This window comes from uncultured Rossellomorea sp. (genome assembly GCF_947488365.1).
GTDB lineage: Bacteria > Bacillota > Bacilli > Bacillales > Bacillaceae_B > Rossellomorea.
In genome coordinates this window covers 115,088-172,758 of the sequence record NZ_CANKZT010000002.1, presented here as the reverse complement: position 1 = coordinate 172,758, position 57,671 = coordinate 115,088, and the positions used below count along the sequence as shown (strand labels likewise).

The 57,671-nt window shown below is 42.0% G+C and carries 59 protein-coding genes (1 of these 59 cut by a window edge); 20 read left to right on the top strand and 39 right to left on the bottom strand.

Features of this window, described 5'->3' with window-relative positions:
• Positions 1–63: the start of a DcuS/MalK family sensor histidine kinase gene (dcuS, locus tag Q1B03_RS07810; protein WP_299740062.1), read on the bottom strand. Its footprint begins 1,539 nt before the window's first position; only the first 63 of its 1,602 coding nucleotides appear in the window; the start codon lies at positions 61–63; its stop codon lies beyond the left edge, outside the window.
• A gap of 238 nt (positions 64–301) precedes the next feature.
• The gene (locus Q1B03_RS07805) at positions 302–1,078 is read right to left on the bottom strand and encodes an enoyl-CoA hydratase-related protein (RefSeq protein ID WP_299740060.1); all 777 of its coding nucleotides are present in this window, start codon (positions 1,076–1,078) and stop codon (positions 302–304) included.
• Between the two features lie 151 nt (positions 1,079–1,229).
• Here Q1B03_RS07805 and Q1B03_RS07800 point away from each other — a divergent pair, with 151 nt between their 5' ends.
• Complete coding sequence (locus Q1B03_RS07800; protein ID WP_299740058.1) at positions 1,230–1,562, top strand: hypothetical protein; 333 nt, start codon at positions 1,230–1,232, stop codon at positions 1,560–1,562.
• A 42-nt stretch (positions 1,563–1,604) separates the two neighbouring features.
• On the opposite strand, the gene Q1B03_RS07795 is transcribed toward Q1B03_RS07800, so the two are convergent.
• From Q1B03_RS07795 to Q1B03_RS07780, 4 genes are all read right to left on the bottom strand, one after another.
• Complete coding sequence (locus Q1B03_RS07795) at positions 1,605–3,161, bottom strand: fatty acid--CoA ligase family protein (RefSeq protein WP_299740056.1); 1,557 nt, start codon at positions 3,159–3,161, stop codon at positions 1,605–1,607.
• A gap of 150 nt (positions 3,162–3,311) precedes the next feature.
• On the bottom strand, positions 3,312–5,714 hold the full coding sequence (locus tag Q1B03_RS07790) for a M14 family zinc carboxypeptidase (protein ID WP_299740054.1): 2,403 nt from the start codon (positions 5,712–5,714) through the stop codon (positions 3,312–3,314).
• Between the two features lie 147 nt (positions 5,715–5,861).
• A complete protein-coding gene (locus tag Q1B03_RS07785) occupies positions 5,862–6,848 on the bottom strand; it encodes a lipoate--protein ligase (RefSeq protein WP_299740052.1) in 987 nt (328 codons plus the stop codon).
• A gap of 11 nt (positions 6,849–6,859) precedes the next feature.
• Positions 6,860–7,594, bottom strand: a complete 735-nt coding sequence (locus Q1B03_RS07780) for an MBL fold metallo-hydrolase (RefSeq protein ID WP_299740050.1) — start codon at positions 7,592–7,594, stop codon at positions 6,860–6,862.
• Between the two features lie 194 nt (positions 7,595–7,788).
• Between Q1B03_RS07780 and yhfH the strand changes: the two genes are divergently transcribed.
• A complete protein-coding gene (yhfH, locus tag Q1B03_RS07775; protein WP_079533738.1) occupies positions 7,789–7,923 on the top strand; it encodes a protein YhfH in 135 nt (44 codons plus the stop codon).
• A 62-nt stretch (positions 7,924–7,985) separates the two neighbouring features.
• Here the strand turns inward: yhfH and Q1B03_RS07770 are convergent, their stop codons facing one another.
• The 3 genes from Q1B03_RS07770 to Q1B03_RS07760 form a co-directional block, all read right to left on the bottom strand.
• Positions 7,986–8,738 carry a FixH family protein gene (locus Q1B03_RS07770; protein WP_299740040.1) on the bottom strand — a complete coding sequence of 251 codons (753 nt, stop codon included), beginning with the start codon at positions 8,736–8,738 and terminating at the stop codon, positions 7,986–7,988.
• 150 nt (positions 8,739–8,888) lie between these two features.
• On the bottom strand, positions 8,889–11,087 hold the full coding sequence (locus Q1B03_RS07765; protein WP_299740038.1) for a YhgE/Pip domain-containing protein: 2,199 nt from the start codon (positions 11,085–11,087) through the stop codon (positions 8,889–8,891).
• A gap of 121 nt (positions 11,088–11,208) precedes the next feature.
• The gene (locus tag Q1B03_RS07760; protein WP_299740036.1) at positions 11,209–11,784 is read right to left on the bottom strand and encodes a TetR/AcrR family transcriptional regulator; all 576 of its coding nucleotides are present in this window, start codon (positions 11,782–11,784) and stop codon (positions 11,209–11,211) included.
• 187 nt (positions 11,785–11,971) lie between these two features.
• Here Q1B03_RS07760 and Q1B03_RS07755 point away from each other — a divergent pair, with 187 nt between their 5' ends.
• The gene (locus Q1B03_RS07755) at positions 11,972–13,378 is read left to right on the top strand and encodes a LysM peptidoglycan-binding domain-containing protein (RefSeq protein WP_299740034.1); all 1,407 of its coding nucleotides are present in this window, start codon (positions 11,972–11,974) and stop codon (positions 13,376–13,378) included.
• A gap of 95 nt (positions 13,379–13,473) precedes the next feature.
• On the opposite strand, the gene hemY is transcribed toward Q1B03_RS07755, so the two are convergent.
• The 3 genes from hemY to hemE all read right to left on the bottom strand — a co-directional run bounded on the left by hemY (position 13,474) and on the right by hemE (position 17,038).
• Positions 13,474–14,871, bottom strand: coding sequence for a protoporphyrinogen oxidase (gene hemY, locus Q1B03_RS07750; protein ID WP_299741274.1), 1,398 nt, complete (start codon positions 14,869–14,871; stop codon positions 13,474–13,476).
• A 115-nt stretch (positions 14,872–14,986) separates the two neighbouring features.
• Complete coding sequence (gene hemH / locus Q1B03_RS07745) at positions 14,987–15,916, bottom strand: ferrochelatase (protein WP_299740032.1); 930 nt, start codon at positions 15,914–15,916, stop codon at positions 14,987–14,989.
• 90 nt (positions 15,917–16,006) lie between these two features.
• Positions 16,007–17,038: a uroporphyrinogen decarboxylase gene (gene hemE / locus Q1B03_RS07740; protein WP_299740030.1), complete on the bottom strand. Its 1,032-nt coding sequence runs from the start codon at positions 17,036–17,038 to the stop codon at positions 16,007–16,009.
• Positions 17,039–17,313: 275 nt separating this feature from the next.
• Between hemE and Q1B03_RS07735 the strand changes: the two genes are divergently transcribed.
• Entirely contained in the window at positions 17,314–17,820 is a 507-nt protein-coding gene (locus Q1B03_RS07735) for an antibiotic biosynthesis monooxygenase (protein ID WP_299740028.1), read from the top strand.
• Between the two features lie 175 nt (positions 17,821–17,995).
• On the top strand, positions 17,996–18,571 hold the full coding sequence (locus Q1B03_RS07730) for a cysteine hydrolase family protein (protein WP_299740026.1): 576 nt from the start codon (positions 17,996–17,998) through the stop codon (positions 18,569–18,571).
• Positions 18,572–18,678: 107 nt separating this feature from the next.
• Here Q1B03_RS07730 and Q1B03_RS07725 read toward each other — a convergent pair whose 3' ends face one another.
• The 3 genes from Q1B03_RS07725 to liaF are packed head-to-tail and all read right to left on the bottom strand — an operon-like array spanning position 18,679 to position 21,232.
• On the bottom strand, positions 18,679–19,332 hold the full coding sequence (locus tag Q1B03_RS07725; protein ID WP_299740024.1) for a response regulator transcription factor: 654 nt from the start codon (positions 19,330–19,332) through the stop codon (positions 18,679–18,681).
• Between the two features lie 18 nt (positions 19,333–19,350).
• Positions 19,351–20,379: a sensor histidine kinase gene (locus tag Q1B03_RS07720; protein ID WP_299740022.1), complete on the bottom strand. Its 1,029-nt coding sequence runs from the start codon at positions 20,377–20,379 to the stop codon at positions 19,351–19,353.
• A gap of 37 nt (positions 20,380–20,416) precedes the next feature.
• On the bottom strand, positions 20,417–21,232 hold the full coding sequence (liaF, locus tag Q1B03_RS07715; protein ID WP_299740020.1) for a cell wall-active antibiotics response protein LiaF: 816 nt from the start codon (positions 21,230–21,232) through the stop codon (positions 20,417–20,419).
• A 242-nt stretch (positions 21,233–21,474) separates the two neighbouring features.
• Here liaF and Q1B03_RS07710 point away from each other — a divergent pair, with 242 nt between their 5' ends.
• The gene (locus tag Q1B03_RS07710; RefSeq protein ID WP_299740018.1) at positions 21,475–22,872 is read left to right on the top strand and encodes a hypothetical protein; all 1,398 of its coding nucleotides are present in this window, start codon (positions 21,475–21,477) and stop codon (positions 22,870–22,872) included.
• A gap of 49 nt (positions 22,873–22,921) precedes the next feature.
• On the opposite strand, the gene Q1B03_RS07705 is transcribed toward Q1B03_RS07710, so the two are convergent.
• The gene (locus Q1B03_RS07705) at positions 22,922–23,521 is read right to left on the bottom strand and encodes a phosphatase PAP2 family protein (RefSeq protein ID WP_299740016.1); all 600 of its coding nucleotides are present in this window, start codon (positions 23,519–23,521) and stop codon (positions 22,922–22,924) included.
• 95 nt (positions 23,522–23,616) lie between these two features.
• On the opposite strand from Q1B03_RS07705, the gene Q1B03_RS07700 reads away from it, so the two are divergent.
• Positions 23,617–24,822 (top strand): M20 family metallopeptidase, encoded by a 1,206-nt coding sequence (locus tag Q1B03_RS07700; protein WP_299740014.1) that lies wholly within the window; start codon positions 23,617–23,619, stop codon positions 24,820–24,822.
• Between the two features lie 50 nt (positions 24,823–24,872).
• Here the strand turns inward: Q1B03_RS07700 and Q1B03_RS07695 are convergent, their stop codons facing one another.
• The 4 genes from Q1B03_RS07695 to Q1B03_RS07680 form a co-directional block, all read right to left on the bottom strand.
• Positions 24,873–25,280 (bottom strand): DoxX family protein, encoded by a 408-nt coding sequence (locus Q1B03_RS07695; RefSeq protein WP_299740012.1) that lies wholly within the window; start codon positions 25,278–25,280, stop codon positions 24,873–24,875.
• A 139-nt stretch (positions 25,281–25,419) separates the two neighbouring features.
• Positions 25,420–26,124, bottom strand: coding sequence for an EcsC family protein (locus tag Q1B03_RS07690; protein WP_299740010.1), 705 nt, complete (start codon positions 26,122–26,124; stop codon positions 25,420–25,422).
• A 66-nt stretch (positions 26,125–26,190) separates the two neighbouring features.
• Positions 26,191–27,420: an ABC transporter permease gene (locus Q1B03_RS07685; RefSeq protein WP_299740008.1), complete on the bottom strand. Its 1,230-nt coding sequence runs from the start codon at positions 27,418–27,420 to the stop codon at positions 26,191–26,193.
• Positions 27,410–28,153 (bottom strand): ABC transporter ATP-binding protein, encoded by a 744-nt coding sequence (locus Q1B03_RS07680; RefSeq protein ID WP_299740006.1) that lies wholly within the window; start codon positions 28,151–28,153, stop codon positions 27,410–27,412. The genes Q1B03_RS07685 and Q1B03_RS07680 overlap by 11 nt, the downstream gene beginning before the upstream one ends.
• 708 nt (positions 28,154–28,861) lie before the next feature.
• Between Q1B03_RS07680 and Q1B03_RS07675 the strand changes: the two genes are divergently transcribed.
• Together Q1B03_RS07675 and Q1B03_RS07670 are read left to right on the top strand one after the other, a co-directional pair.
• On the top strand, positions 28,862–29,284 hold the full coding sequence (locus tag Q1B03_RS07675; RefSeq protein WP_299740005.1) for an HIT family protein: 423 nt from the start codon (positions 28,862–28,864) through the stop codon (positions 29,282–29,284).
• A gap of 158 nt (positions 29,285–29,442) precedes the next feature.
• Complete coding sequence (locus Q1B03_RS07670; protein ID WP_299740003.1) at positions 29,443–29,979, top strand: tryptophan transporter; 537 nt, start codon at positions 29,443–29,445, stop codon at positions 29,977–29,979.
• A 67-nt stretch (positions 29,980–30,046) separates the two neighbouring features.
• On the opposite strand, the gene Q1B03_RS07665 is transcribed toward Q1B03_RS07670, so the two are convergent.
• On the bottom strand, positions 30,047–30,241 hold the full coding sequence (locus tag Q1B03_RS07665; RefSeq protein ID WP_044337786.1) for a hypothetical protein: 195 nt from the start codon (positions 30,239–30,241) through the stop codon (positions 30,047–30,049).
• 164 nt (positions 30,242–30,405) lie between these two features.
• Between Q1B03_RS07665 and Q1B03_RS07660 the strand changes: the two genes are divergently transcribed.
• Positions 30,406–30,777, top strand: a complete 372-nt coding sequence (locus Q1B03_RS07660; protein WP_299739997.1) for a YtxH domain-containing protein — start codon at positions 30,406–30,408, stop codon at positions 30,775–30,777.
• 382 nt (positions 30,778–31,159) lie between these two features.
• Positions 31,160–31,735 carry an HTH-type transcriptional regulator Hpr gene (locus tag Q1B03_RS07655; protein ID WP_044337788.1) on the top strand — a complete coding sequence of 192 codons (576 nt, stop codon included), beginning with the start codon at positions 31,160–31,162 and terminating at the stop codon, positions 31,733–31,735.
• Between the two features lies 1 nt (position 31,736).
• On the opposite strand, the gene Q1B03_RS07650 is transcribed toward Q1B03_RS07655, so the two are convergent.
• Positions 31,737–32,066 carry a DUF1878 family protein gene (locus tag Q1B03_RS07650; RefSeq protein ID WP_299739993.1) on the bottom strand — a complete coding sequence of 110 codons (330 nt, stop codon included), beginning with the start codon at positions 32,064–32,066 and terminating at the stop codon, positions 31,737–31,739.
• Between the two features lie 193 nt (positions 32,067–32,259).
• Here Q1B03_RS07650 and Q1B03_RS07645 point away from each other — a divergent pair, with 193 nt between their 5' ends.
• Positions 32,260–32,796, top strand: coding sequence for a DUF3267 domain-containing protein (locus Q1B03_RS07645; RefSeq protein ID WP_299739991.1), 537 nt, complete (start codon positions 32,260–32,262; stop codon positions 32,794–32,796).
• 230 nt (positions 32,797–33,026) lie between these two features.
• A complete protein-coding gene (locus tag Q1B03_RS07640) occupies positions 33,027–33,206 on the top strand; it encodes a hypothetical protein (protein ID WP_299739989.1) in 180 nt (59 codons plus the stop codon).
• A 66-nt stretch (positions 33,207–33,272) separates the two neighbouring features.
• Here Q1B03_RS07640 and Q1B03_RS07635 read toward each other — a convergent pair whose 3' ends face one another.
• From Q1B03_RS07635 to Q1B03_RS07625, 3 genes are all read right to left on the bottom strand, one after another.
• Complete coding sequence (locus Q1B03_RS07635; RefSeq protein WP_082051156.1) at positions 33,273–33,359, bottom strand: YjcZ family sporulation protein; 87 nt, start codon at positions 33,357–33,359, stop codon at positions 33,273–33,275.
• 125 nt (positions 33,360–33,484) lie between these two features.
• Positions 33,485–33,568 (bottom strand): YjcZ family sporulation protein, encoded by an 84-nt coding sequence (locus Q1B03_RS07630; protein ID WP_060670486.1) that lies wholly within the window; start codon positions 33,566–33,568, stop codon positions 33,485–33,487.
• Between the two features lie 84 nt (positions 33,569–33,652).
• The gene (locus tag Q1B03_RS07625) at positions 33,653–33,739 is read right to left on the bottom strand and encodes a YjcZ family sporulation protein (RefSeq protein ID WP_299741273.1); all 87 of its coding nucleotides are present in this window, start codon (positions 33,737–33,739) and stop codon (positions 33,653–33,655) included.
• A 187-nt stretch (positions 33,740–33,926) separates the two neighbouring features.
• On the opposite strand from Q1B03_RS07625, the gene Q1B03_RS07620 reads away from it, so the two are divergent.
• Entirely contained in the window at positions 33,927–34,883 is a 957-nt protein-coding gene (locus Q1B03_RS07620; protein WP_299739987.1) for a peptidylprolyl isomerase, read from the top strand.
• Positions 34,884–34,940: 57 nt separating this feature from the next.
• Here the strand turns inward: Q1B03_RS07620 and Q1B03_RS07615 are convergent, their stop codons facing one another.
• The 7 genes from Q1B03_RS07615 to Q1B03_RS07585 all read right to left on the bottom strand — a co-directional run bounded on the left by Q1B03_RS07615 (position 34,941) and on the right by Q1B03_RS07585 (position 44,228).
• Positions 34,941–35,120, bottom strand: coding sequence for a sporulation YhaL family protein (locus Q1B03_RS07615; protein ID WP_299739985.1), 180 nt, complete (start codon positions 35,118–35,120; stop codon positions 34,941–34,943).
• A 131-nt stretch (positions 35,121–35,251) separates the two neighbouring features.
• Positions 35,252–36,193, bottom strand: a complete 942-nt coding sequence (gene yhaM, locus Q1B03_RS07610) for a 3'-5' exoribonuclease YhaM (protein ID WP_299739983.1) — start codon at positions 36,191–36,193, stop codon at positions 35,252–35,254.
• Between the two features lie 197 nt (positions 36,194–36,390).
• Positions 36,391–37,596, bottom strand: a complete 1,206-nt coding sequence (locus Q1B03_RS07605) for an MFS transporter (protein WP_299739981.1) — start codon at positions 37,594–37,596, stop codon at positions 36,391–36,393.
• A 140-nt stretch (positions 37,597–37,736) separates the two neighbouring features.
• Entirely contained in the window at positions 37,737–40,712 is a 2,976-nt protein-coding gene (locus Q1B03_RS07600; RefSeq protein ID WP_299739979.1) for an AAA family ATPase, read from the bottom strand.
• 17 nt (positions 40,713–40,729) lie between these two features.
• Positions 40,730–41,938, bottom strand: a complete 1,209-nt coding sequence (locus Q1B03_RS07595; RefSeq protein ID WP_299739977.1) for a DNA repair exonuclease — start codon at positions 41,936–41,938, stop codon at positions 40,730–40,732.
• 147 nt (positions 41,939–42,085) lie between these two features.
• Positions 42,086–43,336: an ABC transporter permease gene (locus tag Q1B03_RS07590; RefSeq protein WP_299739975.1), complete on the bottom strand. Its 1,251-nt coding sequence runs from the start codon at positions 43,334–43,336 to the stop codon at positions 42,086–42,088.
• The gene (locus Q1B03_RS07585) at positions 43,329–44,228 is read right to left on the bottom strand and encodes an ABC transporter ATP-binding protein (RefSeq protein ID WP_299739973.1); all 900 of its coding nucleotides are present in this window, start codon (positions 44,226–44,228) and stop codon (positions 43,329–43,331) included. The genes Q1B03_RS07590 and Q1B03_RS07585 overlap by 8 nt, the downstream gene beginning before the upstream one ends.
• A gap of 184 nt (positions 44,229–44,412) precedes the next feature.
• On the opposite strand from Q1B03_RS07585, the gene Q1B03_RS07580 reads away from it, so the two are divergent.
• Positions 44,413–44,598, top strand: coding sequence for a YhzD family protein (locus Q1B03_RS07580; RefSeq protein WP_113971251.1), 186 nt, complete (start codon positions 44,413–44,415; stop codon positions 44,596–44,598).
• Between the two features lie 121 nt (positions 44,599–44,719).
• Here the strand turns inward: Q1B03_RS07580 and Q1B03_RS07575 are convergent, their stop codons facing one another.
• The 6 genes from Q1B03_RS07575 to Q1B03_RS07550 all read right to left on the bottom strand — a co-directional run bounded on the left by Q1B03_RS07575 (position 44,720) and on the right by Q1B03_RS07550 (position 51,769).
• The gene (locus tag Q1B03_RS07575) at positions 44,720–45,514 is read right to left on the bottom strand and encodes an enoyl-CoA hydratase (protein ID WP_299739967.1); all 795 of its coding nucleotides are present in this window, start codon (positions 45,512–45,514) and stop codon (positions 44,720–44,722) included.
• A 116-nt stretch (positions 45,515–45,630) separates the two neighbouring features.
• Entirely contained in the window at positions 45,631–47,244 is a 1,614-nt protein-coding gene (locus Q1B03_RS07570; protein WP_299739965.1) for a long-chain fatty acid--CoA ligase, read from the bottom strand.
• Positions 47,245–47,499: 255 nt separating this feature from the next.
• Positions 47,500–48,996, bottom strand: coding sequence for a coproporphyrinogen III oxidase (locus tag Q1B03_RS07565; RefSeq protein WP_299739963.1), 1,497 nt, complete (start codon positions 48,994–48,996; stop codon positions 47,500–47,502).
• A gap of 136 nt (positions 48,997–49,132) precedes the next feature.
• Positions 49,133–50,005 carry an HAD-IIB family hydrolase gene (locus Q1B03_RS07560; RefSeq protein ID WP_366141282.1) on the bottom strand — a complete coding sequence of 291 codons (873 nt, stop codon included), beginning with the start codon at positions 50,003–50,005 and terminating at the stop codon, positions 49,133–49,135.
• A gap of 175 nt (positions 50,006–50,180) precedes the next feature.
• On the bottom strand, positions 50,181–50,534 hold the full coding sequence (locus Q1B03_RS07555; protein ID WP_299739960.1) for a YlbF family regulator: 354 nt from the start codon (positions 50,532–50,534) through the stop codon (positions 50,181–50,183).
• Between the two features lie 95 nt (positions 50,535–50,629).
• Entirely contained in the window at positions 50,630–51,769 is a 1,140-nt protein-coding gene (locus Q1B03_RS07550; protein ID WP_299739958.1) for a DUF445 domain-containing protein, read from the bottom strand.
• Positions 51,770–51,900: 131 nt separating this feature from the next.
• Between Q1B03_RS07550 and Q1B03_RS07545 the strand changes: the two genes are divergently transcribed.
• The 4 genes from Q1B03_RS07545 to Q1B03_RS07530 are packed head-to-tail and all read left to right on the top strand — an operon-like array spanning position 51,901 to position 56,888.
• Positions 51,901–53,238: a YheC/YheD family protein gene (locus Q1B03_RS07545; protein WP_299739956.1), complete on the top strand. Its 1,338-nt coding sequence runs from the start codon at positions 51,901–51,903 to the stop codon at positions 53,236–53,238.
• A 4-nt stretch (positions 53,239–53,242) separates the two neighbouring features.
• Positions 53,243–54,331: a YheC/YheD family protein gene (locus Q1B03_RS07540; RefSeq protein WP_299739954.1), complete on the top strand. Its 1,089-nt coding sequence runs from the start codon at positions 53,243–53,245 to the stop codon at positions 54,329–54,331.
• Entirely contained in the window at positions 54,331–55,704 is a 1,374-nt protein-coding gene (locus tag Q1B03_RS07535; protein ID WP_299739952.1) for a YheC/YheD family protein, read from the top strand. Before Q1B03_RS07540 ends, Q1B03_RS07535 begins: the two co-directional genes overlap by 1 nt.
• Entirely contained in the window at positions 55,701–56,888 is a 1,188-nt protein-coding gene (locus Q1B03_RS07530; RefSeq protein WP_299739950.1) for a YheC/YheD family protein, read from the top strand. The genes Q1B03_RS07535 and Q1B03_RS07530 overlap by 4 nt, the downstream gene beginning before the upstream one ends.
• 38 nt (positions 56,889–56,926) lie before the next feature.
• On the opposite strand, the gene Q1B03_RS07525 is transcribed toward Q1B03_RS07530, so the two are convergent.
• Complete coding sequence (locus Q1B03_RS07525; protein WP_299739948.1) at positions 56,927–57,325, bottom strand: ferritin-like domain-containing protein; 399 nt, start codon at positions 57,323–57,325, stop codon at positions 56,927–56,929.
• 126 nt (positions 57,326–57,451) lie between these two features.
• Between Q1B03_RS07525 and Q1B03_RS07520 the strand changes: the two genes are divergently transcribed.
• The gene (locus tag Q1B03_RS07520) at positions 57,452–57,661 is read left to right on the top strand and encodes a YheE family protein (RefSeq protein WP_299739946.1); all 210 of its coding nucleotides are present in this window, start codon (positions 57,452–57,454) and stop codon (positions 57,659–57,661) included.
• Positions 57,662–57,671 lie beyond the last annotated feature (10 nt).

Below are 57,671 nucleotides of genomic sequence, written 5' to 3'. Positions count from 1 at the left end.
CAGGACAACGATGCATACGAAGAGAATGATGATGGTACTTAGTTTAAGCTGTTTCTTTTTCACAGGAGTCACTCCAGTGTTTTTTAGTATGATTCTTTATTTTACATGATTTTTGGTGTTTAAAAAGGGCCATGTGAAAAAGAGGCTCCAAAGTTGGAACCTCTTGATTAAATGAAGATTTTCATTTGTTTGTAATACCGTTTTTTCAAGTTGCGTACTATGTTTTGCTTTCTGGTTTTACCCTTCAAGCACCGAAAACAAAAAGAACCCCCAAAAAAGAGTTCTTTTCAGCCACCCTGTATCACTTCCCCTTAAACTCCGGCTTCCGCTTCTGACTAAACGCCAACAAAGCCTCCACCCGGTCTTCCGTAGGAATGGTAATCTCATATGCTTTTCTCTCAATCTGTAATCCGGTCTGCAGGTCTACATTCATACCATTCTTTACGGCAAACTTAGCTTGCTGCAGGGCAATCGGGCCATTAGCCAGCATGGGTTCCACGAATGCATGGACTTCACCCAAGAAGTTCTCTTTTTCTACTACTCTTGTGACCAGTCCGATGTCCAATGCTTCTTCTGACGTTAATCGTTTAGCCGTCAGAATTAGTTCCAGCGCTTTTGATTCCCCTACTAATCGTGGCAGACGCTGGGTTCCCCCTGCTCCCGGGATGATGGCCAGGCTCGTTTCGGTCAGTCCCATTGTCGTGCCTGCTACTGCGATTCTGAAGTCACAGGCGAGGGCAAGTTCCATTCCTCCGCCGAATGCGTAGCCATTCATAGCGGCGATGGTCGGTTGTGGGAGGGTAGCGACGGATTGAAAGACTTCGCCTATTTTGTAGACGTTGCGGATGACTTGCTGTTCAGTCAGAGTCTTGCGCTCTTTTAAATCGGCTCCAACCGAGAAGGCTTTTTCTCCACTTCCTGTGAAGATGACGACTCTGACGTCCGGGTTGATGCGGAGTGCTTCGACTACCTGCTGGAGTTCGTTCAGCGTATCGTAATTAAAGGCGTTCATTGCCTCAGATCGGTTGATGGTTACAGTGGCGACATTGCCCTTTTGTTCTAGTAAGATTGATTCCATGTTTGTTCTCCCCTTTTTTTAACTGATTCCTCCCTATGTATGATTCGACACAAACCGAGAAAACCCTTTCATTTTTTAACGAGGTTGAACATATCTTGGTTGGGTGCATAGACTAAATGTGACATATACCCATAAAGGAGCTGTATTTCTTTTGTATAATCCTTCAAATCAAAACCCTTACCTTCAGCATCAACAGGTGAATCCCTATTCAAACCAATATGCAAACGATATTGCCTGGCTGCACCACTACTACCGTGAAACCCAAAGCCTTCCCGATCAATGGGTTGAGTATATTCAACCACTTGTAACCCGAGCCCTGTCTGAAGTGGAAGAAGGCATCAACCTTACCCACCTCTTCCAGGAGTTCATCCTGTCAGGTGTACTGGTCGGGCAGGGATTCACACCCGAGCAGGCGATCGAACAGGTTGAAACGTGGGAAAAAGGTGAATCGAAGCTCTTACAGGCTAGTAAGGCGATGAAATAACGTAAAAAAGATGCTCAGTGATCCACTGAACATCTTCTTTTTTTATGATTGAAGCACTTGTTCTTTCAGCGCTCTTCTTAAAATTTTCCCTGTTGTATTCTTCGGCAGCTCATCAATGAACTCGATCGATGCTGGCAGCTTGTACTTGGCAAGATGCTCTTTACAATACTTAAGTACGTCCTGTTCCGTTAAGGATGGTTCACTTTTCACAACATAGCTGCTGACGACTTCACCCAGTTCCGGATGTGGGACACCGATGACCGCTGCTTCCACGATTCCAGGATGATTGTATAGCACTTCTTCGACCTCGCGTGGGTAGACATTGTACCCCCCGACGATGATCAGTTCTTTCTTTCGGTCCACAATATAGAAGTAGCCTTCTTCATCCATCCGGGCAAGGTCACCTGTGTATAACCAGCCATCTCGGATCGTTGCCGCTGTTTCTTCTTCCATTTTGTAATAGCCCTTCATGACATTCGGGCCTTTGACGATCAGTTCGCCCACTTGTCCGACTGGTACTTCTTCACCCAGTTCATCGACGACTTTATTCTCCAGGTTCATGATTGAAGTTCCGATGGATCCTGGTTTTCTCGGTCGATCCAGCGGGTTGAAACATGTCACAGGAGACGCTTCGGATAGGCCATAGCCTTCAGAAATCATGACGTTGAATTTCTTTTCAAAGTTTTTTAGTAAGGCCACCGGCAGGGAAGCTCCGCCTGAAATGCAGAGACGGAGAGATGATAGATCTTCCGGATTTCCTTCAGGATACTGGAACAGGAAGTTGTACATGGTTGGTACGCCGGCAAATACGGTTGGCTGATAGGCCTTCGACAGTTCAAAAATGGCTTTTGGACTGAAGCGTGGAACGATTAAAAGGGTCGCCCCTGTCATCAATGGCGCATTCAGGACCACTGTCAGACAGAAGACGTGAAACATAGGCAGAGCTGTAATGACGGTGTCGTCTTCATTCATTCGTAAATAGCTGCCGACATCGGTTGCATTGGAATAAATATTTTTGTGTGTCAGCATTGCGCCTTTCGGTTTCCCCGTCGTTCCCGAGGTGTAAAGGATGATGGCTACTTCATTTTCATCCACTTCCTCCCCCTTAAACGCAGGATCGCCCTTCCCAAGAACACTTGTAAACGATTTCATTTTAGGGTATGCAAGCGAGATTTTCTCTAAATCAATGTCCTTTGCCCGTTCATCCCCTGATTCACACAGGATAAATTGCTCGACATCGGATAATAGATGCTGCATCTTTTCGATTAATGGGAATAGCAAATCAAGAGTGACAATGGCTTTCACGTCACCATTTTTCAGAATGTAGCCAATTTCATCCGGTGTGTAGATCGGATTGATTGGTATAACCTTTAACCCCATTCGTAATGCCCCATATAATCCAATGACGAAATGTGGTGAATTCCCTAATACAAGCGCGATGTGATCCCCTTTTTTCAGACCCGATTGCTCTAAGCCACTTGCAAATTTCGATACAGCTGCATTTAATTCCCCGTATGTACTAGAGGTATTTAAGAAATAATAGGCTGTTTTATCTGCTTTCTCTTGAGCGATTTGGTCTAACCGTGTTGCGATATTCAATTGTATCCCTCCCCTTTTCAGTTAAACTGAATGAATGGTCATTCATCAAACTATTAAAAGTATTCAAAATATATTCTATATAAAGAATAGTATTAATACAAGTATGATGATGAAAAAAAGCCGCCCAATTTGGACGACTCTTCCATTTTCTTATTGTGCAAAAATCGCATTTGAAACGAGTCTGAACAGATAATCCGTATGATCACGGAAAGTTGGTTCGAGTCCGATCAATAATACATTTTCATCCTTCACGATAACAGGCTTTCCTTGAGCTGCTTCACTGTCTTTCCAGTGTCCGGCCAGGAAGAAGTCACTGCTGTTTTGATAGCTTGATAGAATTTCTGCATTACCTGTGTTCGTGTACCATGTTGGTTGATAAACAAATCCAATGTCTGCTGTTTCGTAACCAGCTGTGTAAGTAGAATCCGTGTGTGATAATTGGACGATTCCGTTGCTGTTGGAGCCGCCTGTTTCCACTTTCACATCACTTATTCCAAGCTTTGTCGTGGCTTGAGATGCACCTGCACCGACGGCAAGATATTGTCCACCATCCGCTACAAAACCTTCCACATTCGCTTTGAATGCTTCGTATTGTGCTGCATCCTTCAATCCGAATTCCGAATTGGCCACACTATTTTGATAGGAAATGAGGTTCGATCTCCCGTTATAAATAAACACATCTGTTGAACCCAGACCCTCTTCTGCTACCTGTCCGGGAGTCTTTTCTTCCACCGCGAAGCCAAGACGCTCCAGGGCAAGCTTCGTTCCAGAGTGGGATTGAGCTTTGTTCATTCCTCCATCTTTCAAGAGGGTTACATGCCGGGACGTCATTTCTTTCGCTCCTACAGGAACAGATTGGGAAGAAATCGTGACAGCAGAATTTTTCACAAGGTCGGAAAGTTTTGCTTTTGCATCGGCACCTGCATACATTGTTCCATCTTCACCTCTGTGAAGAGTGTGTCCGCTATTTAATAATTGATTGGCAATCGCTATCGATTCCACGGAGGTATTCGGGATCGCATATGGTCCGTCCCCAATGACGTCTCCACTTTCATTAAGTGCTCTTACTTGTTTCGATTTAACATTCAGTTCAGTGTCACTGCTTACTTCCACTGCATCGAAGCCCCATAATTCCGGCAGATTCCAGGCAGAGATATCATACATACTCGGTGTATCTTCAGTGATGTCTTCCCCGTCCCAAAGCATGGTGTTCGCGAGGCCGGCTTTTGCTTGCTCCATCGGTACGATATACGTTCCTTTCGGATATGTCACGCCATCAAACGTGAAATCCTTCTGAGCTTCTTCTACGACAATATCATTATCTTGAAGATGAAGGACGGCTTTCAAAGTAGCCGTTTGATCCTGTTCATCATTCGGCAGAATATAAGCAGATGGGAAATGGCCTTCCGTATGGAACGGATGGTCGAACTGGACACCACGTTTAAAGACTTCGATCTGATCTTTTACCATATCCACTTTGTTCTCGCTCGCATAGCCCAGTGCACCCATCACGGCATCATAGGTCCATTGAACCCCGTCCCAATCATTGGTCGGCGCTTCAAGTGTATACCCATATGCCCCGTGGTACATGGCATACATTGGAGTGAAGATCGGCGGATAATCATCCCATCCGGCAGAATCATCACGTTGCGGGATATAAGTCCCTTCCATATTCTGATAATCTACTTTTGACGATTCCGTATGAGTATTTTCATAGTTTTCTTTATTCGAAACGATATTGGATTCCATCGCCTCTGCTTGATTCATTGCCCACTTCGAATACAGATCATATTCATAGTTTGGATTATGAGGAGGCGTACAAGGCTCAATCAAACCTGGCTTTGTCGGGCCGCCATATCCTCTCACATATCCATGGAGATCAAGGAATACCATTGGATTCCATTCTGTGATCAGGTCTACCATATGCTCTGTTTCAGGCTGGGATTGAGTGATAAAATCACGGTTGAGGTCAATTCCATTTCCGTTGAAACGCGTAGCATCAATACGCCCATCCGGGTTCGCTACCACATTGAAAATCAGGATATGATCTTCGAGAATCCCTTTCGTTTGTTCGTCATTATCCGAGGCAAAGCGCTCGATTAATTGCAAAGCTGCGTCTGTTCCAACAAATTCTGTTCCGTGAATCGATGCATTGATCATCACCGGAACCTTTAGATCAGGGTGCTTATCGATAAAGTCCTGTGCTTTATCAGGCGACTGGATCATTTTCTTACGCAGACCTTTATAGTAACCATACTTCCCTTTCGCTTTCGCATCCGAAACGGTCACTACATACATATCATGACCTGCTGCTGATTTTGTTTCGCTCTTCTCGACAGTTACACGATTGCTTTCCTGTGCGATCGCATCAAGCTTCCCTTCAATCTCAGAGTACTTCACAAAGTCATAGTGCTCGCTATTAAACAAGCTTTTATCTTTCTCATCGAGTTGAGTACTTTGAATCGTCGTTTGTGGAGATTCTGCTAAAACGTTGAATGGTGCGGTGGATAGTAGAGTAAAACTGGCAATTCCTGCAATAATCTTTTGCTTCATTTATGTACCTCCAAATTCTGTAATAGTATAATGATAGAATAAATATTCATAACGGTACATAAATATTTATTCCTATATTTTGATTGGTAGGATTTTCCTAGTTGAGAAAAAAAGAGATTCCCTAAATTAGGAAATCTCTTTTTTATATTAGTACACCAAATCCACAAATTCATCCTTCGTCACATTCCAGAAATAGTGTTGAATATCAACACCTTCCAAAGCCCTGGCAATGTCTTTTCGTTCGTAGCGGGTGCCTGTTAGTTTTTCTTCGATGTCATCAACATTCCCGACTCCGAAGAAATCACCGAAAATTTTACAGTTATCAATTTTCCCTTTGTTCACTTCCAGACGGACGTCAATGGATCCGACCGGGAAGCGGTGGGAATGCTGGAGATTGAATTTCGGTGATTTACCGTAGTTCCAATCCCAGTTCTGATAGCGCTCTTTTGAAAGCTCATGGATCTTCTTCCAGTCTTCTTCCGTCAGGACATATTCTTCTACGTCGCTTCCGTCGAAAATATAATCCAGAAGGGTTGAACGAAATTGTTCGATGGTCATTTTTTCTGACAGGAATTCAGAAATGTTGGCCACACGGCTTCGAATCGATTTGATCCCTTTTGATTCAATCTTGTCCTTTTTCACCCGTAGAGCCGACACGACGTTTTCCATTTCGGAATCGAACAGCAGCGTTCCGTGGCTGAACATCCGGCCCTTAGTGGAGAACTGTGCGTTACCGGAGATCTTTCTGCCTTCTGCGATTATATCGTTACGTCCACTAAGCTCCGCCTTTACCCCCAGCTTATGAAGGGCTGTTACAACAGGCTCGGTGAATTTTTTGAAGTTGTGGAAGCTCTCTCCGTCATCTTTCGTGATAAAGCTGAAGTTCAGATTCCCTAAGTCATGATAAACCGCTCCCCCGCCGGAAAGGCGGCGAACGACATGGAGACCCTGCTTCTCCACATAGTCTGTATTGATCTCTTCAATCGTATTTTGGTTCTTCCCGATGATGATGGAAGGTTCATTGATATAAAACAATAAGTAACTCTCATTAATATCTAAGTTCTTCAGTGCATATTCTTCTATTGCAAGATTGATCCTGGGATCTGTAATTCCTTTATTATCGATAAATAACATCTTTCTTCCTCCTAAATATCTATTTCCATATCTTTTTTCGCCAATAGTACCTCGCCGTCATACATGGTTTTCGCTTCCGTTACCAATTGGTCCAGTTCGCCGAAATGAGGTAAATGTGTCAGTATGAGCTTTCCGGCATTCGTTTTCTTAGCAAGATTCCCGGCGTCAAGACTCGTCATATGACCAGCGTTAGAGGCATCCATTTCTCCATAAAAATTACATTCACACAGAAGCACGTCAGCACCCTGCCCGAATGAAACGAATTCTTCTTTAAAGGCGGAATCTGCTGTATAGAACAAGGATTTCCCATCGGCTTCGATTCTCATTCCGTAGCACGGCACGGGATGCTTGGTTTTCACAAACCTCACCGTGAAAGGACCAATCGATAATGATGTATCCTCCTTATATTCATGGGCTTTCATTAAATCTTTATATGTAATCGTATCGTAACCCCGTTGGTCCTCCCTATGGGCAAATACAGGTAATGTTCCTTTATTTTTCCCCAGGAAGAATTGAATCAACAAAGCGTGTTGTAGTACACCTATATCTGCTACATGATCTGGATGATAGTGGGACAGAAGGACCGCATCTAAATCGGTAGCCTCTACGTGATGTTGTAGATGGGATAGTACACCACTGCCACAGTCAATAAGCAGTTTAAAGTCTTTATGCTGGAGTAAATACCCGGTGCTCGCTTCTCCTGCCTTCGGATAGCCGCCCCATTGTCCAATAACGGTTAGCTTCAAATTTGAACATCGCCTTTCACTTTAGTATGTACCCCTACTATACTTCATTGTGCCTATTTTTTCATTTTTTTCGCCTATTTTTGAATTAATCGTTGACGAAATACATACTGTTATAATACAATAAAATAAATTAACACATCAGTTATATAACACAAACAATTGATGGGTGAAAAAATTTACGGAGGGTGATTAACATGGTAAAAAATATTGTGGAGTTCTTTCGAAATTTGCCGCCTAAGTCTTGTGCACAATGTGGAGATACAATTGAGGAGCAGCATGAATGCTACGGCATTTATTGCGAAAAATGTACGACTGACTACGAGTATTAATATTGAAGAATAAGGGGTAATAAAAAGGATGCTCTTCAAAGTGAAGAGCATCCTTTTTATGTTTATTGTACTTCCACAGTTTGCATTGTGTGTTCGTGAATTTCCTCACCTTTGGTCACGTGAACCTGTACATTATACGTCCCCGTTTCCGGGAAAGCATACGAACCATTATACTTACCAGCTTCACCCTCTGTTAAATCCACCCATTCGTGTTTTTCCTGACCCTCTTTGTAAATTTCCAGACGCACTTCTGCTTTTTCAAGTGCTGCTTCTTCATTTTCTACATGTACGTTCATTTCCGCTTCTTGATTCATTGTAATCGTATCAGGTTTGTTTAAGTGGATGGATACATTACTTTCGTGATGGCCATGGTGACCGTCTTCGCTTTCCACTCCATGTTCCCCTGCCTCCACTTCACCAATCGCAATTTCAGCTTTCGGCATGGTGTGCATATCACGGGCTGTTACATGGACCTGCACAGTATACATGCCGTCTTCTTCGAATGTCTTTTCTGCTTTGTATACACCATCTTTATCATGTTTTGCTTCGATCATTTCACTTTCTTCTTTATGGTCATTTTTCCAAATCTCATATTTGACTTCACCGGCGTCCTCTACATTGTCCTCACCTTGAGTGACTTTAGTGGAAAGAGAAATGGTTTCTCCCTTTTCTCCCTTTTCAGGCACGTCTAACTTTGCATCAATCGCTTCCAATTTCTTATCTTCTTTTTCTCCGTTATCCTCATTTGAATTACCGCAGGCAGCAATAAACAACGCCAGAAAGGCTACCAGAACAAACAAGCTTACCTTCTTCATCCCAAACTCTCCTTTAAACAATCTTCTTTTTTAAGTGTCTCACCATTATGTACTTCTCACCAATAAGTATACACTCTTATGCTTACGGATGGTTTGTCCATTTTATGAAGAAAAAACGGGAGATTTGTGTGGCATCTCCCGTTTTTTCCCTTATGCTTCTACTGTTTTCGTATATTGTTTCTTGAATAGTCCTACAAAGAATACTGATGTCATTGCGACAAACACAATGAAGTAACCCAGCAGGATAAAGAGGTTCTGCCACATGAAGGCAAAGTCTCCGCTTGAGATGACCGCTTTGAATGCTGACACTGAATATGTCATCGGTAACAATGCACTGATTGGCTGCAGAGCAGTCGGAATTAATTCCAGTGGGAATGTACCTGCACTCGTCGTTAGTTGTAGAATCAAGATGATGATCGCTACAAATCGTCCCGGATCACCAAGGATCGTCACCAGCATCTGAATCAATGCCAAGAATGTAAGGCTTGTAATAATAGTAGAAAGTAAGAATAATGGTACACTTTCCACTTCAAGACCCAATCCCAGGAGTAAAATGGCTGCTGCAATCAGTGATTGGATGATCCCGACTGAAGTAAGGACAGCGAATTTACCAAAGAACCAACTCATTCCGCTTGATGGGCGATCAGACGGTTCTCTCAGTGGATAAACTATGGAGATTAATAAAGCCCCTACGAATAGTCCAAGAGATAAGAAATATGGTGCAAACCCTGTTCCGTAGTTTGGAACATGATTGATTTTCTCATTTTTCACATCGACTGGACCAGCCATCATATCATACGTATCGCCATCCGCTTTGACACTGTTTGCTTCATTTGCTGCATCTTTTAATTTTGTTTCATATTCTGTTGTTCCATCAGATAGTTTCGTTGAACCCTCTGCTAATTCCGTTGAACCATCGGCAAGTTTCTTAGAACCATCTGTTAATTGAGTGGAACCATTGTATACTTTATTTAGACCTGAACTTAGTTCGCTTGCTCCTGAAGCAACGCTTACTGTTCCTTGATATACTTCACCGAGCTTATCATTTAATAAGGCAAAGTTTTTCACAACTTCCCCCTGACCTGCTTGAAGCTGGTTGGATCCTTCATCCAGTTGGGCAGATCCGTCTACTAATTGGCCGACTCCGGCATGAAGCTCCATTTGGCCCAGATTCAGTTTCTCAATAGCGCCAGTAAGGTCATCGGCCCCGTTTTTAAGGTCCCCTGCTCCCTTACTTAATGCACCTGTACCTGTTTGAAGACCGGTCGCCCCCTGCTTGATCTGATCGATGGCAGCCTGTAATTCTGCCTGTTTATCTTCCGGAAGGCTGCCCATAAATGGTGCCAGTTGTTCTTCAAGCTTTGTAGCCCCTGCTCCAATTGCTTGAGCGCCTGCTTTCGCATTATCCGCTCCACCCTGGAGAGCACCGATTTTTTCTGCAAGGTTTTGAGATCCGGCGTGCAGTTTTGCTGTATTGTCCACTGCGCTATTTAGACCTGCATCCACCTGCTCCAATCCAGCCTTGCTTTTATCGATTCCGGCTGCAAGGGCATCAATACCTGACTGGACATCCTGTGTTCCTTTATATAGTTGTTGGGATTTATCCGTCATGACTCCGACTCCGTCAGATAGTTCCTGAGAACCTTTTGCCAGTTTCTCAGCACCTGCCCTCGTTTTCGCCACACCGTCATTCATCTCAACATTCTTTTCTGCTAAGACGGCTAAATTATCCTTTAACTTATTGGCACCCTGAGATAAATCGATGGCACCATTATTGATTTCGCCAGCTTTGTCACTGGCCGTCTGGTAGCCGTCTCCCATTTCTTTGATTTTATCAAACATCGTCTCAGCATATGTTTCAGAGACAGACTTCGAAAGACTTGCCTTGATCTCTTTCATCGCTGTGTCACCAATTTGGGCTGACAGGAAGTTAAAGCTCTCGTTCGGAACATATTTCAGAGAAAGCTTTTTAGGGTTATCTTCTAGTAACGTTGTTCCGTTTTCAGAGAAATCCTCCGGAATCTCAACAAGCATGTAATAATCCTGCTTCTCTAAATTTTTGTATCCTTCATCCTTATCGACAAAGTGAAAGTCGAATTGCTCACTATCCTTCAGTTTATCAACCAGTTCATCCCCGATATGCAATTCCTTTCCGTCAAACTCTGCTCCCTGGTCGCTATTTACAACCGCAACCGGTAAGTCAGTAAGCTGTTCATATGGATCCCAAAACGCCCATAGAAACATGCCACTGTATAGAACAGGAATAAAGAGCACTGCTAGTATTGGAATGAGCAACTTTTTATTACGAAAAATCGCTTTGAATTCTGAACCAATAAATGAATTTTTCATATTTATCCTCCTATTATTTTTCTGGAATTGAATTAATGACCAATTATCCCAACTGGTCATTTTGGTGTAAAAATAAATGACTATTTCATTCATTTAGTCATTTACTGCCAAAAATGAAGGACTATCGATTCGATAACCCTTTAATTAAATATAGTTCAAAGAGATTGGCAATTTCATCTTTATCAAGTGGACCATGTGCACGTTCCCAATCAAAAATAAGTGAAACGTACATCTTTAACATTACAAAGGCGGTCATTTCAGGATTACATGGCTTAATCGCTTCTGAGGCAATCGCTTTTTCAATTCGTTGACTCAAGAATTCAATGACCGCTTTCTCCATGCGATCAATGACTTCTGATACAGCAGGAGTTCCCATTTCCCGGGCTTCTTGATAAAGCTTGATGGTCAGCTTATGCTCTTTCCTGAATTCAAGCATGCGGAACAATGCACGATGAACATTTTCTGAAAAGGTGTCCTGCGGATCAATCACTTCTTCCGCTTCCCGTTTCATTTCAATGATTAGCGATGATACAATTTCATCAAACAGTTCTTCCTTATTTTTGAAAAACGTATAAATCGTTCCTTTTCCCACATTCGCTAATTTTGCCACTTGATCCATTGTGGTGGCTTTATACCCAAACAATGAAAACGAATTTGTCGCAGCCTCCAAAACCTGTTTCTTTCGGTCGATCGCCATGAATACACCCCTCAATATGACCTTTTGACCAATTTTGTAATTTAGTCACTTTATTAACATTAATTAATTTATCATATCCCTTGCCAATACACAAGTGATTTTTTTCTTTTCGTATACCATTCATCCTTCATATAGAATAAGCCCTTCTGAATAGGCTATAAAGATAAGGTTTGTTTGGAGGTGTCTTATGAATATTTATGTTGTTAAGAGCGGGGATTCTCTTTGGTCGATTGCACAGAGATATGGTGTCGAAGTCAATCAAATTTCTTACGGAAATCAATTGAAAAACCCCAATATTCTCGTGATTGGACAAAGTCTTCTCATTCCGGAACCTTTAAAAGAATATATCGTGCAACCAGGAGACACTTTGTATAGCATTAGCCAAAAGTACAATATAAGTTTAAAAGAATTGATCGATTTCAATCAAATTTCAGATCCTTCAATGCTATTCGTTGGTCAATTGATTGTTATGCCTTCCTTTATCCATACAGTAAAATCGGGTGAGACACTTTATGTCATTTCTTATAACTATAAGGTTCCTCTTCAGGACATTTTGAAGGCAAATTCTATCTCGAATCCTTCTCTCATTTATCCAAACCAGCAAATCAGGATTCCAAACACGAAACTCACGACGGAAGTAAATGCCTATATTACCCGGACAGACAGTGAAGGGGTAGCGGAAGTGAACGGTTTGGGCAGCTATTTCACCTACCTGACTCCCTTTACGTATTCTATTACAAAAGACGGTTCGGTCACTGAGTTAAATGATAGTGCTCTTATTTCAGCCTCATATAACCAAAACGTCGACCCTTTACTGGTTCTCACAAATTTCACAGGTGGAAAATTCGACTCTGATCTTGTTGCCACCATTCTAAGAAGTGAAACTCTGCAAAACACCTTAATCTCTTCCATCTTAAAGAAGATGGAGTCGAAGGGCTATAAAGGTGTAAATTTTGATTTCGAATATGTATATCCCGAGGACCGGGAAAATTATAATACTTTCTTAAGAAGAACCGTTGCAGCACTAAAACCTAAAGGATACTCTGTGTCGACGGCCCTTGCACCTAAAATTAAAGCTGATCAAAAAGGACTTTTATATGAAGCCCATGACTATAAAGCACACGGAGAAATTGTCGACTTTGTAGTACTCATGACATACGAATGGGGATGGGCAGGCGGCAAACCCTGGGCGATTGCCCCGATCAATGAAGTGAAGAAAGTGCTTGATTACGCCGTCACCGTCATCCCAAGAAACAAAATCATGATGGGGGCCCCCCTCTACGGACGCGACTGGAAAGTTCCATGGGTCGACGGAACCTTCGCGAAAACCGTCTCCCCTCAAGGAGCACTTGATCTCGCGAGCAAATACGGCGTGAGGATTCAATACAATGACGTATATCAATCCCCCTATTTTACCTATTGGGACGAAACCGGTCAAAAGCATGAAGTTTGGTTTGAAGACGCCAGAAGCATGCTGGCCAAACAGAAAACGGTGGATGAATATAGACTGCGAGGCTTAAGCTACTGGGTACTCGGTTCTGCCTTTCCCCAGAATTGGATGTTGCAGCATTCCAGGTATCGGGTCGTGAAATGAGTGATGCACCTCCTGTTGTAAGCAGGAGGTTTTTTGTAGTTTCCGCTTAAAGGAAATTCGACAAAAAGACCGCCATCCAGGCGGCCTCCATGAACCTATTCCAAAAATTCCAATACCTTCAATACAGTCTTTTCCCCCTGCTCGATACAGTCCGGGATACTTACTCCTTCATATGAGCTTCCTGCTATAAAAAGTCCAGGCAGGCTTGCTTCAGCCTGTTTATACATGCCCCGGATACGTTCCCTGTGGCCTACTGTATATTGAGGCATGGAGTTCTTATAACGGGACACGATTGTAAACTCAGGTTCACCCTCTATATCCATGACCTTGCTCAGATCTTCAAGGACAATCTGCTCAATTTCATCATCGGATAAATCGACGATGGTTTCGTCACCGGATTTACCCAGGTAACATCGCAATAGTGCCTTTCCTTCCGGTGCAGTGTGTGGCCATTTTTTATGGGTCCAGGTTCCCGCCGTCAAGGAATAGTCACTGTTTCTTGATACAAGGAATTCCGTGCCGGCGATGTCTTTTTTTATGGCATCTCGTGCGAACCCCATTGCTACGGTTGCCACGGATGTAGCCGGCATTTCTTTTAAAAAGGTTAAGAAAGGATACGTGGGAAACATGGATTGTACTACATGATGAGGTGTGGTGACGATTACGCTGTCGGCTTCCAACTGCTCACCGTTTGTGAAGGTAATCGTGTAAACATTGGTGTCTTCTTTTTCTATGCTGGTTACTTTCATGCTTTTGTATACCGTGTTCGGATCCAGTCCCGCCTCCATGGCGTCGATCAAGGATTGAAGCCCTCCTGTGAATGTAAGGAAGTTTCCTTTTTCATCCGTGTTGGCAGAGTGGCCACTCTTTTTGATACCTGCAATTAAACTACGATGTTTTTGTTCCAATTCATAAAGTTGCGGGAAAGTTGACATTAAGCTTAATTGATCGATATCTCCGGCAAAAATTCCCGTTAAGAGTGGTTCAATCAAATGGTCAACGACTTCATCCCCCATTCTTCTTCTAAAGAATTTCCCCAGTGACTGATCTTCTGTTTTCTGTGAGCGGGGAAGCACGAAATCGGCGGCAGCCCTCATCTTCCCTGTCAATGAAAACAAACTGGTCGTAATAAATGGGGCGATCTGGGTTGGAATACCTACGATGGACCCACCTGGTATAGGGTACAGCTCACCTCCCGCTATCACAAAGGACGTGCCTTTACGGTTATGGATGAGTGTATCCTCGATTCCCAGTCGTTCCGCTAAGCGGGAGACTTCTGGTTTGCTGGCTAAACATGAATCCGGTCCCTTTTCAATCACATAACCGTCCCTTTTCAAGGTATGTACTTTTCCACCGAGTCGATGGGTTGCTTCCAAAAGCTTCACTTCGATGGGAAGGTTTTTATCTTTTATTTCCTGTTGCAGGTAGTACGCAGTCGTTAATCCGGTGATCCCTCCACCTATGATAACGACTCTTTTATTTTGTTGTTCCAACACGTTCATCGCCTTCTTTAACAATAGATCTTATTGAACAATAGAGAAGGACTAAAGCGGTGAGAGTGAACTCATATGCTTCAGTCCTTCCTTTGGTTCAGCCAAAAACGAGAAATTATTTAAGGTGTTTTAACACGACATCTGCCATTGCATCGATGAATTCAGGTTTGGCATTCGGCATTTCCGGACGATAGTACGAAGCTCCAATATCATCTGTTACCACTTTACATTCATAATCGTTGTCAAATAGAACTTCAAGATGATCGGATACGAAGCCTACAGGCGTATAGACGAATGTCTTGTATCCATTTTCTTTATAAAGATCACGGGTTAAATCCTGAACGTCAGGACCTAACCATGGATCAGGAGTGTTTCCTTCACTTTGCCAGCCTACTGCATATTCCTTCACGCCTGCTCCCTCAGCAATCATCTTCGCTGTTTCCTCTAATTGCATTGGATACGGATCGCCTGATTGCAGGATGCGTTCGGGAAGGCTGTGAGCAGATACGATCAGGACAGCATTGCTACGCTCTTCTTCAGACATGCTTGCATAGGTTTCTTTCACTCTATCCACCCAATACTGAATGAATTTAGGTTCATCATACCAGCTTTCAACCGATGTAATGTGAGGCCCGCCAAGCTTTTCTGCCGTTTCCTTCGCGCGTCCATTGTAGGATTTAACACTGAACGTTGAAAAATGAGGGGCAAGTACAATCGAAACGGCTTCTTGAATGCCGTCTTTATGCATCTGTTCAACAGCGTCTTCCACGAAAGGTTCGATATGTTTCAGACCAAGATACATTTTAAACTCAATGTCATCCTGAATGCTGTTTAAATGTTCTTCAAGACTCTTCGCTTGATCCAGGGTGATTTTTGCCAGTGGAGAAATCCCACCAATGGCTTCATAGCGTCCACGGAGGTCTTCCAGCAGTTCAGCAGAGGGAGCTCTTCCATGTCGGATGTGAGTATAGTAACGTTCCAAATCTTCTTCTTTATATGGAGTTCCATAGGCCATCACCAATAGACCCATTTTCTTCTTTGTCATACCATTTCACCTCGTTATCAGTATCATACATTCCATTATTGTGCCATGTTTCTTCATATGAATCCATGATTCCACACGTATGAATGTGCTCTACCTGGCACTGTATTCATGTACGAAAGCTGCCAGACGCTTTAATGTGTCCGGATTAACTTGCGGGAATACCCCGTGTCCTAAGTTAAAGATGTGGGAAGGAAGCTCCATTCCCTGATCAAGGATCTCTCTGGCTCTTTCTTCGATCACTTCCCAGGGGGCTAACAGAATCGCAGGATCCAGATTTCCCATTACCGTTTTGGAAATGCCTCTTTCCCTTGCTTCTTTAATCGGCAGGCGCCAGTCTAAACCAACTACATCAAGAGGAAGGTCATGCCATTCATTCGCCAAGTGACTTGCACCAACACCGAACATAATCAATGGTACGTTCTCTTCCTTCAATTCTGTAAAGATCTTCTCCATGACCGGCTTAATGAATGTACGATAATCTTGTATATTCAATGCCCCGACCCATGAGTCGAAAATTTGGAAAGCAGACGCCCCTGCTTTGATTTGAGCTTTTGCATACGTCACTGTCATAGCTGCCAGTTTATCCATTAAAGCAAACCAGGCTTGTGGCTCTGCATACATGAACGCTTTTGTTTTATTATAGTTTTTCGACGGACCGCCTTCAATCATGTAGCTTGCCATTGTAAAAGGTGCACCGGCAAAACCGATCAACGGCACGGACAGTTGCTCAACAGTCAATAATTTAATGGTATCTAATACGTAAGGAACATCATTTTCAGGGTCGATTTCTCCCAGCTTCTCAACATCCGCTGTCGTACGAATCGGATTATCGATCACGGGCCCGATTCCTGATTTGATTTCTACATCCACTCCTATAGACGGAAGTGGTGACATAATGTCTTTATAAAGGATCGCTGCATCTACATCATATTGTTCCACCGGCAGCCTTGTCACATATGCGCAAAGCTCAGGTTGGTGTGTAATTTCAAACAGAGAATACTTCTCTTTGATTTTGCGGTATTCAGGTTGTGAACGCCCAGCTTGTCTCATATACCAAACCGGAGTATAGTCCGTCTTCTCTCCCCTTGCTGCTCGTAAAAATGTATCATTCATTTGTTTCATACCTTTGTTCGTCCACCTTTCTATGTAACTCCATTATTCCCATTGTATACTAACTTGAGTAGATTCTGAAATTGTCTTATTTATAATATGACCGTACGAATTGTAACCCTTTTAAACTATAGACGTTTTAAAGAGAATTGTATAGTTATCAAGGGAAAATGTCATAAATTTGCCGATTTTCAAGGGGGATGAAAAAATATCCATAAATCATGTTACATGAGCTAAGGATTAGGGAAGAGTATACTAGAGATAACTAACTAATTGAGGTGATTTGGATGAAGGTTTATATAACAACGGGAACCCATGAATTTCTAAAAAAATTAATGGATCGGCATTCAGATGAAAAGATGATCTTAATGCAGGGAAAAGATGCCATGCTGCTCCATGAGACAAAAGGAGAGAGTGTCTTTGAATCCCCCCGCAAATATGAAGTTGTCGATCAATCCGGTGAGCTTGAAAATAAAGGATATGTGGTTTTCAATAACATTCCTGTTACAGATGAAGGTCGCCCACTATTTGAGTACCGCTTTAAAAATCGTGCAGGATTGATCGAAGAAGTTCCAGGCTTTACGGCTATCCGGGTTCTTCGCCCATTAGACACGGATACATATGTGATTATGACACTATGGGAAGACGAGAGAAACTTCATTGCCTGGCAGGAGTCAGATCAATACAAAAAAGCTCATGAAAAGCGGGGCACGGAAGAAGGAATTGATAATAAGAAAGACATCTTTCCCCGCGCTTCCTATGTTAGTGACTATCATGTAACAGAAGAAGAGTAAGAACCAAGCTGCCATATTTCTGGCAGCTTATTTATTATCCTGATATTCAAACCTTTCAATCTTAACAATTACACTTAAGGTGTACATACATAATTACAAATTATTAACAGTATACTTTATCGTATTGGATAGATATTTACTTTACATTACCCTATATGAAAGGAGTTGAGTACCGATGAGTCAAACGTGTTTGCTTCTGATCGACTTTCAAAAGGCATTTGGTCATCCTTCATGGGGAAAGCGGAATAATCCGGGTATGGAAGAAAACGCCTATCAGCTTCTTCGCGCATGGAGAGAAAAGGCATGGCCCGTCGTTCACGTACAGCATTCTTCCAATGATATGGAATCACAATTGCATTCAAGCTGCTCAGGTTTCGATTTTATAGACGAATTCCGTCCTTTACGAAATGAAAAGCAAATCATTAAGCACGTTAACAGCGCCTTTATCGATACGGACCTGGATTTATATTTAAAAAGGGAAAAATTCACATCCCTTGTAGTGATGGGCTTCACGACGAATCACTGTGTATCCACAACGGTTCGCATGGCTCAGAACTTAGGGTATGATGTGACGGTTCCTTTTGATGCCACAGCATGCTTTGAAACATATTCCTATGACGGTTCCTTATTTTCCGCAGAAATTGTTCACGGTCTGTCACTGGCTAATCTTCATCATGAATTCGCCACCATCGCTTCAACAGAATCCATTCTATCTTCTCGATTAAAATTAAGTAAACCTGTTACATTCTAAGAAATGTTTTGTTTTCGCAAAGGGGCTTAGTCAAGGGGAATCATTCCATTCCCCTTGACTAAGCCCCCTTGCTTTTTTCAATATAGATTCTTCTCGCAAAAGCTTCTCTACTCTTTACTACCAGCTTTATACAAGATTCCGTTTCGATTTGCATAAATGGCTGCCTGCGTACGATCGGCCACTCCAAGCTTGCTCAGGATATTACTTACATGTGTTTTGACAGTCTTGACCCCTATGAAAAGCTCTTCAGATATTTCCTGATTCGTCATCCCTTCTCCCAGGCATTTCAATACATCCATTTCTCTCGACGTCAGCTCTTCATGAGGCAATACTTCCTGAGGGCGGAATCGGTTCATCATTTTATCTGCCACTTTGGAGGCAATGACAGACTCCCCCTTCACCGCTTTATAAACAGCCGATGTCACTTCTTCGGCACTTGCCGTTTTCAATAAATAACTATGTGCTCCTGCTTCAATGGCGGGAAACACTTTTTCATCATCATAATAGCTTGTAAGTATGATAATTTTACAGTCAGGATGAAAGGTTAGGATTTTCTTGGTTGCCTCGATACCATTCCCGTTCTCCATCAATAAATCCATCAGAATCACATCAGGCATATACAGCTTCGCAAGCTGAGCCGCTTCATTTCCGCTTTTTGCTTCCCCAAGGAATTCGATCCGATCTTCTGTCAGCAAATAGGTTTTCATTCCTAATCGAACCATTTCGTGATCATCTACAATCATCACCTTTACCTTATCCACCTGTTTTCCCCCTTTGATTTAGACTGGAATTCTCAGGTCAATATACGTTCCTTCTTTCTCTTTAGAACGTATTTGAAACAATCCCCCGATTTCCTCGGCCCGCTCTCTCATTGTCTGAAGTCCGTAAGATGTCATCTTGTTTTCTCTCAGGTTAAAACCTCTTCCATTGTCACTAATGTACAACGTGACATACCCTTCCTTTTTCTCCGTCACAATCTTTACTTTCGTTGCCTCAGAGTGACGAAGGATATTGGAGAGGCTTTCCTGAATAATTCTGAACATATGGGTTTCCGTTCCCTTTGAAAGATTCTCAATCCCATCTAGACTTGCTTCGATTTCGATTTGTGTTTTTTCCTTTAATTCTCTAATTAAAATGGTTAAGGCTTCACAAAGACTTTCACCTTTTAAATCGATCGGTCGTAAATGAAGAAGAAGAGCCCTCATCTCCCCTTGCGCTTTTCCCGCAATGTCTGCTACTTGTTTAACGATCATTTCAACCTTCTTAGAGTCTGTCCCGATACTTTTTTGCGCGGCAGAAGATAGCATATTTAATGCGAATAATTGCTGACTGACTGAATCATGCAAATCCCTCGCCAGTCTTTGCCGTTCTTCCATGACAGCTGCTTGATGAGCCTGGTCGGCAAGCTCGGATTTTTCATCGGCTAACCTCTGGAGTGATTTCACCTGTTCTTGAATGAACACAGCAAGTTGATTTAATTCATCCGATAAGACCCCAAGCTCATCGTGTTCGAATCGGTCCACCCTGGCAGAAAACTTCCCGCTTCTTAACAGCGTTACAAAGGTGGAAATATCATCAATTCTTCCTTTAAATATATATCCTGTGCGAAATCCGAAATATATGCTTAATAATAGAAGAATGCTTGCCAGCCAAATGGTTAAATATAGTGAAACCTGAAGGGAAAAGCTTGGGTTTTCAGCTAAGTACAGATAGACCTGCAAGGAAATAAAGAAAAGCAAGACAGCCATGGTGGACATCATGAAAAAGCTTTTAAAAATCCAGTTGCGAATATTTGATGACTTTGCCACGTTCTCCCCTCCTTTCACTGGATAAATCGGTCTCTGATCACACTCGGCTGATTCGAATCGATCCTATTTTAACATTAACGTTCAGTTTGATCTTTTTGCTTGCGTGCTCGTATTCAGGCGAACGGTAATAAAGCTCGGAACGAATATCAGCAGACTTTTGGTCGAATAATTTAATATCCCCTACCTGAACTTTCAAGGTGATCTCCACTGGAACGTTTTCTGGAATGATCATCTTTACATCACCAATCCAGCCCTTAATATCAATGGGAGTTTCCCCTTCTGGTATAAAAGCCTTACTAAAGTCAAAATAGTAATCTCCAATGGCATTGTAAAGATTCATTGATTCCAGCGGCCAGTTAGGCTCAGAAAAACGTATATCCCCGACAATAAACCCTTTGTTCATTTTATTCTTCTTTTGAAGGAATTTCTCCCCCAACGGCTGATTTTCAAAACCTATGTGAGATGTCTCCTCTTTATTTGGCGATTCATTGCTTATGCTAATCTTGATGGGTTTATTTCTTCCCACTCTATTAATGGCAATGGCAATAATAAAGAGAGGCCATAGTTTCCACCAGCTTCCATAGTCGAAATCCACTACATCGTACCCATCGAGTATAATGAGCCCCCCTAACACCATACTGAATAGTCCAAACAGTAATTTCCAAAAGCTTTCCTTCAAAAAACTGTCTACCGTCCACTTCAAGCCAAGGAGTAACAACAAAATCGGAATAATATTGACAAATATCTGCGTTATTTCCAAGGAAATGACACCAATATTCAATAGTAATAACAACAATCCTATCGCCATCAACATGAACGAGAAAAACCATTGTTTTCTTCCCTTATACCTCATCCCAACACCACCTTTACATCTACTATTAGTTTCGCTATTAATGGATAAATTCCTGTTACTTCTTTCATTATAGATTGGTTTCTCAACGTATTTGAGGAGCATCGGCATGATTTTGCCTCAGTCTCGAGACGGAAAAAAATGTTTCTACTTTGCATCACACCTTTTCACTATTTTCATAATCTATAGTACAGATCAGGGCATATGCCTAAGTTTGAGGAACGATTTAGAGGAGGTTTTTTCTAATGGGGATTGATTTAACAGCTCTTCATTGGATTTATTTAGCTTTCATAGGATTCATCATCCTATTCATGATTTTTCGGAAAGACACCACGATCGTATGTATCCTGGGGATCTTCAGTATTGCCCTGGTGGCAACAGGGTCTCTAAGCGGATCGATTAGTAGTATATTTAATAGCTTTATATTCGCCATCACCGAACTGCTGTCTACCATTCTCGTGATATCCATTATCGTAGCGATGAGTAAAGGACTGACGACCACCGGTATTAACGATGTCATGATTCGCCCGTTTACAAAGTTCATCCGGACACCGGCCCTGGCTTACTGGACAATCGGTCTTGTGATGATGTTTATTTCTTGGTTTTTTTGGCCGTCGCCTGCAGTAGCCCTCTTGGGTGCAGTATTAGTACCAGTTGCCCTTAGAGTCGGATTACCTGCTCTTGGAATCGCCATGGCCATGAACTTATTCGGTCACGGTATAGCCCTTTCAGGTGACTTTGTCATTCAGGCTGCTCCGAAGTTAACGGCCGACGCAGCAGGCATACCTGTATCAGATGTTATTTCTGCAAGTATCCCCCTTATTATCGTGATGGGTGTCGTCACAACTGTTACTGCGTTCCTTTTCCTTAAAAGAGATATGAAGCGGGGAATCCTTTCGGTGGATTCGAGCTCCCTGGCGTCCATCGGCCAGGTTCAGGAGGAGTCACCTAACCTGTTATCTACAGGATGGAAAAGAACGATTGCCATTCTTATCCCTATTATATTTGCCCTGGATATTACCGCTATGGTTTTATTTGACCTTCAAGGAGGAGCTGCAACCGCACTGATCGGTGGAACATCCATCATCATACTTCTCTTGATTTCATTGGCTGCCTTTAAAGGAAAGGGATTGGAGAAAACGACGAGCTTCATGATTGACGGTTTTCAGTTTGGATTTAAAGTCTTTGGTCCCGTGATTCCAATCGCTGCTTTCTTCTACTTGGGAGACTCTGGGTTTCAAACGATTATCGGCGATTTCCTACCTTCATCATCACAAGGAATCGTCAATGACCTCGGGGCATCCCTTGCTGCCATCGTTCCCCTTTCTACAGCAGTCGGAGCGATCACCCTTACGACCGTTGGAGCGATCACGGGTCTCGACGGATCCGGTTTTTCCGGCATCTCCCTTGCTGGTTCCGTAGCCAATCTATTCGCAGATAGCATTGGGTCCGGTGTCGCTACCCTAACCGCCCTCGGGCAAGTGGCAGCCATCTGGGTCGGCGGCGGAACACTTGTCCCATGGGCCCTCATCCCAGCTGCCGCCATCTGTGGAGTCGATCCATTCGAACTCGCACGGCGTAACATGCTTCCTGTTACCATCGGATTAATAGCAACTACAATTGTGGCGATGTTCTTGATTTGAACATGATTTGAACATAGTGAGGGACGGACCTTGTATAAGGTCCGTCCCTCTATTTATCTTGTTTCGGCCGCTTCTCATAGAGAAAGATGCACAGTACGAAAAAGGAGTATCCGAGCAGGTATCCGGCTGCGACATCTGATGGATAATGAGCCTGTTCCACTATTCTGCTGAGCCCTGTCAACATGGAAAGGATGATGGACAGGATAAAGAGGCTCACTTTCATTCCAGTTGAAGAGATCTCTCTACTAATGAAGTATGCAATGACGAGTAAGAAGACCAGTCCTACCATGGCATGGCCGCTGGGAAAACTGAACCCTTCCTCGCCATGTGAAAATGGAGGTCTTTCTCTTTCCATCAAGCCTTTGATGGTTTTATTTAGCACGTTACTTCCAGCTACCAGCACAACAACGGTGATGATTCCAACATAGTCCTTCTTGACCCACCAAAGATATAAAATAAGGGCGATGGATGCGATCCCGATCACTATTTCAGTACCGATTACGGAAAACGATTCTATTAAGTGAAGGTTGCTCATGCTGGACAAGAGATACTCATCACCTAAAATCTCCATCTCATAAAAAACAAAATGTGCGATAGTCATAAACAGTACAAATGAAATGATGGCCGTTATGTATCGAAACTTCTTCATCTTGATCCTCCTTGAATTTCACTCTGACTACTTCCCTCTCAATATTTAGTGTTATAATATTCGTAATATTCATCAAATACTAGGAGGTTGTGCACTTGCTGAATGAATTATATCAGAAATTAGAAGAACGTTGGATAGAAATGGTTGAGATCAGAAGATATCTTCATCAACATCCTGAATTATCCTTCCAAGAAAAAAATACAGCTGCATACATAGCTGATTACTACAAAAGCATCGGCGTACCGGTTAAGGAACAAGTCGGCGGCAATGGGGTAGTCGCAAGAATCGAAGGGGCTCTCCCAGGTAAAACGGTGGCCCTCCGTGCAGATTTTGACGCCCTTCCCATCCAGGATGAAAAGGATGTGGAATATCGCTCCACCGTTCCAGGAGTCATGCATGCATGTGGTCATGACGGCCATACAGCAACCCTGTTAGTATTGGGTAAAACCCTCCATGAAATGCGTAGTAAGCTTTCAGGTACTGTGGTTCTCATTCATCAGCATGCGGAAGAATATGCTCCGGGCGGAGCGAAACCCATGATTGAAGCGGGCTGCCTCGATGGAGTGGATGTAATTTTCGGAACTCATTTATGGTCCAGTGAACCGCTTGGAAAGGTTTTATATCGAACAGGTCCAATAATGGCTGCTGCTGATAGATTTGAAATTGTAATCAAGGGGTCCGGCGGTCACGGGGCACAACCTCATAAAACAAAGGATTCCATCGTGATAGGAGCTCAAGTCGTTTCAGAGCTTCAACAAATTGTCAGCAGAAGAGTGAATCCGATTGAATCTGCCGTTGTGACAATCGGTTCGTTTATGGCAGAAAACGCATTTAATGTGATTGCCGATTCCGCTAAACTCATTGGAACAGTCCGTACATTCAATCCTGAGGTCAGAGACTTTATTGAAGAAGAAATCGAACAGATCTTGAAAGGTGCATGTCTTTCAGCCCGTTGTGAGTATGAATATGTGTATGAACGCGGATATCCTGCTGTCGTTAATCACGCTGAAGAAACGGATCTATTGATTCAAAGTGTGGATACAGTCGATGAAGTTCATGTAGTGGAAGAAATTGAAATGCAAATGGGCGGGGAGGATTTCTCTCATTACTTAGAACATGTAAAGGGTACCTTCTTTTTTACGGGAGCCAAGCCGGAAAATGTTGAAGTTGCCTTCCCCCACCATCATCCAAAGTTTGATATTAACGAAAAAGCTCTTCTTATAGCCGCTAAATCACTGGCGTCTGCTGTCATTCAATATCAACAAAGACATTCTGTCACAGAATCGACGCTGACAAATTAACACATAAAAAAGGATCAGGTGCCATATGATAAGGGCCTGATCCTTTACTCTTAGTAAAAGCGATGATTTTTCTCGATCTTACTTACCACCAATACCCACCAGATCAGGAGCGGTTGAAACAATAACCTCACCCATAGCAGCACTACATTCGCTTCTTCATTCCCTGGAGCTGGAATTCCTTTAATGGCCGCATAGATGTTGGCAGGAAAGATGAGAACTAAATAAATCGCTGTGATGATTCCGGCTTTTTCCCGTGTCTTTGGAATGAGCAGCAGCACAGCTAATATAAATTCAATCATTCCCGTAATATAAACGATTTCTTCTCTTAGGGGGATGATTTCAGGGATCATTCGGGCAAATCCTTGAGCTTCAATAAAGTGAAACACCCCGGCTAAAAAGAAGAAAAATGAGAATAGAATAAGTCCTAACAGCTTCAATCCCTTTTTACGTTTGTTCATCTAAACACCTCTCTAAATCAATGTAACCGTACTTCCTAACTATACCTGAATATTCAAAGGAAATAAAAAAAGCGTTCATTTCCCGTAAAGCCCAGCTCACAAAAAAAGATCGACCATCACGATCGACCTTCCCTCACTACTATTCTAATTCATTAAAGTACCGAATCCGATAAGCAAATTTTGCCACTTCCCCCAGTTGATCAAGAAGCTGATAGTTTGCATAGGCCCCAACGACAGCTCCTACTCCCGGAATGAGTTGAAACAATTTCACGAAATCAATGTAATCCCGATACTCCTGTTGAAAGGTTCGCCAGTCCAATTCCATTAGCTTTTCTTTTTCCTCATCCCAGTTTTCGATGATGTACAGGACATGTTTTTTATGAGAATCACTGGAGAATGCCAGTTGAAACACATACAAAAGAAACAGTCGTTCTTCATATTGTTTTACATCATACCCATGAATGGCAGAGCATTCGCTTAGGAATTTCATTTTGATTGATAAAAGCAACGGAAAATCTGCCAAACCGAGAAAGATTCCACCTGCACCAGTTCCTGCTCCTTCAATCGTCGCAGCTTTTCGGTAAAATTCCATTCGTTCCATCATTAGCCTTTCTCTTCCCTCTAATGAAGGCCTCAATGATATCTGATGAAGAGGTACCCACTCACTGCCCTTTAACGTAACTTCTACCATTCTCTTAATGCTTTCCGTTACCAATTTGTGCGCTTTCTCAGGTATCAATTGATTCACTTTTGTTTGAGCTTGTTTAGAAACCCGTTGAAAGATAGACGATTTTCTACTGAACTTACGTTTCCAGGAATCGAGCTCTTCTTTTTCATGGTTCACACTGAACCACCGTCCTTTTTTATCGGCTTACTCATTCTATACGTTTCTTCCTACTGGATTGTTTCACTAAAATAATGTTTCTTCCATCTTTTTCAATCGCTGAACTAAGTAAAATTGGCTAAACAATATGGAGAATGACAGCCCAACGAGTAGGGTAATCACTCCTTCCACCCAAGCCCCCTTAATGAATAAAGGAAGGCAAAATACAACCGCTTGGATCATCATCGCCTGATTCATGATTTTTTGGAAGGATGATTTCTTCAATTCCCTTGAGACGGGATAAATGAGCACCCAGATTTTATAATCAAACCGTTTAAACATTGGTATGAGCTGAAAAGCGGTTAAATACAGAAACACCAAAGCAGTCAGAATGCTGAAAATAAAGGACGAATTTGAATAAATCAGCAAAACGCCGATCAAGGTCAAACGAAGATAAAGACCTGAATATTCACTTGTTCTCACCAATGAGCGAAGATACAAATAGCGATAGGTTGATGCTTGGGTGAATGATGTTTTCACAATTCCATCAAGCCATTTTCTCCTGTGCACCTTTCCTTTCAGCTTAGGGACATCAGTGAACATATTGGCGATCCGGTAAAAGATCAGCATCCGCTGCTCCTCCAAGTTGATTAACAAATCCCATTTAAGATTTTTTCCTTTTGTTGATTGATAAAAGTAGAGCGCATATCCGAGCATAATGAAGACAACGACCGTGATCATCCAAATGTCAGCTCCTGATAATACTAAGAACACGAGAGTACCGCTTAATAAAAAACGCAAAAAGCTGTCCTGCAGGTGAGCTTCCCTTTCCTGAAAGCGCAGCATAAACCAGCGTACATATAGGTTCCATACCTTTAAGGCTAATACAAAGCCAAGTAACGGAAAGAAGCTTCCAAAGCTGCTGTCTGATACCGCTACATACATCGGCATGAGTGCAGCCAGTACGAGCAGTTGAATATACGATTGAAACATGAAACTAATCCAGATGCATTTGGTGAAATAGCTTGATAAGCGCCCCTCTAATGGCAGAAGAAACACGGCATCCGCTTCCCTCAAAAACGTATAAACGGGACTCCATGCCAATAAGAGACCCAGAATCACCGCCATGATGAGTGGTGCAGGAAAAGCCGGATCCAGGGTTTTCACCCACTGATTATACGTATACGCTGCTCCTCCCAATGCAAAAATCAGGACGAATAATAAATGATCGTTAAACATGTATTTCAAGTACTTTTGAAGCTCTTGATTATACTCTACGATTCGTTTCTTCCAAATACTTTCAACATTATTCATCATGAGATTCTTCCTTTGTCAGCTGGATATAAATATCATCTAAGGTCGCATCCGGCATGAAGAATTCGGTACGAAGTTCCTGAAGCGTACCTTTTGCGCGAATTTTCCCTTCATGAAGAATGATGAATGAGTCACAATATCTCTCTGCCGTTGCTAAAATATGCGTCGACATCAGTATTCCGGCACCGTTTTGCTTCATCTCCTGCATCCAGTCAAGCAGTGACTGAATTCCGAGTGGATCTAATCCAACAAACGGCTCGTCAATGATATAGAGACTGGGCTGAATTAGAAAAGCGCACATGATCATCACCTTTTGTTTCATCCCTTTTGAAAAGTGTGCAGGAAACCAGCTCATCTTCTTCTCCATACGAAAGGCCTTCAACAGTTTATCAATTCTTCCTTTATACTCAGACTCCGATAAGCCGTAGGCCATGGCCGTCAGTTTTAAATGCTCTTCAAGGGTAAGCTCATCATAAAGAATCGGTGTTTCCGGTATGTATGAAAACTGCTTTCGATACTGATCGGCATCACTCTTCAAGGTATGACCATTAATGGACACTTCTCCTTGCTTTGCTTCCATGAGACCGATTATATGCTTGATAGTCGTACTTTTCCCTGCCCCGTTCAGGCCGATTAATCCGACAATTTCATTTGAATGTATGGAAAATGATATATCCTTTAAGACCGGTTTTCGGGTATATCCGCCAACCAGGTGTTTGATTTCTAATAATGACACGAGCAGCAACGTCCTTTCTCTTCTAATGGTTTTCTCTATTTTATCAAAATTTCATGGTAAAGGCATTGTTAATCCAATTTCTCATTCCACATTTTAACATTCATAATAATACACGATTTGCACATCATAATATTTGAAGGGGCCAGCAATAAGAAAAAGGGGATGGTTGTTAAAGACCAGCTAACCGATTTCACTATTGTTTGCGACTGTAAGGATTGTCGTCTTCTATAGTGAATGACACACACACCATATTCATTTGTTCAAAAAATTGATAAATGAGGTGTTTGTTAAAGCACATTTTGACTGAATCAACTTACTTTATTAGCTGATTAAGCTTAGGAGATAAGGGGATGGTCACATTGCACAAAGTCATTCATGTTTTTAATGGTTTACACATATCATCCTTATAGCAAATGAGGTGTTTGTCCAAGACGGCTAACAGTTTCTATTGTCTGAATTGCTTAAATAGCGAAAAGATAAGGGGATGGTCGCATTGAACAATTTTCATTCTAACTTAAGAATGTATCACTACAGAAGCTACTAGCGAATGAGGTGTTTATCAAGGAGAATGAAGCCTGACATATAAACCTTTATAGTATTACCCCTTCAAGAAGAGAGGCAGGAAAATCGTTCCTGTCTCTTCTTCATTTATTTTCTCTTTCATGATAAAATACATAAAAATGCCATTATTGAAAGGTGGAGTAAACAATGAGTGACTGTATTTTTTGCAAGATTATCGACGGTGAAATCCCTGCAATGAAAGTGTACGAGGATGAGCATGTCCTTGCTTTTCTTGATATTAGCCAAGTGACAAAAGGCCATACATTACTTATTCCTAAAGTACATAAAGAAAATATCTATGAACTGACTCCTGATATAGCAAGCCACCTCTTCTCCGTTGCTCCTAAGATTGCTGACAGTATCAAGGCCGAGTTTACCCCCGTCGGAATGAACCTGTTAAGCAATGCAGGTGAAGAAGCAGGACAATCGGTCTTCCATTTCCACATGCATTTCATTCCCCGCTACGGCCATGGAGATGGCTTCGGAGCCGTCTGGAAGACACATAATGATGACTACACTCAAGAAGATCTGAAAGGAATTGCTGAATCCATTGCACAGCATCTGTCATAAAGCAGAGTGCCTGATCCCCTTAGATCAGGCTTTTTTTCAGAATAATTAATCTTTGACAACAACTCTCGGTATGTTATAATGTACCTATCTTTTCGCTAATGGCAACAGTGCACATTAGGAGAAGCAAATAGTATAGTTTAGTTGAGGAGAGATGAGAAATGAATACAAAAACACTTGTATCCCTGTCATTATTAGTAGGGATCGGAGCCGTCCTGCACACAGTGATCCCGGGAATATTCTTAGGGATGAAGCCTGATATGATGCTGACAATGATGTTTCTAGGCATTATATTATTTCCAGCTAAGAAAAACGTATTACTATTAGGTTTATTAACAGGGGTCATTTCAGGATTAACAACACAGTTCCCTGGTGGATTCTTACCTAACCTGATCGATAAACCGATCACGGCATTCGTTTTTTACGGACTTTTCCTGGCTACTAAAAAAATCACTCGTTCACTTGTAGGAGCTTCTATATTAACAGCTATTGGTACACTCGTATCAGGAAGTGTTTTCTTACTTTCTGCTTATGTGATTGTCGGTCTGCCTGGAGCATTCTTTGCTTTATTTGCAGCAGTCGTACTTCCGGCTACACTTGTTAACGCTGGAGCAATGTTTGTGGTGTATCCAATCATTAACGGGATTTTAAAACGTTCAACCATTCGAGAAGCTGTTACAACAGAACAGCTATCCTAAATTAAATTATAGTAAAGCCCTCCATTTAATGTGCTACCATCATTAAATGGAGGGCTTTTTCTATTCCTTACTTGACTGCAACCCACAAGAGTACCCCAATTAAAAAGGTGATCACCCCACCGGACCCCAAGATGGCAGCACGCTTTTTCAATATATTCTTAGGAGGATACATTCCCGGCCTTTGAATGGTAATGAAGTTATACACCATACTTAGAAATAATACGCCACAGAGAGCAAAGAACCCAAAGATTATCCCGTCCATTACTTAGAACCTCCTCCTTTACTCCACCTCTTACCTTTATTTTTATGCTGAAGATAAGCAGGTTATGAATTCACTTGTTTTAATCTGTTCTAAAAGGGAAAAGGAGAATACATGTTGATTGTAGAAATAGAGTATTATAGAAATAGAAGAACGAGGTGATCATAGTGAACAAAAAATCTCTTGCTTACGGACTTTTAATTGGTGGAGTGGTTGGAGGAGTAGCATCCCTTCTCACGTCTCCTTCATCAGGGAAAGAAATCCGGGCACAAATTAAAGACAAGAAGGATGATTGGACAGGAGTAATCGAGGAGATGAAGCTCCATATTGGTGAACTGAAAGAATCCATCGGCACCCTGTCTCAAGAAGGAAAAGAAACGGTCCTGCAGCTTTCAAAGGATCTTCAAGCTTCATTCAAGCAATGGCAGGCTTCAACAGAACCAAATAATCGACGACTTCAAGAAGAGATTCAATCCATTCAAAGAACCATTGAAGACTTGGAAAGATCGATTAACTCAGCAAATACGACGAATCAATAACTAGAACCCCGTATCCCTCCATTTACTTATGATGATGGAAGGCTGCGGGGCTTTTCTTTTAATTGGATTAGGGGGATTAAAACGTTTCTGCAGAAAAATAAAAAAATTTATATATTCTCCTTTCTTTTCTTTCAATATAATGATTACACGTACAAATCCCGTCATCACAGTATTCATTCACCCATCAACCACTGTTTTTCAAAGGATGTAGCAGCCAAAAATTATATACTTCTAAAAATTTTGTCAATTTAACCTTTATTAATTATTACTTTATTGGCATAATAAAATATAAGCGCTTTCTTTTTTATGATAGTTGTTTTGGTGAGTTATTTTCGTACTACTTAAATTCAAAAAAGATTTTCTAGCAAAGTGGGTGAATGAGATGAAGGAAAGAGAATTTACTTTGAAAGAGGCTATGCTCTTCAGTCAAAGAATGGCCCAGCTCAGTAAAGCTCTGTGGAAGGCCATAGAAAAGGACTGGCAGCAATGGATAAAGCCATACGACTTAAATATTAACGAACATCATATTCTCTGGATTGCGTATCATTTAAAGGGTGCTTCCATTTCAGATGTAGCCAAGTTTGGTGTCATGCATGTTTCGACTGCATTTAACTTCTCCAAGAAATTAGAAGAACGGGAATTACTGCAGTTTTCTAAACGGGAGAACGATAAACGGAACACCTATATTCAATTGACGGATAAAGGGGAAAAGATCCTTCTTGAACTAATGAAGAACTATAAGCCTGAGAGTCACTCAATCTTCCAAGGAGTTTCTCCATTAAGAGAATTATATGGAAAGTTCCCTGAAATGATCGAGATGATGACCGTCGTACGAAATATATATGGAAATGATTTTATGGAGATATTTGAAAAATCGTTTCATAATATTGAAAATGATTTTTCTGATGATAACGGAAAACTGGGAGAACTATTTCAAGATGAAGAAGAACTGGCTTGATCTACAAGCTCTTCTTTAACAGTTTCATCAAAGCTGGATATAGGTCTTGAGCTAAACAGCCATCCACCACTTCCTGAACCTTCAGCTTTGAATGAAGCTCTTCTTCAAACTCTTTGAAAAGCGGAGTATTGTACACGAATCCTTCCGCTTTTTGCTTTTCAAGTTTCATGCTCAATCTATCACAAGTAAGAAAGAACTCCTTCACTTCTCTCTCCGACAAACCATTACGAATGATTAATCGATGAAATGGAAAGCCATTTTCGGGAATCATATCCGCCATCAATCGTTGATAATACTCAAGTTTCTCTAAACGTTTCATTAATTCATTCATATTCATCACCCTTCAATCATTGCACAAATTCTCATACTCTCATTGTACAAAACTATAACATACCTGTCCCAAAAACTCCGCTTAAAAAATAAGAAAAAATCATAGCAAAATGTATTGATTTTTTCCGGCAATCGTAATAAAGTATGTAAAGCACTTATCTAAGATTTACTCGTCTAATGGAGGCGATTTTTTTATGCATTGCTGGAAAACAATTAATCTGGAAAGACAATTCGGATTTTACCGAGTCTTTTTACTTTCATCCATTATCATGATGATGGTATTCTCATTAATATACGTACCAATTAACTTACTATTTCCAAGCGCGTTCTATGATAACCATTTCCTTGGATTCTTAATAGGACTGTTGAGTATATATCCATTGCATAAGTTTTTTCACATTGTACCCATTCTGCCCTTTGTGAAAAAAATAAAGTGTAGATGCAATCGAAAATTATATCTATTACCGATTGTTTCATTGCGGGTGGATCAGCCTATTTCAAAATTCCGTTATATGCTTGCACTGGTGGCACCATTCTTCATACTGAACGGCATTTTGCTATACGGATGCATCTATTTCCCACACTACTCTCATTACTTTTCAATGCTGCTTGCATTCCATTCAGGAATCTGCGCCATTGACTTCATCTATGCGAGACAACTAATGGATTCACCAAAGAATGCATTGATTGAAGAGAATGATGATGGATACGAAATATTGATTTATCAGTAAGGATGATGGATGACCATTGAAACATACACTCGATGGAGGAAATCATCCTTCTATTTTTATTAGGAGATTCTTCGTTTTACGTGCTCAAAAATACCTACTTGCACTTGGGCGTAATGGAACAAATCATGCGAAAAAGTCTTTTTCGCACGATTTCAGCAATACTCTCGCTACCATTTAGAGAAATAATTTGGTAATGTATAGCTTATAGGAGATAACGGGGAGGGGTTTGGATGATCTCCATGTTTTTAGTGTTTGCAGTTTTCATCTTATTTTATATAAATAAAATGACAAATGCATTATGTTTACAAAAAGAAATACCTGAAGAACGCCAACCTAAGGTGTTTAGAACCATCAATATTCTAATCACCATCTTACTGGTTTCTTCTTATATAGAAATACTATATACATAGAACATGAAAATGGATAAAACAAAGCCGATCCGGATTTTACGGATCGGCTTTGCTTAACTATTCAAATTAGCAAACGTATGCTGCACCAATGATGATTAACAAAATGAATAGAACAACGATTAACGCAAATCCTCCGCCGTAAGCACCTGACATCTGCGCTTCCTCCTTTCATGTATGAAAAAGCCGCCTAAATAGGAATAAAGCAAAAGGGGCCGCCTATCGTAAGGTATTGCCCCCTCTACAGTCTTTATCCGAAAACTTTAAACCCTGAGGCTAAATTATAGCCATGCTGCACCTACAATAATTAACAGGATGAACAGTACTACGATTAACGCGAAACCTCCGCCGTATGCGTGACCCATAACTTTCCACCTCCTTTGAAGCGCTACTTTATCTTATTCAAGTTAGCTGCCATTTGTTTTAGGCTAATGTCATAAATTTATTTTTTAGCAAATAAATGCGGCACCAACGATGATTAATAAGATGAACAGCACTACGATTAACGCGAATCCGGAATTGTGTCCACAGCTCATATTTATTACCTCCTTTTCTCTCTTCGCTCTTATCATATGAAAGTACCTAGGAAATGGGTGTGTAAAATGCCCATTTTTCTGAAGATTAGTTTGGAAAATATTTTTTTTCATGGAAAAAGTATGTTATAGTATATTTTGTGGAAATTTGACAAGCCATCAAACGAATATATTGTAGGAGTTGGTCACCATGAAAAAATGGATCATTACAGTATCATTGGCTGCGGGAGTCGTTGGACTTGCAGGATGCAGCGGAGACGGTGCTGAAGGTAACAGTGACGTTGTTGCAACAACAAAAGCTGGAGACGTAACAAAAGATGAACTTTACAAATCAATGAAGCAAAAATTCACTCCACAAATGGAACAAGCCCTTCAGGAACTGGTTTACACTAAAGTACTTGAAGAAAAGTATGACGTGTCAAAAGAGGAAGTTGATGAAAAGCTGAATGAAGCCAAAGATCAATTGGGACCTCAATTTGAAATGTTTTTACAACAATATAATCTTGATGAAAAATCGTTTAAAGAATACTTAAAGCTTCAATTACTTCAAGAAAAAGCGGCGATTTCTGACGTGAAAGTAACAGATGAAGAAGTAAAGGAATACTACGAGACATGGAAGCCTGACATTCAAGTCCGTCACATTCTTGTGGATGATGAAAAAACCGCCAAAGAAGTAAAACAAAAATTGGCTGATGGTGGAAAGTTTGAAGAACTTGCAAAAGAATACTCCAAAGATCCTGGATCTGCTGAAAATGGCGGAAGCTTAGGCTGGGTAGACAATGCAGGTCGCAAAAACTTCGTACCTGAATTCTCTAAAGCTCTGGACACTTTAGAAAAAGGAAAAGTGAGTGAGCCGATCAAGACAGAATATGGCTACCACATCATTGAAGTGACAGATAAAAAAGAAAAGAAATCCTTTGACGAGATGAAAAAGGAAATCGAAAAAGAATTGAAGCTTTCAAAAGTGGATCCTCAAAAAATCCAGGAAGCCATGAAAGCTGAAATCGAAAAAGCTGACTTAAACATTAAAGATGAAGATCTCAAAAAAGCATTTGATCAAGTGCTCAATCCTCCTGCTGCACCTGAAGGCGGAGAGGCTCCTGCTGCACCTGAAGGAGAAGAAGCTCCGGCACCTGCGGAGGAATAGACCAAAAAGGACTGACGGATTAAATCCGTCAGTCCTTTTCATTTATGTGTGTGATAATCAAGACAATAATTGACGTCTTCGCTGCTTCTCCTCTTCCATACGATGAATGTAGACTTCTCCTTCTTTCTCAATCCACTCGTCTTCCATGTTCTTTTCTTCCTTAGCTGATTTAATCGTCATAAAGGCACTCCCGAAAATCCCTGCTACAACCAAGTACATCCAGATAGGTAGTGTCATTTGCTTCATCTCCTTATAGGTTTGTCCTCTTTTATTTACACTATATGTGGTGAAGAGATGAAACATAACCAGATTTAAACTTTTATTCTGCTGTAAAAGGCCCCGATCCATCCACCGGGGCCAATTATTACCTATTTATGAAAAGTTGGTTTATAGAATGAACGATTATCAAGGGCAAATACCCTTTCTGTATATTCCCCTGGTTTCACCCGTTCCAATGCGCGGTCCAACATATTCATCTTTGCATCCACATTATCGATGTAATGAAGGATTTCTGCTTCACGAATGAGTGGCGGCTTAGGACTTCCCCACTCCGCTTTCCCATGATGACTCAGTACCAGATGTTGAAGGATCATCACTTCTTCTCCTTCAATTCCAAGCTCGTCTGCAGCTTTTCCGATCTCATTCACCATGATCGAAATATGGCCAATCAGATTTCCTTCGATCGTATATGTTGTCGAGGTTGGACCTGAAAGCTCAATGACTTTCCCTAAGTCATGTAGGATCACTCCCGCATAGAGCAGATCCGAATCAAGGGAAGGATACAATCCTGCAATCGCCTTTGAAAGATCCAGCATCGAGACAACGTGATACGCAAGTCCTGATACAAATTCGTGATGGTTCTTAGTAGCCGCAGGATATTCCAGGAAAGGCTTTTGGTATTTTTTAATCAAGTGTCTTGTGATGCGTTGAATATTCGGGTTTCTCATTTCAAATATATACTGAGTGATCTTACTCGTCATTTCATCTATGCTCACCGGCGCAGTTTCCAGGAAGTCGGAAATGGCATAACCATCTGCCGGGGAAGCGGGGCGAATCTGCTTGATCTTGAGCTGATTCTTTCCACGGTAACTATGTATGTCTCCAACAACCTTTACGATCGTTTCAGGCTGATATGCCTTCTCATCCTGCTCAGAAGCATCCCAAAGCTTAGCTTCCATATCTCCACTCTTATCTTGCAGAATCAGCGTTAAGAACGGCTTTCCTGTATTTGTCGTACCTTTGGTCATTTGTTTAATTAAAAGGGGTAAATCGATTGTTTCTCCGACATTAAAATGGGTAATCCCAGACATCTCTTCTCCTCCGTCCAACTATATTAGTAGTTTAAGTATATCATATTTCAGGAGAAAACACGGATGGAAAGGGCTGGGGAGAATTTTGGTGTTGTGCCAGAATCCGTCTTTGTTGTGCCCAATTCTGGACACCCTTCGAAGGTCCGTCCCTCTCCTTTTACAACAAAAAACCGCCCCTCACCGGAGACGGTTCCAACCTAGTTCACTAATGCTCTCTTCTCTTTCTTGCTAATCCAAACCTTCGTCGCTACCAGCCCTACGAGCATAATGAATGCGCCAAAGTAGTATGGAATATGTATGTTCCATTCAAACAGCGTCCCTGCAAGTAATGGTCCAGCAACGTTCCCGAGACTGAGAAACGAGTTGTTCAGCCCCATGACAGTCCCTTGACGTTCACCCGCTAATTTTGAAATAAGGGAGTTTAACGACGGACGGAGCATGGAATTTCCGACGAAGAAAACGGCGGTTGTGATCAAAATCCCTGCAAAGCTGGTGGCAAATGTCATGATGACGAATCCCAGTGCACTGAGGAGCAAAGAGCCGGTTACGACTTTTTCTTCACCGAATCTCTTCGTTGCCCTTCCCACTCCCACTCCTTGAACGAGGGTTCCGATAATCCCGATAATCAGAATGATGATTCCCACTTGCTGCGGACCATATCCATAACGCTCAAGTGCATAGTAGCTGAAAATGGATTGGAAATTCGCCAATCCGAAGCTCATGATGAACACGAGAATCAATAGAAATCCGACAGGACTCATAACTGCATTCTTCATGGTCACAAAGCGGTTTTCACGTTTCTCGTCCGGATCGAACGTTCTTTTTTCCTTAGGATAAGATTCCGGTAATATGATGACCGAGACGATAGCTGCAATAGTGGCTGCGATCCCTGCAAATATAAATGGATAGGAGAGATTGATTTCTGCAAGCCATCCTCCGATTCCAGGCCCTATGACGATACCTAGACCCATGGCTGCACCCAGTATCCCCATCCCTTGACCTCGATTATCCTCATCTGTTACATCTGATACATAAGCCATTGCAGTTGGCATTAATGCTGAACCGAAAACACCTGCCAGTATTCTCGACAGGAATAGCATCCATAACCCTACAGCGAAGGCAAAAATGAATTCAGCTATGGCAAAGCCTATCAGGCCAATGGTGATTAATGGTTTCCTCCCGATTCGATCGGATAACCGTCCCCAAATAGGAGCAAATAAAAACTGCATAAATGCAAATACAGCCACCAACGCTCCGAGCGTTTGAGCATTGGCGTTGAATTTTTCTACGTAGAAAGGAAGAATGGGGATGACCAGCCCGATTCCGACCATGACGATAAATAAGTTAAAGCTGAGTAGTGCCAGTGGCCCCCGATTTCGTTTCCACCCTTTTGTTTTTGTCATACTATGTGTTCCTTCTTTCTAGCACTCAATTCTTTCCCATGCGACTCCTTTTCATTATCAGCCGTCATGAATGATTAAACAACTCCTTGTAGTATTGTAACGAATCCAGGAGATTTTTGCTAATTCTAATGGACAAAAAATCAGGAAGTGCGTATCGCTTCCTTTTCCATCCGCTTTAACACAATCATTTCCTCACCGGAGAACGTATTTTTAATATGAGGATGACAGGTAAAGAACAGAATTTGATGCTTCTTTGCCATTTTCCTCAGCAGCTTTAAAAATGCGTTCGTTCTCTCTCGATCAAAGTTGACTACCCCATCATCGATCAGTACCGGCAATGGGTACTTGTCGCGGAAAGATTGTATAAGGGCAAAGCGAATAGCGATGTAAAGCTGCTCTTTCGTTCCTTGACTGAGCTCAACTGCGTGAAAGACTGCACCGTCCTTCCTCTCAACCCTGATCATCTCATCTTCTTGCAAGAAAATGCGAAGATAGTGATCTTCTGTAAGCTCTCTGAAATTTTCTTCTGCAAGTTTCATCACTTTAGGCATCTTGGTTTTCTGGTAGAGATCCATTGTTTTGCTTAAGGACACTTGTGCTAACGTATACTTTGACCATTCGTAAGCAAGCTCCTGAAGCTCCGCTTTCTTGCCTTGAAACTCCTGTAGGATGCTGGAGTAACTCTTTCCTTCTTCTAACACCTTTATTTCATACGAAATGGAAGCGAGCTCTTTTTGATGAGCGGACAGCTCTGCCGAAAGCTTATCAATTCTTTGTGACACGCGTGTTAATTCTTTCCTGATTTCTTCCTGGGAATCGAACCGGAGAAATGTATCGAAAGTTCGTTTCGTCATTCGTGTTTTTATTCCACTATATTGAGCAGATAGCTCGTTTCTTTCTTCGACGTGAAGTGCTTTTTCGCGAAATTCAGCTTCGTTCAGGCAGCCAGCAGACTCAATAAGAGTTTGGCTTTCATCACGGATCTTTCTCAATTCAATGGAAAGTTTCTCTATCTCAAGAGAAAGAGGCTCGAGTTCCGATTGGATACTATTGATTATAAGCTTTCTCTTTTCAATATCCTGGGTGATCCCCTTCAGTTTTATCAGAGCCTCCTCGACTGTCGTAAACGTGAGAGAATGTCGATGGAACCATTCCTGGCAGTCTTCCTTATACTCATTCATTTTGTTGAAGACATAGGCTTGTTCTTCTTTTAAATGGATATAAGCTTCATAGTTAGAGACCGCTTCTTTCATTTTGGCAAACGCATCACGCAGCCACTTCCAGTGAAAGTCAGGAGGTAAACAAAGCTCTGATATCAAGTGGGATACTCTTTCCTCTCCTAGAACAATTTCTTTTTCTATTCCCTTCTGTTTCTCATGGAGCTTCTGAAGTTTTGCTTGCTGCTCTTCTAATGAAAGAATACGCTGCTTCCACTCGCTCCTCAGTTCCATTTGCTGCTTTAAGCTTTGCTCAGCTCTTTCGGGAGAGTTGAATTCCAACTTCCCTTCAGGCTGGAGCTCTTTTGCTCTTGCTTTTGCTTTTTGAAGGCTCCTTGATTCTTCCTGCAGATTCCCCCTGGCCTGCATGCCCATTGCTCCGACCACCATTAGGAGCAGCAGGCTGATCCCTGTAACCAGCCAATTCCCGGTCACAATTGCCCACGCACCGAACCCGGATAAAAGGAGGAGTGCTGCACCGATTAATAGGAGCTGTTGAGAAAGGGATGCCTTATTTCTGCTGAATCGTTCTTCTGCCTCTTTCACTTGCATGTTCATCCAGTGTGCCTGACCACGTGAAACTTGCCGGGAAGATTGGCTTTTCACCGTCCTTTGTAATTCCTGATACTCATCTTCTTCCATCAGTCGCTCTTCTAAGTCATCACATTTGCTTTCAATGCGGTGAAGTTCTTCTTTTTCCTCTTCGTAATGCTTATGCAAGCTATCACGTTCATGAAGGAGCTTTGATTGCTGATCTAGCGCATTTTGAATACGGTCGGACATCATTAAGCTTGTATCCAGTGACTGGATTTCCTCCATTTCAACTGTTAATCCTAATTCCCGGATCGTATCATTGATTTTACTACGCACCGTTTTCAGTTCTCTGCTCCGTTCGCTGCTTTCTTCTTTCCATTTCAGATAAAAGGATTGTTGAGACATTATCTTTTCCATAAATGGAAGGTCTTCATTTATGGAAGTATCAATTTCTTCGGATTCTAATTTGTTTTGGAGTTTTTCTTGTTTCGCCATCAAGGATTCAAGGTACGCTGATACCTGTCTTTCTTCGGTTTTAAGCTCGTTTAAGAGTTCTAATCCTTTTGCAGGAAACTCGATTGCTTCCAGCTGTGCAAGCCGCTCTTTCACTCTTTTGAAGCCAGATAGTGAGTCCCAGTTTTCATTAACCGAAACCAGGTTCTGTTTTTTTTCAGTCAGATCCGCCTTCTCTGCCTCCATGGATGAAACACGGGTTTCCAACGATTGTTGCTTTGCTATAAGCGGACGGTATTGTTCATTTTTTTCTTTTCCTTCCCTTACTTGTTTTTCAAGGGATTTTAGTTGTGTCAACACCGTATTGATCATCGGTTTTCTACCTGATTTCTTAAACAGCTGCTCCCTTTCTTTTTGCCAGTTTTGTTCCAGCTGTAAAAGCAGGTCCGTCCCTGTAGAGCCTGCAGAGAAGAGGTAACGGTTCAAGTCTTCTTTTTTGAGGCGCTGGATGTTTTGGAGTCCTTCCAGGTTGAACGAGAATATGTTTTGGTAGGTTGCTCTGTCCATATGCCCCAGCAATTGTTGAAGGGTTTCTTCTCCTTCCATTCTTCCGTCTTCGAATTGGACGGTTACATCACCTGTCGCCTTGCCCTTGATGCGCTCGATACTTACGGTACCATGACCATCCATTTGGCAAAGAATTTTCCCGCCATACTCTGTCGATGATTTCGGTTCATACCTCAGGAGTGATTGCTGCTTAGTCGGAAAACCGAATAAAATGCTATGAATGAAAGACATGATCGTTGATTTACCAGCTTCATTTTCCCCATAAAATAATTGAAGGTCCTTTAGGGAAAAACGCTTATTTTCTATTTTTCCGTATCCGTAAATATGAAGTTCGAGTAGTTTCACCTCATTCACCTCCACGTTCAGCCTTTATTTTGTAACAAGTGCTCTGTTTCTTCTATTAAAGATTTCTTCTCTTCTTCCTTTAAGGGATCCAGGAAGCGGTAAATTGTAGGGTGCTCATACAGCTCTGCCAAGGCATCCTCCCACTCTTCTTCATTCATCTCCTCCAGGGTCGCCATAACCTCCTGTTTAAACGGATCCTGTTCAATGCCCCGACTCGCTTTTGCTTGATTCCACCGTATTGAATGAATCCACTTCACCCCCTCTTGACCCTCATAATCTGACTGCAATGCTTCCAGCAGATCACCATTTTCTATTTTTCCCACCACGTCTTGAGGAAGTGACTCATCATGGTTCAGGACGACCTCTATTAGCATATCCCCGTCGTTCAGGGGTTCAAGGGCTTGCTGGATACGCTGAAACATTTCTCCAAAGCGGTGGACACCTTGGAGGGATACTGTGCATGTCTTCCACATCATGTCGTGAGTCGGAATAAAACTTAACTCTGTATGGTGTTGATCAAGCTCCACTACATAACATCCCTTCATCCCGGTTTCTTTCCTGTGCCTTCCCTGGATGTTTCCTGGGTAGACGATAAAAGGATCTTCATGTAGAATCTGTCGCTCATGAATATGCCCGAGGGCCCAGTAATGGTAATTCTTCTCCAATAATTCACTGATAGTAAAAGGAGCGTATGTTTCATGAGAAGAGTGAACACTTCCTTCGCTGCCATGAAGGATACCGATTGTATAGCGGTCCTCGGATCGTTTAGGAAAGCCTTCTATCCTTCGTTCTCTAATATGTCTGGTATCATAGCTAAATCCCACAATATCGACGGTTTCTCCACTTTGAGTGGTAACTTGCTTCACTTCGGTATCCTTGTTAAAAATATGTATATTCTCCGGCATATCGAGCTCTAATCGATAGCTTCCAAGATGATCATGATTGCCATGCACGACGTATACAGGAATGTTGTGTGCGTGCAATTGATTAAATTGCTTCAATAATTTCGCTTGCGCCCGAATACTTCGATCTTCTTCGTCAAACAGATCCCCGCTGATGATCATAAAGTCAATTTGTCTATGAATCGCTTCCCTGACCACTCTTTCAAATGAAGCGAAAGTACTATTATGAATACGTTCAAACACTTCTTTCGGTAAATGTTTAAGGCCAATAAACGGACTATCCAGATGTAAATCTGCTACATGAAAAAAACGGATTTTATCCATGAAGTTTCCTCCTCGCACTACGAATATATGTTCTAATATTCTTTCATTATATCCTAAAACCGGGGATAATTTCAGTATGTATTCACAATTTGTACGATTCACAGAGAAAGGCTGCCCCGAGCGACGGAGACAGCCTTTCGTTCCAGATTATTTTTTCGATGTTAAATCGATTGCTTTCTTAATATCTTTATAGGAATTGGACTTTCCATAAAGAAGCACTCCACCACGATACACACGTGCCCCAAATACCCCGAGAATAATGATCGTCGCAAGAAGGACCACAATCCCGATGATCGGTTCATACACCGGAAGATTCAGCATCCCTACGCGCAGGAACATCACCATCGGTGTGAAAAACGGGATATAAGATGTAATCGTGACAAAGCCCGCTTCCGGATTTCCAAGACCGAACATGGAGATGAAGAATCCGATCATGATCAGGAAGGTCATCGGCATAATCATCTGCTGCACATCTTCAATTCTACTGACAAGGGATCCCAGTAATGCTGCAAGGGTCGCATACAGGAAATATCCTAATAAGAAGAAGATGATCGCGTAGATAACGACACTCAAGGACAGAGACTCAAATCCGAATCCTTCAAAGAAGCCCCCGACTAGTTCATCTTTCTTGCGAATCATAGTAAAATAGCCTACTGCCAGGATAACGGCTAATTGAGTCAAGCCGGCGAGACCGATTCCAATGATCTTTGCAAACATTTGTTTTACCGGAGACACACTGGATATCAGAATTTCCATGACTCTCGAGCTTTTTTCTGTCGCGACCTCCATGGCCGTCATGTTAGCGTAAGCAATGACAGAGAAATAAATAAAGAACAATAGAACATACACAATGCCTCTCGCCTGACTCAGTTCTTCTTCAGACTTGGCTCCTTCGACAAGGGCTTCCTTTTCAAAAGCAACGGGACCGCTTAACAGGGCCAGTTCATCGCCTGAAAGCTCCAGTTGACTGGCAGCCAGTGAGGATTTTACATTTTGCAGGGCGATTTGCAATTCCCCTGTCACGTTAGACTCTGATAATGAATTGGATTTATAAAGAGCTTGTGGAAGTCCTTCCGGGCTTTCACTTAATACCAGTAATCCCTTTATCTCTTCAGATTCTATTTTCTTCTCGATTTCTCCGGTAGGTTGGGAGGTTGATTCCAGCTTTATATCACTATCCATGACCTCCAGCTGTTGCAGTAGCGGATCGAACATCTTACCTGTTTCGTCCTGAACTGCTACCCTACTTGTATCATCATTACTGAAGTTCGATATGACACTTTCAAAATTGGCCAGTAATACAATGGCAGCGGCTATGATGACCGTGGATATGATAAATGACTTTGCCTTTAGCTTCGACAGATAGGAGTGACCCAGGATCAAGAAGAAATTATTCATAAGAAGTCCCCACCTTTTCTATAAAAATATCGTTCAGGGAAGGTTCCTCTAATTCGAATTTTCGAAGGAATCCTTTTTGTACGACATCATGAAATACTCTTTCAGCCGCAGCCTCAGATTCAACTTGAAGAAGAACTCCCTCCGTTGTTTCCACAAGCTTTGTCACACCCTGCAAGTCCTTCAAGTAGAGAAGGTCAAAGTCTGCATGAATCACGACATTTTTCTTCCCAAAGGAACGCTTGATCTCCTTCAAGCCTCCATGGACCACAGGACGTCCTTTATGCATGATGCATAAGCTTTCACAAAGCTCCTCTACGTGTTCCATGCGATGACTGGAAAACACAATTGTCGTTCCATTTTTCTTTATTTCCCGGACGGCATCCTTCAACAGCTCGACATTTACAGGGTCCAGACCGCTGAAAGGCTCGTCTAAGATCAATAATTTGGGTTTATGAATGACCGATGCGATAAATTGAATTTTTTGCTGATTCCCTTTTGAAAGCTCTTCTACTTTCTTATTCATATATTGGGGAACATTGAATCGCTCCAACCAATACTCCAATTCCTTCAGTATCGCCTTTTTCTCCATTCCGCGAAGACGGGCCAGATAGACGATCTGATCGCTTACCTTCATTTTCGGATATAACCCTCTTTCTTCCGGAAGATATCCGATCTCTGGACTTGTGGTATAATCAATCCCTTTCCCATTCCACGTAATCTGCCCTTCAGTTGCATCTAACAAACCTAACACCATTCGAAATGTCGTCGTCTTCCCGGCTCCATTCGCCCCGAGGAATCCGAACATTTCACTCGGTGGAATTTCAAGTGACAGCTCATCCACTGCTGTGAAATTTCCAAACCTCTTGGTTACCTGTTGAATACGCAAACTCATATCAGCATTCCCTCCTGTACCCATAAACGAGCATCCTTTTTCTCTCTAGTACTCTACGATTTTATCCACAAAAGGTTTCATTTCCCAACTCTTTTTCATTATCAAATTATTTAGACTTTCCAAAAAAAAGATAATATGAAAAAATAAAAGAGTAAATGAATTCTATACAAAGGGGTAAATTACTATGAAAGTCTACAAACTGACAGTCTTTGAAAAAGACGGCAAAAAGATTCTCGATGAATCATTTGAAGCTTCATCCGATAGTGATGCAAAGAAAATGGGAGAATCCATGTTAGAGGAAAAAGGCTATTCCGATCATACTCACCGCTGCACTTCTCCTCTGGGGAAACTATTGTTGTTTCATGTGTAAGATGAACATCCTGCATTGCGGGTCACCCCGAGTGGCCTGCGGTGCATTTTTTTTGTTAGAGAGGGATGATTCATTGAACGAAAAAAGAACCAACCCCCATCAGGTCAGTCCTTATTAACCATTATTCCCCCTTGAATTCAGGTCTTCTTTTTTCCACGAATGCACGAATGCCTTCTTGGTGATCGGAGGTTTGACGCATGAGCCATTGACCCTCTTTTTCGAGATCAAGTGCACGCTGAAGCCTGTCTTTGTTTAAATTGACATACACTTCTTTCGTTTTCAGCATCGCTTTCGTCGGTGCACTTAACACTTGTTTCGTGTAGCGCTCGATGCCTTCCTCTAATTTACCCGAAGGTATCGCTTCATCGACCAGGCCTTTCATAAGGGCTTCTTGTCCCTCGAAAACTTTTCCGTTCCAGATCATTCGTTTTGCTTTATGCGTTCCCAGGCGCTCTTGTAAGAGAAAGTGACTTCCTCCATCTGGTATCAGGGCGATGCCGATAAAGTTCATGGCGAGTTTGCTGTCTTCCTCACATAAGATATAGTCAGAAGCAAGAGCGAGGCTGAACCCAAGGCCAGCAGCCGCTCCATGAATGCCTGTCAGAACTATTTTCGGCATAGAGTACAACGTCATGACCAATTCATTGATGGTGTCCATAATACTTGAGAACTGCTCTTCACCGCTTAATGAAAGCATGGATTTAATATCTCCCCCAGAGGAAAACCCCTTCCCTTCCCCTGTCAGGACCAATAAAGAAATCGCTGGATCATTTTTCACTTCCTTTAAAGCAGCCAGTAGCTCACTCATGAGCCCGGCGTCCAATGCGTTCAGGGATTGAGGCCGGTTCAACTGAAGCCTCGCCACCTTACCTTCTTTATGTAATTTCACTGTTTCGTATTGATTTGACACTGTCAAAAAAATCCCTCCCCTTTCTCCTAGCATAGCGTATTTTCCTATTTTTAGAAATGATTATTTAGAATAGTACAATAACTCAAAGGGGAGATCGACCCTGTGCCAACCTCCCACTTGATTTACAATTGCTTCATTTTATCCTGTACTTGGTCTCGAAGGGCCCTTTTTAGAAATTTCCCTACTGACGTTTTGGGAATTTCATCAAGGAACAGGATTTCATCAGGCAGCCACCATTTGGCAAACTGAGGTTTCAGGAAGTCCATGATTTCTTCTTGGGTCACGTTTCCTTTTCCAGATTCTTTTAAGACCACACAAGCAATCGGCCGTTCCTGCCATTCTTCATGGGGAACAGCTACTACCGCTGCTTCAAATATATGTTCGTGGGCCATGAGTGCATTTTCAAGATCCACTGAAGAAATCCATTCTCCACCTGATTTAATCAGATCCTTTGTGCGGTCCACGATTTTAATATAGCCCTCTTCATCAATGGTGACCACATCACCCGTATACAGCCAGCCATCACGGAACGCTTCCTGAGTTCTTTCATCTTCATAGTATTCAGAAGCAATCCAAGGACCTCTCAGGGCAAGCTCTCCCATTTCAATACCATTCCAAGCCACCTCCCCGTCTTTCCCGACAATCTTCATGTCTAATCCAGGTACGAGGATCCCTTGCTTTGCTTTCAAATCAAGCTTTTCTTCAGCAGAAAGATCATCATGATAGCTTTTTGATGCAGCAATCACGGCAAGTGGACTTGTTTCTGTCATTCCATATGCATGCATGAACGGAATCCCGAATTTCTCTTCAAAGGATCGAATCATCCCTTTAGGAGCCGCTGAACCCCCACATAAAACGGATCTAAGACTCGAGAGGTCATATTCATTCTTTTCCAATTCATTTAATAAGCCAAGCCAAATTGTCGGTACACCTGCAGAAATGGTCACTTTTTCGTCCTGCATTAACTGAGCCAGCAATCCGGGAGTGAAATATGGTCCAGGTAGAACCTGCTTCGTTCCAAACCAAACCGATGCGAACGGAAGTCCCCATGCGTTCACATGAAACATAGGTACGACAGGAAGGGCAACATCGCGCTCACAAACTCCAGTCGTATCAGCAAGCCCTAAAGCCATGGCATGTAATACGATTCCACGATGAGAATAGATGACTCCTTTGGGGTTGCCGGTGGTGGCGGAAGTGTAACACATTCCTGCCGGTGCATTTTCATCAATGTCTGTGCGGAATTTGAAAGAAGGATCTCCTTCTTCCAGTAATCTTTCATAATGATAAACTGGTTCTAAAGACGTCTCGGGCAAGTCTCCATCGGTCATCACAATGAAGGCTTTAACCGTTGGAATCTGATCTTGGATCTTTTCAATGAGTGGAACAATGTCTGAATCAATGAGCAATACTTGATCCTTGGCATGATTGATAATATAAACGATGTGCTGTGGAGATAAGCGAATATTGATCGTATGTAGCACGGCACCACTACAAGGAATTGCAAAGTACGCTTCAAGATGCCGGTGATGATTCCAAGCCAGTGTACCGACCTTATCCCCTTCTTCCACCCCAAGTTCAGAAAGGGAGCTTGCAAGTCTGCGTGTCCTTTCCCCCCACTGTTTATAAGTGAAGCGGTTAATTCCGGACTCCGTACGTGAAACAATTTCTTTCTTAGGAAAATACTTTTCAGCTCGTTCAATCATTTGTGTCAGAAGCAGAGGTGTTTGCATCATATTCGATCTCTCCCCTCAATATGGTAAGCGTTTACAAAAAGTTCTAATTTCTATGTCTATCTTAACTAATTCTACCTTTTTACGATTAATCCTTTATGTAATGTTGAAAAATTCCGTTAATTGATGGTATACCTGTTGTAACAACCAAATATGCTATGAGACGACTTCTGTCAAGTCCATTTCATGTGGTCAACGGTGCAAATGATCACATAAAAACACGCTGTACAGGAACCTTCTCCCGAACAGCGTGTTTTCTTATGAAAATAAATCATCAAGAATCTTGATTTTCTTTTCCGTATATTCTTTAAATCCAAGGTTATAGGCGTTAGGCTCTTTTGGATTGGCAAAGTGAGTGATCTTTCCGGTCTTCGGATCGATGAATTTACTTGCCGCCCCACATCCTATTCCAATTATCGTCTGGACTTCTTCCATGATCATGATGTTATAGATACTATCCTGTGAGGGCAGAGCATAACCGACATTTTCCAGGTTACCGAGGATGTTCTTCTGACGGTATAAATAGTACGGCTCGTAACCATGCTCCTTTGTCCACTCTTCAGCGAGGTTCATCATCTTCTCGATTTCCAATCGGTCTGCCACCTTGTACTTGTCTTTGTTCTTCGTCATTTCAGACGCCCTCTTAAAGGACAAGGTGTGAACCGTCAACGATTCCGGCATGAGCTTCTCAGTTTCATCCAAAGAATGCTGAAGCTCTGGAAGTTCTTCACCAGGAAGACCGATGATCAAATCCATATTGATGTTATTCATTCCCATGTCCCGGGATAAATGAAATTTATCAATTGTCTCTTCCACTGTATGATGACGGCCGATCGCTTTTAATGTTTCCTGAGTGTACGATTGAGGGTTGATGGAAATGCGATCGATATTCCATTTATTGAGTACCTCGAGTTTATCAGTGGAGATTGTATCGGGTCTCCCTGCTTCCACCGTCACTTCCCTTACCTTGTCCACATCAGGGAAGGAGCGATACATTTCTTCGTATAAGTCATCCATTTCTTCGGCGGTGATGGACGTCGGTGTACCGCCACCGTAATAAATGGTCGTAATCTTGACATTATTTTCTTTCAACCACCGTCCCATTTCCTGGATTTCATAGTGAAGTCCGGCCAGGAAGGAATCGACCCGTCCTTGTTTACCGAGAATTGCGTATGCTGGAAAAGTACAATAGGCACATTTGGTCGGACAAAATGGGATCCCGATATAAATGCTCACTTCATGCTGCAGGTCATAGAGGTCTGGTACAACAGATAACTGACGGTCTACTATATTTTGCATCAGCTGAATTTTTTCATCGGTAATGAGGTATTCTTCCTTCAATTTCGCATGAATTTCTTCCTTGGGCATTCCCAACTGCGTCTGCTTATGCAAGAGCTTGGTTGGACGGATTCCCGTTAAAATACCCCACTTTTGCCTGATTCCCGTCAAGTCTTGAAGAACATTTAAATACACATGAGATACGGCTGTTTTCAACTGTTTGAATCGTTCTTTCTCATTTTCATACGATGCCCAATCATGTTCATACTTCGCAGTGTATGACTGTTCAGAAGACGGTTTTGTTAATATGGCTTCCGCTCTAATCTCTTCTTCTATCGAAAGTTCTATATGGACTTGAAGATCAGCGCTATCACAAGCACCAAAGTAAATCACGGACTCTTCAAAAAATAAATTCGCAATCAATCTCAGAGGGCGCTCATAACGCTCATCCTCGATCCCTTTTATCAAAACATTCACGTTCTAATCACCTTTTCCCAAATCTGATAAGCTTTTATAAGTGTACAGAAAGGGGTGGGAATGGTCAATGTCTGGCGGGCTTAACTCATATAAAATAACCCCCCGCATTTCCAAAGGAAATGCGGGGGGTATCCGTTTATGATTTAATGATGTTCATTTTCTTCAGGAATGGGATGGGGTGCTGCTTGCGGAAAAGCTCTGTTACAAAGTATGGGATGCCTTTTTCGCTTTGGCTGCGTGTAATCCAGTTCGCTGCTTCTCTCACCTGTCTAGGGGCATCTCCCATAGCAACCCCAAGACCGCAGCATTCCATGGAATCGATGTCATCCAGCCCCGATCCGACCATCACGATTTGGTCCTTCTTCACTCCAAGGCGTTCAGACAGATACATTAGTCCCCGGAGCTTCGATACGCCTTTTGGTACAATATCCAGTTTATAGTCAGATATAGGAATGGCATCCACTTCTTCATACATCCCTCTTATAGAGGCGACAACGTCCCACACATCTTCCCGATGCTCCATAACCACCGATATCTTCGGAACCGACATCGGATTCTCTAAGAGATGATCACTCACACGGTCCACAAATTGCTTACTATATAGTAATTTGGACTCTCTTTGCCATGAGATTTTCGCCATATCCCTTGCCTGGGAATTGGCTTTGCCAACGATTGAGCGCTTCTCATGGGACAGGTGTACCTGACTTGAGAAGCCTTCAAGGAATTGAGCAATTTCATACGTAATGTCTTCGGCAATCTTTTTTACATACATCGGTTTTTCCAGCTCACCAGCAATATATGCCCCACTATGTGTGACGAGCGGGGTTTTGAGCTTTAGGGCTTTGGCTACTTTCTTTGCTGAAGAAAAGCTCCTGCTTGTAACCAATGTGACCGGTACCCCTTTATCTTGAACGTACTCAATTGCATCCTTTGTTTCCTTCGCAATTTTTCCGTTTTCATTTACAATCGTTCCATCGATATTTAACGCTAACATTCTATAGATCATCATTGGTGTCCCCCCTATATGTTGTCTACTCCCTTTCTTTACTTTTATGAAGGAAGGGAGACAAATATGACAAGAGGGGATTGGAAATCATGGGGGGACTTCTGAAGGGAGGTTCTGAGTGAAAAACAAACCAAAAAACCGACTCCCCATCAGGAAGTCGGTCCCTTTTCAACACCTATTATTTCTGCATTGAACCATAAAGTTCTTCAAGAGGCTTCATGATGACTTTGTTTAAGTCATTGATGACCATGCTCATGCGTTGCTCAGCTTCCATAAGCTTTGCGATTACTTCATGTTGTTGAACAAGTTGAGCTGTCTTTTGAGCTTGTTCTACTTCTTCTTGAGAGATTTCTTCACCGCTCATTTGTTTTTGTTGAAGTGTCATTTGGATGTTTCTGAAGTTTTCAAACATCTTGTTAGCAGATTCGTCATTGTTTACTTCGTCATACATCTTCTTCAGTTGTAGAAATTCATCGCTTTGACGTAAAGCACTTTCCAATTCGTTCGCTTGATCGTATAAGTTAATAGCCAAAATACGTACCTCCTATAATTTCACTCTATGTTTCCTACACCACTATAACAAACTATAGAGTGAAATTCTAGGAAGGACCCTTAGGACCTGCTGAATTAAGAGATAAAGAGGGCTATGACCCCTTGAACGATACCGATCACTCCACCAAGTAATGCCCCTAAGTAAGTGATCATCTTGAATTCACGACGGGAAATGCCGAGAACCAATTCTTCCAATCTTCCAACTGAAAAAGATTCGACCTGTTCCTGCACAATATGCTGCAGGTGCATCTTCTCCATCAGATTCGGAATCTTCTTCGATAAGAGGTCCGTCCCTCTGTCCACCCATTTCGGGAGCTGAAGGTTGAAGAAGGAATCCTTATGCGGCTCAAGAAAGTTTCTTAACGGCTTCTCCAGGTGGCCTTCGATGTTGACGAGTTTGACCAGGGATGCCTGGACGGATTGAATCAAGTCTTCTTCCGGTAATCGATCGATAAATTCATCAAGCTTCATTTGTTTCAGTTTGGACCATTCTTTTGTCAGCAGATTGTAAAGGATTTCCTGCGTTCCTTCATGCTTGATAAACTTTACGATTTCAGGTTGTACTTTGTCAGCTACCGATGTGTTACCCAGGAACATTCCCAGCATGTTCCCAAGCATGCCCCGTTCTTTAAGAAAATCGTCGATCATGATTTTCACTTTCAGCTTCCCTTCAGGACTTGTGAAATAAGTTTCCGCCCGGTTTGCGATAAAGTCAACAAGCTTCGGAATACTTTCTTCCACTCTTTCCTGCCACTTTTCAGGAAGAGCCTCTTCAAGCTTTTTAGATGTGTAGGCTGCCTTCGTATCTTTCATCTTTACAGCTACCCACTCTTCAAGCCATTCATTAAGACGATCGGAGGAAACAGGGATTTGCAGGATGTCCAGCCATTCATTCACGGTTTTGTCCGATGTGAAGACAGGCTGTAGTTCTTCCGCTAGCCAGTGGGTTACATCCCTTTGAAAATCATCGTTCATCACTTTTTTCTGAAGGCTTTCAGGCGTGATTAAATGATCGACCACCATTTTCCCGAGTTGTTCTGCCAATTCTCCCCGGCGTTTTGGAATCAACCCTGGTGTGAATGGTACTTTAAATTTCCCGATATAGTAAGCCTTATAAGGTCTGAATAACATTTTTATGGCTAATGAATTGGTGACTCCTCCAATGAGTGCTCCAATCAAAACCATGAACAGTATTAGGATGAAAGCATCCAGCATGATTGCACCTTCCTTTTCTACTTCTCCGGTTTGAACATTTTGCCCGGGTTTACATAGAATGCTATATCAACATTAGCCCAATAAATCATTATAGAATTATTCTTACGGGTTATGCAAACGGGGAATGCCGGATGAAGATAAAATGTTCATTTAGTTCGCATAAAAATAATCATGATCATCATCACTTATATATCCCAAAGCAGATGATGAATCGATACCCTTTTCAACGGAGCATGACGCTGAAATGTGGAAACTCCCTTCTTAACGTTACATGTAAGGAGGCTTCGACTGATTCTTTACAGATTATGTTAGATACTAGCGATTCATTATTCTCTTCTATACCGAACCTGGAAAATATATGGATATCCATCGATTCAAGGAATAACATCATTCACATGGGACCGGTTGTGGCCCTATTAATCAACCAATTTTCCTTGAATGCATTACATTCACACTCTTTAAAAGAATATTTTACAGAGTGTCAGAGCTGGTTTCAACGAAAAGGTGGACTTTTTTACCTGCTTCCCCTCTCAAACTTTGTTGGAGACCTCCCTGAAGGGGTCGCATATCTCTATCAAGACTGGCAGTCCACAACGCTTCCTGCTCCTCACGTCATTTACAATCGTTGTCATTCCCGGAAGGTAGAAAGAACCCCTTCCTATGAAAAAGCCCTTACCCGCTCTGAACATCGCCAAATTCATGTTTTCAATTCTGGATTTCTTTCGAAAGACGAGGTTTACAATGCGCTGAAAGACAGCCCGTCCTTAGCACATCACTTGCCCAAAACCATGCACGGAATCGATTCATTGGAGGAAATGCTTTCCTTGTATAAGGATGTTTTCGTCAAAGGGATAAACGGGAGCAAGGGACGTTACATCATGCGCATTCAAAAAAGAGACAACGGATTTACCATGTACCAAAATTCATTCTCCTCTCATAGTCCACTTACTTTCCCAACTTACTCTGCACTCTATAAACAAATTCGGTCCTGGTGTAAACCTTCCTCTTATATCATTCAGGAAACCATTCCTTTCCTTACAGTGAAAGGTCAGCCATTGGACTTTCGGTTTCTATGTCATTTCAATGGAAAAGAAAGCTGGGAAATCGTTTCTTCTGTTGCCCGTGTTGCATCACAGGATCAATTCGTTGCAAACGTCGATCAGGGAGGAAGCATCGAAAGACCTCTTTCCATCTTGCATACTCTTTTTCCATCTAAGAAATGCGTAGCGATTCTAACTGAAATGAAGGAGTTATGTACGACATCTGCCAAGCTTCTTTCTGAGACTGTAGATGGGCATTACGCAGAGCTTGGCATTGATGTCGGCATCGATGAAAGCGGGAAGCCATGGCTGATCGAAGTCAATTCCAAACCTTCTAAACGAACATATCTGGAAAACGACCGGATCCGTCCGTCGGTTAAAGCCCTCTATGAATATAGTTTCACAAAATGGATGAACAAGGAGGATTAAAACGATGAACCATTCATTGGGCATTATGACCCTTACCCCACAAGTAGCGAACAGCTACTTTCTAGAAATTGCGAAGCAGTCCCTCTCTTATCCTATTGATCTGTATCTGTTCTCTCCCAAAGGAATATCTCCTTTACACGAAACGGTGGACGGATACTATTTCAATAAGGAGTCACAAACATGGGAAACTGAAGCCTTTGAAATTCCCGAATATATCTATGACCGTACGTATTATCAGAAGGATATTCAGTCCCGTCAAGCAAAGGCCGTCGTTCAGTGGTTAAAAAACCAGAAGCATATTCGATTTCTCGGGTATGGATTACCAAATAAATGGCATCTTTACGAAAAACTTAAAAAGACTCCTCTCTCCCCTTATTTACCTGAAACGTACCTTGTGACCGATGAAAATCATTTATTAAATCTTCTTACCGAGTATAAAGATATAATCATCAAACCAGTCGATGGGGCGCATGGATATGCCGTTTACCATCTCGTGATAAGCAAACAGGGCATAGTCGTCCGAACAACGAAAAAGCAAGGGATCATGGAACAATCCTTTCCTAACAAAGAGATCTTTCTTAAGTGGCTGAACCGAATTCTTCAGAAACACACATTCATTTGTCAAAAGCGCCTCCTCAATCTGACGAAAGAGGATGCCCCTTTTGATCTTCGCATTCTTCTGAATAAAGACGCTTATGGAGACTGGAGAGAATTTCAACGGGCGATCCGAATAGGGGAAGAGAAAGGAATTCTGACCAATATCAGCCGGGGGGCTTCTTATAGATCATATAGTGATTGGAAGGCTTTGCAGGATTCCTCATGGGACTTTATTGAAGAAGAACTCACAGACATATTGGAAGAAATGCCTTTTATACTAGAAGAACAGTTTTCATCTCTTTTTGAAATTGGGGTGGATCTCATTATTGCTGAAGATCGGTCACTGTGGATACTGGATATGAACTCTAAGCCAGGACATAAAATAGTCGATGAATTATGCCCTGAGAAGCTTTCTTCTCTATTCCAAGCTCCTTTAGATTATTGTGATTTCATGGCATCGCAATGTCTCTCATCACTAAAACGAGGTGATTTCTAATGCTTAAAACGTACAAAATAGAACAATTTCAAGATGAAGAAAGCCTTCTCTACCTTCCCTCTGGTTTCAAGCTGGAGGGAAAAACGCTCCCTCATACGGTGATCCTTGGAACTGCAAGGCAATCCGCCGAATGTAAGCGTCATCCGAACGGACGTAACGTGATAGGCATTAGCTCGGGTTTAGCTGCGAAGATCCATCTTCCTTCGAAAGTAAAGTCCCTTTCACTCTTGTGTAAAGAGGATTGTTTATATGCAGGGGTGCTCATAGGAATATTCACCTCTGGATTCACAAGCTTTCGCTTAAGTCCCATTGGTGAGCGCTCCTATTTTTTCAAAAAACTCTTATCTGTTCAATCATCCCTGGGAGTCATTCCCTTTGTGTTCGGGGAGCGACATATTGATTGGGAGAATGGGCTCGTAAAGGGGTATTTTCATTTCGGAGAAGGATGGGAAATCGAGGAGATCCCTTTTCCCAATGTCATTTATGACAGACTGCCAAACCGCCGCAGTGAAAAACGGAAAACATATCAAAACATCAAAGAGAGGTTACAGAGGGAGTACGGTATTCCCTGGTACAATCCAGGGTTCTTTAATAAGCTTGATTTGTTTGAACGACTGGAAAACGACTCTTCTGTCCAGCATTTCCTCCCAGAAACACACCCATTCCAATCTTTTGATGAGATGGAACGCATGCTAGCCATATACCATAATATTTACTTAAAACCAAAAAACGGCAGTCTTGGGAACGGCATTCACAAGATTACGTTTAGCCGCTCAACCCAGGAGTATTACTGTCGGTTCAGAGATCAAGAACACAAAAACCGTTTACTGAGATTCAAAACCTTGGAGCAACTTGCCAATACAGTCTTTAAACATCGAAACCTTAACACCTTTATCGTTCAACAAGGGATTTCTTTATTGCATGAAAACAATCGTCCAATCGACTTCCGGGTGCATACGAACAAAGATGAAGAAGGTGCCTGGCAGGTAAGCGCAATGGCTGGAAAAGTTGCCGGATCCGGGAGTGTGACAACCCATGCCAATAACGGAGGAGAAGTGAAGATTCTATCCGAGCTGTTTACTGATGAAGCGGATCGACAATCTATTGAAGATGCACTTAAGGACGCTGCTATAAAACTTTCTCATGCCATTGAAAGAAATCTGGAAGGATATATTGGAGAAATCGGCTTTGACTTCGGAGTGGACGAAAATCACCGTATTTGGATGTTCGAAGCAAACTCTAAGCCGGGAAGATCGATCTTTTCCCACCCGCACTTAAAAAGCTTTGACTTACTAACAAGAAAGCTCGCCTTATCATTCGGAATCTTTCTTACTCAGCAAAGCTTGAATCATCCAGAGGAAATGATTCCATGAATATCCTGTATGATCGGGTAAAGAAAACCTTTTTTCATGAGGAAAAATCCATTACGACATTTGGATTTGCGAAGAATTCATTTCTTCTTTCTTCCAAAGATTCAAAGGACTGCTATCAATTTACAATCACCTCTCAGCAAAAGAACATCCCGGCGATCCCGTTGATCGGGATCGTCGCAAGTAAGGAAGAAAGCAATAAATACAAGGGGAACTTTGAATTGTTCAGGTCGATTCAACAAGACGTAGAACAGGCTGGGGGGATTTGCTTCGTCTTTTCCCCCCAGGATGTATTCGGAGAAACCATTTCGGGGATTATGTACAATCAGCCTTTGAACAAATGGGTAAAATGCTTATTCCCTGTTCCGAACGTCATTTACAATCGGGTGCCCTCGAGGCATGCAGAGGAAAATCAAGCGTATGAAAAGCTGATTCATTTCATCAACAAACACAAGATCCCCTTCTTCAACCCCCATTTCTTTAATAAATGGAAAATTCACGAGCTTCTTTCCAGGAGCCTTGAACTCGCACCTTACCTGCCTAAAACTGAACTTGTAGCAAATGAAGAGTCCTTTACCCGCTTTCTTACAACACATAAAAAAGTGTATGTGAAACACTCACTTGCCTCTCAAGGAAAAGGAATCAGACTTATTGAGGTGGATTCCAAAGGACGTATTCTATGCAAAAGCATCAAGAAAATGGAGAGGTTTTTGAACGTATCCCGCCTACTACAATCCTATAGCGAATGGTTTAAGAGTAATCAATGGATCATGCAGGAAGCGGTTTCCTGTAAAACATTGCATGATCACCGTTATGACTTCCGGATTTTAGTGCTTCACACGGGAGAAGATTTTCGTTTAATCGGTATCGGTGTCCGCATGTCCCAGCGGCAGGAAGTCACAACTCATGTACCTACTGGAGGAAAGATCATTTCACTCAAAGAAGTGGCGGACTCTCAAACAAAAAAGGAGATCTCATTGATCGTTCAAGCCTGTGGAGAAGAGCTGGCTAAATCCTTTGGGTATGTAGGAGAATTTTCCATCGACTTAGCTCCGAGGGAACAAGGGGGATTTGTATTATTTGAAATCAATTCAAAGCCCATGAGCTTTGATGAAGAAGAAATTGAAAACAAACGGAGACAACAGCTTGTCCGCACATTTCTTACACTCAGCGCAAAAAATACCTAAGGTTGAATCCCGTTGGTTCAACCTTTTTCATTTTTTCCCTATCGTAATGAATTATAGATGGTAGAAAACCGCGTAGCATGTTCCATTTCATCTGTCATGGCAATAAACAGGGGCTTATATGCTTGTTGATTCGGAATTTCCAGCAGCATGTCCCGATAGAATTCAGCAGCCTCAAGTTCATCCTTCAATGCCCGGAGGACACCTTCTTTAAAAGTAGTAAATCCTACCTTCTCTTTCTTATGCTCGTAATACTCCCCCGTTAATAAATAATGGAGATATTGAAACATTTCATAATGCTCTTTTTCATCCTTCTGGGCATGATCGATAAACTCTACATATAATGGATTATTCGTCCGCCCTTTTAACTCTTTATAGAAATAATAGGCTGTCCATTCATCACTTATCGCCTTTTGCAAATCACGTATAAACGAATTCATTCTTCGTCCCTCCTCCATCTCTTCAGTAAATTCTATTAGAGGGGAATTCCATTTATGATACATTTAACAACCAACCCTACACACCTTGGATTAAAACGTTTACAATAATAATGGAGGTGATGAACAATGATCCAACATTTTCAATACAAAAGCATGTTCGAAAATAAACAGCTGCCCGGCTGGACCTTTTCCTTTTATTTCAGCGGGTTGAAATACCAGGGAAATTACCATAAAGACGGGAGGATTGAATGGACCGGTCCCACTCCACCGACGGAGAAGGAAGACACCCTCAAAAAGCAACTTCATGAACTGATGCTTTTCCATGTTTATGATTAATAAAATGTAC

Bases quoted from the DNA above. Each gene is read 5' to 3' on its own strand.
- Q1B03_RS07730 (WP_299740026.1), top strand. From the start codon at position 17,996: ATGAGTCAAACGTGTTTGCTTCTGATCGACTTTCAAAAGGCATTTGGT.
- hemE (WP_299740030.1), bottom strand. From the start codon at position 17,038: ATGAAACAAATGAATGATACATTTTTACGAGCAGCAAGGGGAGAGAAG.
- Q1B03_RS07765 (WP_299740038.1), bottom strand. From the start codon at position 11,087: ATGAAAAATTCATTTATTGGTTCAGAATTCAAAGCGATTTTTCGTAAT.
- Q1B03_RS07590 (WP_299739975.1), bottom strand. From the start codon at position 43,336: ATGAATAATTTCTTCTTGATCCTGGGTCACTCCTATCTGTCGAAGCTA.
- Q1B03_RS07540 (WP_299739954.1), top strand. From the start codon at position 53,243: ATGAACCATTCATTGGGCATTATGACCCTTACCCCACAAGTAGCGAAC.
- Q1B03_RS07625 (WP_299741273.1), bottom strand. From the start codon at position 33,739: ATGAGCTGTGGACACAATTCCGGATTCGCGTTAATCGTAGTGCTGTTC.
- Q1B03_RS07755 (WP_299740034.1), top strand. From the start codon at position 11,972: ATGAATATTTATGTTGTTAAGAGCGGGGATTCTCTTTGGTCGATTGCA.
- Q1B03_RS07520 (WP_299739946.1), top strand. From the start codon at position 57,452: ATGATCCAACATTTTCAATACAAAAGCATGTTCGAAAATAAACAGCTG.
- Q1B03_RS07760 (WP_299740036.1), bottom strand. From the start codon at position 11,784: ATGGCGATCGACCGAAAGAAACAGGTTTTGGAGGCTGCGACAAATTCG.
- Q1B03_RS07675 (WP_299740005.1), top strand. From the start codon at position 28,862: ATGAGTGACTGTATTTTTTGCAAGATTATCGACGGTGAAATCCCTGCA.
- Q1B03_RS07615 (WP_299739985.1), bottom strand. From the start codon at position 35,120: ATGACACTACCTATCTGGATGTACTTGGTTGTAGCAGGGATTTTCGGG.
- Q1B03_RS07710 (WP_299740018.1), top strand. From the start codon at position 21,475: ATGGGGATTGATTTAACAGCTCTTCATTGGATTTATTTAGCTTTCATA.
- Q1B03_RS07785 (WP_299740052.1), bottom strand. From the start codon at position 6,848: ATGTTATTTATCGATAATAAAGGAATTACAGATCCCAGGATCAATCTT.
- Q1B03_RS07805 (WP_299740060.1), bottom strand. From the start codon at position 1,078: ATGGAATCAATCTTACTAGAACAAAAGGGCAATGTCGCCACTGTAACC.
- Q1B03_RS07570 (WP_299739965.1), bottom strand. From the start codon at position 47,244: ATGATGCAAACACCTCTGCTTCTGACACAAATGATTGAACGAGCTGAA.
- Q1B03_RS07655 (WP_044337788.1), top strand. From the start codon at position 31,160: ATGAAGGAAAGAGAATTTACTTTGAAAGAGGCTATGCTCTTCAGTCAA.
- Q1B03_RS07670 (WP_299740003.1), top strand. From the start codon at position 29,443: ATGAATACAAAAACACTTGTATCCCTGTCATTATTAGTAGGGATCGGA.
- Q1B03_RS07535 (WP_299739952.1), top strand. From the start codon at position 54,331: ATGCTTAAAACGTACAAAATAGAACAATTTCAAGATGAAGAAAGCCTT.
- Q1B03_RS07560 (WP_366141282.1), bottom strand. From the start codon at position 50,005: ATGATGATCTATAGAATGTTAGCGTTAAATATCGATGGAACGATTGTA.
- Q1B03_RS07530 (WP_299739950.1), top strand. From the start codon at position 55,701: ATGAATATCCTGTATGATCGGGTAAAGAAAACCTTTTTTCATGAGGAA.
- Q1B03_RS07585 (WP_299739973.1), bottom strand. From the start codon at position 44,228: ATGAGTTTGCGTATTCAACAGGTAACCAAGAGGTTTGGAAATTTCACA.
- Q1B03_RS07705 (WP_299740016.1), bottom strand. From the start codon at position 23,521: ATGAAGAAGTTTCGATACATAACGGCCATCATTTCATTTGTACTGTTT.
- Q1B03_RS07735 (WP_299740028.1), top strand. From the start codon at position 17,314: ATGAAGGTTTATATAACAACGGGAACCCATGAATTTCTAAAAAAATTA.
- Q1B03_RS07620 (WP_299739987.1), top strand. From the start codon at position 33,927: ATGAAAAAATGGATCATTACAGTATCATTGGCTGCGGGAGTCGTTGGA.
- Q1B03_RS07685 (WP_299740008.1), bottom strand. From the start codon at position 27,420: ATGATGAATAATGTTGAAAGTATTTGGAAGAAACGAATCGTAGAGTAT.
- Q1B03_RS07595 (WP_299739977.1), bottom strand. From the start codon at position 41,938: ATGGATAAAATCCGTTTTTTTCATGTAGCAGATTTACATCTGGATAGT.
- Q1B03_RS07790 (WP_299740054.1), bottom strand. From the start codon at position 5,714: ATGAAGCAAAAGATTATTGCAGGAATTGCCAGTTTTACTCTACTATCC.
- Q1B03_RS07525 (WP_299739948.1), bottom strand. From the start codon at position 57,325: ATGAATTCGTTTATACGTGATTTGCAAAAGGCGATAAGTGATGAATGG.
- Q1B03_RS07605 (WP_299739981.1), bottom strand. From the start codon at position 37,596: ATGACAAAAACAAAAGGGTGGAAACGAAATCGGGGGCCACTGGCACTA.
- liaF (WP_299740020.1), bottom strand. From the start codon at position 21,232: ATGAGGTATAAGGGAAGAAAACAATGGTTTTTCTCGTTCATGTTGATG.
- hemH (WP_299740032.1), bottom strand. From the start codon at position 15,916: ATGACAAAGAAGAAAATGGGTCTATTGGTGATGGCCTATGGAACTCCA.
- Q1B03_RS07665 (WP_044337786.1), bottom strand. From the start codon at position 30,241: ATGGACGGGATAATCTTTGGGTTCTTTGCTCTCTGTGGCGTATTATTT.
- Q1B03_RS07645 (WP_299739991.1), top strand. From the start codon at position 32,260: ATGCATTGCTGGAAAACAATTAATCTGGAAAGACAATTCGGATTTTAC.
- Q1B03_RS07770 (WP_299740040.1), bottom strand. From the start codon at position 8,738: ATGAAGAAGGTAAGCTTGTTTGTTCTGGTAGCCTTTCTGGCGTTGTTT.
- Q1B03_RS07550 (WP_299739958.1), bottom strand. From the start codon at position 51,769: ATGCTGGATGCTTTCATCCTAATACTGTTCATGGTTTTGATTGGAGCA.
- Q1B03_RS07695 (WP_299740012.1), bottom strand. From the start codon at position 25,280: ATGAACAAACGTAAAAAGGGATTGAAGCTGTTAGGACTTATTCTATTC.
- Q1B03_RS07650 (WP_299739993.1), bottom strand. From the start codon at position 32,066: ATGAATGAATTAATGAAACGTTTAGAGAAACTTGAGTATTATCAACGA.
- yhaM (WP_299739983.1), bottom strand. From the start codon at position 36,193: ATGTCTGGGATTACCCATTTTAATGTCGGAGAAACAATCGATTTACCC.
- Q1B03_RS07580 (WP_113971251.1), top strand. From the start codon at position 44,413: ATGAAAGTCTACAAACTGACAGTCTTTGAAAAAGACGGCAAAAAGATT.
- Q1B03_RS07545 (WP_299739956.1), top strand. From the start codon at position 51,901: ATGAAGATAAAATGTTCATTTAGTTCGCATAAAAATAATCATGATCAT.
- yhfH (WP_079533738.1), top strand. From the start codon at position 7,789: ATGGTAAAAAATATTGTGGAGTTCTTTCGAAATTTGCCGCCTAAGTCT.
- Q1B03_RS07630 (WP_060670486.1), bottom strand. From the start codon at position 33,568: ATGGGTCACGCATACGGCGGAGGTTTCGCGTTAATCGTAGTACTGTTC.
- Q1B03_RS07635 (WP_082051156.1), bottom strand. From the start codon at position 33,359: ATGTCAGGTGCTTACGGCGGAGGATTTGCGTTAATCGTTGTTCTATTC.
- Q1B03_RS07640 (WP_299739989.1), top strand. From the start codon at position 33,027: ATGATCTCCATGTTTTTAGTGTTTGCAGTTTTCATCTTATTTTATATA.